The organism is uncultured Alteromonas sp. (assembly GCF_963976965.1).
Lineage (GTDB): Bacteria > Pseudomonadota > Gammaproteobacteria > Enterobacterales > Alteromonadaceae > Alteromonas > Alteromonas naphthalenivorans.
The window spans coordinates 57,672-109,615 of sequence record NZ_CAXBMP010000015.1 but is presented as its reverse complement, the minus strand read 5'-3'; the positions used below and the strand labels follow the sequence as shown (position 1 = coordinate 109,615).

General features: G+C 42.9%; 46 protein-coding genes and 1 pseudogene (1 of these 47 only partly in view). 18 read left to right on the top strand and 29 right to left on the bottom strand.

Annotated features, from left to right (window positions below; translation table 11 throughout):
* The first annotated feature begins 266 nt into the window (after window positions 1-266).
* Window positions 267-1,931: an isovaleryl-CoA dehydrogenase gene (locus AAC006_RS12945; protein WP_339891559.1), complete on the top strand. Its 1,665-nt coding sequence runs from the start codon at window positions 267-269 to the stop codon at window positions 1,929-1,931.
* Here the strand turns inward: AAC006_RS12945 and AAC006_RS12940 are convergent.
* The 4 genes from AAC006_RS12940 to AAC006_RS12925 all read right to left on the bottom strand — a co-directional run bounded on the left by AAC006_RS12940 (window position 1,928) and on the right by AAC006_RS12925 (window position 6,174).
* Window positions 1,928-2,479, bottom strand: coding sequence for a DsrE family protein (locus AAC006_RS12940; RefSeq protein WP_062087798.1), 552 nt, complete (start codon window positions 2,477-2,479; stop codon window positions 1,928-1,930). The genes AAC006_RS12945 and AAC006_RS12940 overlap by 4 nt on opposite strands.
* A gap of 80 nt (window positions 2,480-2,559) precedes the next feature.
* Window positions 2,560-3,747, bottom strand: a complete 1,188-nt coding sequence (locus tag AAC006_RS12935) for a dipeptidase (RefSeq protein ID WP_338456820.1) — start codon at window positions 3,745-3,747, stop codon at window positions 2,560-2,562.
* An 85-nt stretch (window positions 3,748-3,832) separates the two neighbouring features.
* The gene (locus AAC006_RS12930) at window positions 3,833-5,620 is read right to left on the bottom strand and encodes a TonB-dependent receptor (RefSeq protein WP_339891556.1); all 1,788 of its coding nucleotides are present in this window, start codon (window positions 5,618-5,620) and stop codon (window positions 3,833-3,835) included.
* Window positions 5,621-5,670: 50 nt separating this feature from the next.
* On the bottom strand, window positions 5,671-6,174 hold the full coding sequence (locus AAC006_RS12925) for a Plug domain-containing protein (RefSeq protein ID WP_339891554.1): 504 nt from the start codon (window positions 6,172-6,174) through the stop codon (window positions 5,671-5,673).
* 464 nt (window positions 6,175-6,638) lie between these two features.
* Here AAC006_RS12925 and AAC006_RS12920 point away from each other — a divergent pair, with 464 nt between their 5' ends.
* Window positions 6,639-7,250 (top strand): hypothetical protein, encoded by a 612-nt coding sequence (locus tag AAC006_RS12920; protein ID WP_339891552.1) that lies wholly within the window; start codon window positions 6,639-6,641, stop codon window positions 7,248-7,250.
* Between the two features lie 142 nt (window positions 7,251-7,392).
* Here AAC006_RS12920 and AAC006_RS12915 read toward each other — a convergent pair whose 3' ends face one another.
* The gene (locus tag AAC006_RS12915; RefSeq protein ID WP_013783125.1) at window positions 7,393-8,304 is read right to left on the bottom strand and encodes a dienelactone hydrolase family protein; all 912 of its coding nucleotides are present in this window, start codon (window positions 8,302-8,304) and stop codon (window positions 7,393-7,395) included.
* 266 nt (window positions 8,305-8,570) lie between these two features.
* Here AAC006_RS12915 and AAC006_RS12910 point away from each other — a divergent pair, with 266 nt between their 5' ends.
* Window positions 8,571-9,224, top strand: coding sequence for a peroxiredoxin-like family protein (locus tag AAC006_RS12910; RefSeq protein ID WP_339891550.1), 654 nt, complete (start codon window positions 8,571-8,573; stop codon window positions 9,222-9,224).
* 156 nt (window positions 9,225-9,380) lie between these two features.
* Here the strand turns inward: AAC006_RS12910 and AAC006_RS12905 are convergent, their stop codons facing one another.
* The 3 genes from AAC006_RS12905 to AAC006_RS12895 form a co-directional block, all read right to left on the bottom strand.
* Window positions 9,381-9,728: a DUF3718 domain-containing protein gene (locus AAC006_RS12905; protein ID WP_158306759.1), complete on the bottom strand. Its 348-nt coding sequence runs from the start codon at window positions 9,726-9,728 to the stop codon at window positions 9,381-9,383.
* Between the two features lie 240 nt (window positions 9,729-9,968).
* The gene (gene zapE / locus AAC006_RS12900) at window positions 9,969-11,180 is read right to left on the bottom strand and encodes a cell division protein ZapE (RefSeq protein ID WP_013783122.1); all 1,212 of its coding nucleotides are present in this window, start codon (window positions 11,178-11,180) and stop codon (window positions 9,969-9,971) included.
* A 120-nt stretch (window positions 11,181-11,300) separates the two neighbouring features.
* Window positions 11,301-11,900 (bottom strand): DUF1456 family protein, encoded by a 600-nt coding sequence (locus AAC006_RS12895; RefSeq protein ID WP_013783121.1) that lies wholly within the window; start codon window positions 11,898-11,900, stop codon window positions 11,301-11,303.
* 202 nt (window positions 11,901-12,102) lie between these two features.
* Between AAC006_RS12895 and AAC006_RS12890 the strand changes: the two genes are divergently transcribed.
* From AAC006_RS12890 to AAC006_RS12880, 3 genes are all read left to right on the top strand, one after another.
* Entirely contained in the window at window positions 12,103-12,672 is a 570-nt protein-coding gene (locus AAC006_RS12890; protein WP_013783120.1) for a DUF4136 domain-containing protein, read from the top strand.
* Between the two features lie 108 nt (window positions 12,673-12,780).
* On the top strand, window positions 12,781-13,344 hold the full coding sequence (locus AAC006_RS12885) for a DUF1439 domain-containing protein (RefSeq protein WP_013783119.1): 564 nt from the start codon (window positions 12,781-12,783) through the stop codon (window positions 13,342-13,344).
* Between the two features lie 115 nt (window positions 13,345-13,459).
* Entirely contained in the window at window positions 13,460-14,047 is a 588-nt protein-coding gene (locus tag AAC006_RS12880; RefSeq protein WP_126871699.1) for a hypothetical protein, read from the top strand.
* Window positions 14,048-14,077: 30 nt separating this feature from the next.
* On the opposite strand, the gene gloA is transcribed toward AAC006_RS12880, so the two are convergent.
* Entirely contained in the window at window positions 14,078-14,626 is a 549-nt protein-coding gene (gene gloA / locus AAC006_RS12875; RefSeq protein ID WP_013783118.1) for a lactoylglutathione lyase, read from the bottom strand.
* A gap of 278 nt (window positions 14,627-14,904) precedes the next feature.
* On the opposite strand from gloA, the gene AAC006_RS12870 reads away from it, so the two are divergent.
* A complete protein-coding gene (locus tag AAC006_RS12870; protein WP_244361085.1) occupies window positions 14,905-17,163 on the top strand; it encodes a tetratricopeptide repeat-containing diguanylate cyclase in 2,259 nt (752 codons plus the stop codon).
* Between the two features lie 5 nt (window positions 17,164-17,168).
* Here the strand turns inward: AAC006_RS12870 and AAC006_RS12865 are convergent, their stop codons facing one another.
* Window positions 17,169-17,825: an NAD(P)H-dependent oxidoreductase gene (locus tag AAC006_RS12865; protein WP_013783115.1), complete on the bottom strand. Its 657-nt coding sequence runs from the start codon at window positions 17,823-17,825 to the stop codon at window positions 17,169-17,171.
* A gap of 221 nt (window positions 17,826-18,046) precedes the next feature.
* Between AAC006_RS12865 and AAC006_RS12860 the strand changes: the two genes are divergently transcribed.
* From AAC006_RS12860 to AAC006_RS12850, 3 genes and pseudogenes are all read left to right on the top strand, one after another.
* A complete protein-coding gene (locus AAC006_RS12860; RefSeq protein WP_041452481.1) occupies window positions 18,047-20,020 on the top strand; it encodes a class I adenylate cyclase in 1,974 nt (657 codons plus the stop codon).
* A gap of 280 nt (window positions 20,021-20,300) precedes the next feature.
* Window positions 20,301-20,807, top strand: a pseudogene (locus AAC006_RS12855) (cupin domain-containing protein); the annotation flags it as partial.
* A gap of 119 nt (window positions 20,808-20,926) precedes the next feature.
* Window positions 20,927-21,499 (top strand): acyl-CoA thioesterase, encoded by a 573-nt coding sequence (locus AAC006_RS12850; protein WP_013783112.1) that lies wholly within the window; start codon window positions 20,927-20,929, stop codon window positions 21,497-21,499.
* Between the two features lie 72 nt (window positions 21,500-21,571).
* Here the strand turns inward: AAC006_RS12850 and AAC006_RS12845 are convergent, their stop codons facing one another.
* Entirely contained in the window at window positions 21,572-23,947 is a 2,376-nt protein-coding gene (locus tag AAC006_RS12845; protein WP_339891547.1) for a peptidase U32 family protein, read from the bottom strand.
* A gap of 108 nt (window positions 23,948-24,055) precedes the next feature.
* Here AAC006_RS12845 and AAC006_RS12840 point away from each other — a divergent pair, with 108 nt between their 5' ends.
* Window positions 24,056-24,823 carry a glutathione S-transferase gene (locus tag AAC006_RS12840; protein ID WP_013783110.1) on the top strand — a complete coding sequence of 256 codons (768 nt, stop codon included), beginning with the start codon at window positions 24,056-24,058 and terminating at the stop codon, window positions 24,821-24,823.
* 66 nt (window positions 24,824-24,889) lie between these two features.
* On the opposite strand, the gene AAC006_RS12835 is transcribed toward AAC006_RS12840, so the two are convergent.
* The 12 genes from AAC006_RS12835 to AAC006_RS12780 form a co-directional block, all read right to left on the bottom strand.
* Entirely contained in the window at window positions 24,890-25,783 is an 894-nt protein-coding gene (locus tag AAC006_RS12835) for a hypothetical protein (protein WP_126871593.1), read from the bottom strand.
* Between the two features lie 221 nt (window positions 25,784-26,004).
* The gene (locus AAC006_RS12830; protein WP_013783108.1) at window positions 26,005-26,499 is read right to left on the bottom strand and encodes a hypothetical protein; all 495 of its coding nucleotides are present in this window, start codon (window positions 26,497-26,499) and stop codon (window positions 26,005-26,007) included.
* A 15-nt stretch (window positions 26,500-26,514) separates the two neighbouring features.
* Window positions 26,515-27,564, bottom strand: coding sequence for a YHYH protein (locus AAC006_RS12825; protein ID WP_126871592.1), 1,050 nt, complete (start codon window positions 27,562-27,564; stop codon window positions 26,515-26,517).
* Between the two features lie 206 nt (window positions 27,565-27,770).
* Window positions 27,771-29,447 (bottom strand): peptidoglycan-binding domain-containing protein, encoded by a 1,677-nt coding sequence (locus AAC006_RS12820; RefSeq protein ID WP_126871591.1) that lies wholly within the window; start codon window positions 29,445-29,447, stop codon window positions 27,771-27,773.
* 2 nt (window positions 29,448-29,449) lie between these two features.
* On the bottom strand, window positions 29,450-29,800 hold the full coding sequence (locus AAC006_RS12815) for a hypothetical protein (protein WP_126871590.1): 351 nt from the start codon (window positions 29,798-29,800) through the stop codon (window positions 29,450-29,452).
* 17 nt (window positions 29,801-29,817) lie between these two features.
* Window positions 29,818-30,117, bottom strand: coding sequence for a hypothetical protein (locus AAC006_RS12810; protein WP_339891546.1), 300 nt, complete (start codon window positions 30,115-30,117; stop codon window positions 29,818-29,820).
* Entirely contained in the window at window positions 30,117-30,932 is an 816-nt protein-coding gene (locus AAC006_RS12805) for a hypothetical protein (RefSeq protein WP_288389209.1), read from the bottom strand. The genes AAC006_RS12810 and AAC006_RS12805 overlap by 1 nt, the downstream gene beginning before the upstream one ends.
* A 281-nt stretch (window positions 30,933-31,213) precedes the next feature.
* Entirely contained in the window at window positions 31,214-32,695 is a 1,482-nt protein-coding gene (gene gtfA / locus AAC006_RS12800; protein WP_129739736.1) for a sucrose phosphorylase, read from the bottom strand.
* A 132-nt stretch (window positions 32,696-32,827) separates the two neighbouring features.
* Window positions 32,828-34,048 (bottom strand): MFS transporter, encoded by a 1,221-nt coding sequence (locus AAC006_RS12795; protein ID WP_339891563.1) that lies wholly within the window; start codon window positions 34,046-34,048, stop codon window positions 32,828-32,830.
* 200 nt (window positions 34,049-34,248) lie between these two features.
* A complete protein-coding gene (locus AAC006_RS12790) occupies window positions 34,249-36,789 on the bottom strand; it encodes a TonB-dependent receptor (RefSeq protein WP_013783099.1) in 2,541 nt (846 codons plus the stop codon).
* Between the two features lie 721 nt (window positions 36,790-37,510).
* Window positions 37,511-38,032, bottom strand: coding sequence for a RidA family protein (locus AAC006_RS12785; RefSeq protein WP_013783098.1), 522 nt, complete (start codon window positions 38,030-38,032; stop codon window positions 37,511-37,513).
* 12 nt (window positions 38,033-38,044) lie between these two features.
* On the bottom strand, window positions 38,045-39,376 hold the full coding sequence (locus tag AAC006_RS12780) for an aminotransferase class V-fold PLP-dependent enzyme (RefSeq protein WP_339891543.1): 1,332 nt from the start codon (window positions 39,374-39,376) through the stop codon (window positions 38,045-38,047).
* Window positions 39,377-39,707: 331 nt separating this feature from the next.
* Here AAC006_RS12780 and AAC006_RS12775 point away from each other — a divergent pair, with 331 nt between their 5' ends.
* Window positions 39,708-40,172: a hypothetical protein gene (locus AAC006_RS12775; protein WP_013783096.1), complete on the top strand. Its 465-nt coding sequence runs from the start codon at window positions 39,708-39,710 to the stop codon at window positions 40,170-40,172.
* Window positions 40,173-40,248: 76 nt separating this feature from the next.
* Here AAC006_RS12775 and AAC006_RS12770 read toward each other — a convergent pair whose 3' ends face one another.
* Window positions 40,249-41,022 (bottom strand): SDR family oxidoreductase, encoded by a 774-nt coding sequence (locus AAC006_RS12770; RefSeq protein WP_013783095.1) that lies wholly within the window; start codon window positions 41,020-41,022, stop codon window positions 40,249-40,251.
* Between the two features lie 107 nt (window positions 41,023-41,129).
* Here AAC006_RS12770 and AAC006_RS12765 point away from each other — a divergent pair, with 107 nt between their 5' ends.
* The 5 genes from AAC006_RS12765 to AAC006_RS12745 all read left to right on the top strand — a co-directional run bounded on the left by AAC006_RS12765 (window position 41,130) and on the right by AAC006_RS12745 (window position 45,913).
* A complete protein-coding gene (locus AAC006_RS12765; RefSeq protein ID WP_013783094.1) occupies window positions 41,130-41,471 on the top strand; it encodes a winged helix-turn-helix transcriptional regulator in 342 nt (113 codons plus the stop codon).
* A 215-nt stretch (window positions 41,472-41,686) separates the two neighbouring features.
* A complete protein-coding gene (locus tag AAC006_RS12760; protein ID WP_013783093.1) occupies window positions 41,687-42,079 on the top strand; it encodes a BlaI/MecI/CopY family transcriptional regulator in 393 nt (130 codons plus the stop codon).
* Complete coding sequence (locus AAC006_RS12755) at window positions 42,072-43,295, top strand: TonB family protein (RefSeq protein ID WP_013783092.1); 1,224 nt, start codon at window positions 42,072-42,074, stop codon at window positions 43,293-43,295. The genes AAC006_RS12760 and AAC006_RS12755 overlap by 8 nt, the downstream gene beginning before the upstream one ends.
* Before the next feature lie 393 nt (window positions 43,296-43,688).
* Window positions 43,689-43,955, top strand: coding sequence for a DksA/TraR family C4-type zinc finger protein (locus tag AAC006_RS12750; RefSeq protein WP_339891540.1), 267 nt, complete (start codon window positions 43,689-43,691; stop codon window positions 43,953-43,955).
* Between the two features lie 221 nt (window positions 43,956-44,176).
* Window positions 44,177-45,913, top strand: coding sequence for a M1 family metallopeptidase (locus AAC006_RS12745; RefSeq protein WP_339349382.1), 1,737 nt, complete (start codon window positions 44,177-44,179; stop codon window positions 45,911-45,913).
* Window positions 45,914-45,999: 86 nt separating this feature from the next.
* Here AAC006_RS12745 and AAC006_RS12740 read toward each other — a convergent pair whose 3' ends face one another.
* The 4 genes from AAC006_RS12740 to AAC006_RS12725 form a co-directional block, all read right to left on the bottom strand.
* The gene (locus tag AAC006_RS12740; protein WP_338456387.1) at window positions 46,000-46,722 is read right to left on the bottom strand and encodes a diguanylate cyclase; all 723 of its coding nucleotides are present in this window, start codon (window positions 46,720-46,722) and stop codon (window positions 46,000-46,002) included.
* A gap of 295 nt (window positions 46,723-47,017) precedes the next feature.
* Window positions 47,018-48,670, bottom strand: coding sequence for a metallophosphoesterase (locus AAC006_RS12735; protein ID WP_288389216.1), 1,653 nt, complete (start codon window positions 48,668-48,670; stop codon window positions 47,018-47,020).
* A 5-nt stretch (window positions 48,671-48,675) separates the two neighbouring features.
* Window positions 48,676-48,897, bottom strand: a complete 222-nt coding sequence (locus tag AAC006_RS12730) for a hypothetical protein (protein ID WP_288389217.1) — start codon at window positions 48,895-48,897, stop codon at window positions 48,676-48,678.
* A gap of 180 nt (window positions 48,898-49,077) precedes the next feature.
* A complete protein-coding gene (locus AAC006_RS12725; protein WP_013783084.1) occupies window positions 49,078-50,316 on the bottom strand; it encodes an endonuclease/exonuclease/phosphatase family protein in 1,239 nt (412 codons plus the stop codon).
* Window positions 50,317-50,485: 169 nt separating this feature from the next.
* Here AAC006_RS12725 and AAC006_RS12720 point away from each other — a divergent pair, with 169 nt between their 5' ends.
* A complete protein-coding gene (locus tag AAC006_RS12720) occupies window positions 50,486-51,019 on the top strand; it encodes a PepSY-associated TM helix domain-containing protein (protein ID WP_013783083.1) in 534 nt (177 codons plus the stop codon).
* Here the strand turns inward: AAC006_RS12720 and AAC006_RS12715 are convergent.
* Window positions 51,002-51,944 carry the end of a TonB-dependent receptor gene (locus tag AAC006_RS12715; RefSeq protein ID WP_013783082.1) on the bottom strand. The gene runs 1,172 nt beyond the window's last position, so 943 of the gene's 2,115 nt are visible here — the last part of the coding sequence; its start codon lies off the right edge, out of view; its stop codon occupies window positions 51,002-51,004. The genes AAC006_RS12720 and AAC006_RS12715 overlap by 18 nt on opposite strands.

The window sequence follows — 51,944 nt, the reverse complement described above, 5'->3', positions numbered from 1 at the left end:
GCTACCCATGTACTGCTGAGTGAAATATATGCAGCAAAGATCAACAGGCCCTAGGCACGTGAATATAAACTCGTGTTCAAAAGCACTTAAACAGAGCACTTAAACTTAGCACTTAAACAAAGCACCCGAACGGCCCCTTATGCAGAACGTTTAGCGTAAAGCCTCTTGAACCCGCTTTCTTACTACCAGCAGCCAATCAAATTACACAATTTGACACAAAAAGACACAAGGAGTAATGTTTAATAAATTTCTAAGACGAGTTTGTTATGTCTTCACCTACATTGTTCAATACCCATGTTGTTGAGAATCAGCCACATCCCCTACCCGCGTATAACTTGTGGCTGGATGACCCCCTGCTTAAGCACGCTGTGATGGCTAATATAACGTCGCCAAACGCTGACGTAGAATTAAAACTAGGTGTATTTGGGCAAGCCGCGGGCTATGAATTAATGGCACACGGTGAAATTGCTAACAAAAATAAACCCGAGTTCCACCCCTTCGATCGGTATGGTCGCAGAATCGATGATGTAGCATTTCACCCTAGCTACCACACGCTTATGAGTGCGGCCATGAAGGGTAACTTACACAATTATTCGTGGCAGCATGAAAGTCAACAAGGCGCGCATGTCATAAGAGCGGCGTTAATTTTCATGCATTCTCAAGCTGATGCGGGCACAACCTGCCCCCTAACCATGACCCATGCTGCTATTCCTGCACTACGACAAGCTAAAGGCTTACCAAATTATTGGGTAGATAAGGTAGTGCATGGCCAATACGATGACCGCACCTTGCCAGCAGAGCACAAGCATGGCCTGTCTATCGGTATGGGAATGACTGAAAAACAAGGGGGCTCAGATGTTCGCCGCAACACGACCACGGCCACAAAACAACAAGATGGCAGCTACCGCATTGTGGGGCACAAGTTCTTCTTTTCTGCACCCATGTGTGACGGCCATTTAATTCTTGCGCAAACCAACGCTGGCCTAGGGTGCTTTTTATTGCCTAGGGTTATGCCTGATGGCACCTTAAACGAAGTACGCATTCAACGCTTGAAAGACAAATTAGGCGACTGGAGCAATGCTTCATCAGAAGTAGAGTTTCAAGGCGCTACTGCGTACTTAATAGGTGAAGAAGGTCGAGGCGTACGGGTGATTATCGACATGGTATCGCTTACTCGCCTTGATTGTATGATTGGCTCTTCGGCTACTATGAGACAAGGGTTAGTGCAAGCCTATCATCATGTTAGTAATCGAGAAGCCTTTGGTGCAACACTTATTGACCAGCCTTTAATGCAAAATGTCATCGCCGACCTGACTCTTGAATGTACCGCATCATTGGCACTTACCATGCGGGTCGCTCGCGCCGTTGATGCCAGTAAAACCAATCCGAAAGAAGCCGCACTAGCACGTATCGCAACGGCGATTGGTAAATACTGGATTTGTAAGCGAACCCCGGCATTTATTAACGAGGCCCAAGAGTGCTTGGGGGGCATTGGCTATGTTGAAGAGAATATTTTGCCTCGGCTATATCGCCAAGCTCCGCTTAATTCAATTTGGGAAGGCAGTGGTAACGTACAATGCTTAGATGTACTTCGCGCATTGCACAAAGAGCCAGAATCTAAAGCGGCACTTTTTGATTTATTGCATAGCGCAAAAGGGAGAAATGCCTGCTACGATAACCACCTGCAAAGTCTTTTAGACGCTTTCGAAGATACCGCCACCCTAGAAATTCGCAGCCGTTTAATTACAGAGCATACTGCTATTGCCATGCAAGGTGCCTTGCTTCTAAATGAGAGCGATAGCGTGATGGCGAACACCTTTTGTGAAGCAAGGTTAGGCAAACAGCAAGGCTTAGCGTTTGGAACACTGCCTGCTAACGCACCTTTTTTAGATATTATTAAAAAGGGAATGCTTAGCAGTAGCAACAATTAAAACGGGTTAGTACTGAAACCCTGTTCACTTAAACGGGCATGGGCTGTCATCGCAGATAAGTCCATCTCAACGCCCTCTATTAGCATTTCAGAACTTACATCATTAGCGGCTGAGGATTGTCCGCAAACGATTACTCGTACGCCTTTATCCATAAGCGCACGCAATAAATCTAAGTTGCCGTTATCTTCACCTTTTTTCTTTTGATAGGCCGCGTTATTAATCACATCAAGCGTGGCTGAGCCGTGAACCACTAACGCGAGTTGAATATTTTCAAGCTTAGCGCCATTGGTGACATGCATATTAATAAAACGAGCTAGTGAATCAAATTTGCGGTTAACCTTGCCCACATCAGCCCCTTTGGCTACATCGAAGGCGACTTTAAATTGTTGCTGAGGCGATACACTCACGCCTGGCACTGGTGCATGCTTGCCATAGTTATTAAAAACGGGGCCTGCGGCAAAATCATCAGTGCCCGCATGGGCAAACAATGGCGTCGATAAAGCAGATACTGCGGCAAGTGTTGAGGCTAAAAGAGGTAACGATTTCATGCATACTCCACGTTATTAATCAGAAATAAAAAAGCGCCCTACTCACCAAATGAATAGAGCGCGTTTTCAATTCAGTGTAACTATTTACTCGCTGTTTTCAAACTAGCAGCATAGTCTTGAGCCTGTTGAAGCACTCTTAATGCATTACCACTCCATATATCTGCTAAGTCTTCTTCGGTAAAGCCCTCTTCTAACAATCGCTGTGTGATCATGGGTAAATTAACCACATCCATCATATCGTCTACACCGCCGCCGCCATCCCAGTCAGCGCCAATACCTACATGCTTGGGCCCTACAATTTCTAACGCATGTAAGAAGTGTTTCATATACACATCAAACGACGCTTTAACCGCGGGATGCTCATGCTCTATTTCCCTACGCTTCTCTAATAAACTTTCATGGTCAGCACCTTGTTTAACCATGGCCATCAACCCCTTGTAAGCTTCTTTTCGCTCAGGATTTTCAGGCAATGCAGTAAGGTAGTCGCTGTAAGCATTCATTTGAATGACACCGCCCGACTCGGCTAGCTGCTTGAGCAAGTCGTCGTCAATGTTTCGCGGATGATCGTAAATTGCTTTCACGCCAGTATGCGACAATATGATGGGCGTTTTGGACAATTTAATCATGTCTTTCACCGTTTCATCATGAGCATGGGAACCGTCTAACACAATCCCCAATCTATTTGCTTCGCTCACAAAGGTTTCACCTAACGGCGAAAGCCCACCCCACTTTACGCCTTCGGGATCGGTAGAACTATCACCAAGCTGATTGTTTTTGAAATGTACCGGCCCCGCCATTCGTAGCCCAAACTTATAAAAAGTTTCAAGTAGGCTCATATCCGTCCCGAGGGGATAGGAATTTTCCATACTCATATAGACAATATGTTTGCCGGCTTTTTTGATCTCACTAGCATCATCGGGCTCTAGTGCTAATGCAAAGGTTTCTGGATGTTCGGTAACCATGGTGCGAACAGCAAGCGCCCGTAGTAAAGCGGTATCACGGCTTTGTTGATAACCTTCTGTCGTTAGCGGGCCTTGTGGGGTGTAAAGCACCCAAAAACCACCATCTAGCGCCCCTTCTTGCATTCTTGGAACGTCCACTTGTGAAAAGTCATGTCCATAGGTATGACGTTCCATAATATCAAACCCGGGCCTGACCAAATGGGCGGGCGTATCTAGGTGGGTATCTAAGGTCACGAGTTTTCGCTGAATAGCTTCAGCCTCTTCTAGAGATACGTTATCGGCTGCCTGTGTTACAGAACTCGCCATCGCGGTTCCAAGGCCTAAGGCTACCACTACCCCAATCATTGCTTTGTTTAATTGATACAGTTTTGTATTCGTTTTAGTTGTCATGTTAGAAAGCCACCGTTAATGATGCTTGAACATTGCGTGGGCTTAAAGGGCGATAGAAAGCCGATCCTACAAACGCAAACGACAATACTTCCTTGTCGAAAAGGTTATCTACGTTTAACCGTAAGCTCACATTTTCAGGCATACCAAAAGGGTTCACACCGCCTAAATCCACATAGGCACTTACCGTGGTGTAGCTATCCATTTCATAGGTTTCGGCGTAATCGGTATAACGACTGCTGGTATATTTTGCCGATACGTTCGCTACTAGCCATTCTGTTGGCTCGTAGGTAATGCCTCCTGTCATCACCCAGTCTGGGCTATCAGCCAAGGCACTGCCTTCAGGATTACTACCAAAGCCATCTACTAAGCTGGCATTTTTGTACGAGATATTGGCATTCATGTATAACTGTTTTTTGAATACGTCAGGCTGATAAACACCTGATAATTCAAAGCCGTAGGCTTCTGAAGCGCCGCCATTAATATAGAAGCTCTCTGGCTGCCCAGTGGCGGGGTTTAATACGTTACTGGCAAACAAACGATTATCAAAGCGGGTATAGAATAACGCTAATGCCGCGTTAAAGTTTTCTTTGTTGGTACGGTAGCCTAATTCAATATTATCGGCTTCTTCACCTTCGGGAGTATCGGGTTCAAAGCTAACCGCATTGTCATAAATGTCATCTGTACCATTAGGTAGCGCGTAGTTTTTCGAGTAAGACGCGAAGAGTTGGTCGGTGTCATTTAGGGTGTATACCGCGCCTATTGAAGGTAAGAAATGGTTACTAAATTTGCCGCCCACAGATTGAGGCCCATAGCCCGCTTCACCGTCAATTTCGTAATCATCATAATCACGATATCCATCAAGTGAATAATCCACACTTAATGACTTTATACCCACTTCAAGCTTTAAATTATCGTCCATTAAGCTAATGGTATCTTTCACGTACAACTGCGTAGTTTCACGTACCGAGGTATAATCTCGACGATAATATGCCACCTCATCCCAAATCACGTCACCGTCAGCACTACCGCCGGTTTTATTCAAACGCTGTTGCGTACGATGGTAAGTGTCTTTTTCCTGCCAGCCACCAAATTGTATATCGTGGGCATCGAGCGTTAAGTTGAAATCAGCAACAAAGCCTTTTCTATCACCACCTACTGACGATAAGCCATATTGCACGCCGCGTGGGTGCACTACATCTAGCCCTGCTGCCGCCTGATCCTCATAAATACTTAAGGTGTTACTGTAAGAATCGGGAGAAACACCATAACCATCTTTATCTTCAAAATAATAAGTACCGGTAAATAACAAGTTATCTAACAAGTAGGTTTCAAGCTGTGCAGAATAAAGCTTATCGTCGCGAACGTTTACGCGGTCTTCGTAATAACTTGTACAGTTACTGCCGGTGAACACAGGGGTAAAGTCGCTTTCATCAGCCACTCCATCTTGGTTGAAATCGTAAACACCGGGTAGTGGTGCAATACAGCCTTCCGGAATGGCATCTAAGTAGCTGTAATAATAGTTATCGTCAAAAGTCGCTTCGGTACCTGATGGCGAATCATAATCGAAGAAGTCATTCGCCACATAGCTAACGGTAAATGTAGTCTCGTCACTAAAGGCATAAATTGCTTTACCCTCAATGTGTTCTCTGTCGATGGTACCTGGCCCGCGCCATAAATCGCTGTCGGTTTTCGAGCGACTTACATAAGCCTTGAAACCATTAATATCTCCGGTTTCTAATTTAACGAAAGAGCGATTTAAATCATCATCACCAATGGTATAAGACATCATGCCACCGGCTTCGTCAGACGGGTCTACCGAATAGTACGAAGCTATAGGCCCTAAGGTAGAATAACTTGGTGGGAAACATCGCCTGCACCTGGAGAAGCCACTACAGACGCTAAGTTCTCATTATCTACATATCTGAAAATAGGGCTACCGCCGAAAGCATCTGAACGCCCCATTGGAACGCCATTTAGCACAAAGCCCATCTGACTCAAATTGAATGCGCGCACATTCACAGAGTTTCCAAACTCATATAACCCTAATGCACCGTCCGTTTGCACATTAAACCCTGGTAAACTTTCTAACATTTTAAGCCCAGATATACCGCCTGGGGCCGACAACAACGCTTCTCGGGTAACGGCCAGCGTATTGGTCACTTCACCCGTACCAATGGCGACCTCGGTAGTAGAGATACGACGCCCTACTACTTGAATTTTTTCTTCTTCAGTTTCAGCACTGGCGGTTTCACTTTCTTGTGCATACGCAGGGCTGACGGCAAACATTGCCGCAATAGAGACACTTAATAGTGTGGGACGGAACGTTTTATTGGTTTTTATCATGAGTGTGTTTCCTGCTGTGGCTGCAACTACGTACCAACTCGGAGGAAAACCGAGTGGGAGTTCTATCAACACATCACAATAAACATACCAACAACGTTAGACTTTAGTATAAATATAGGCGGCATTTTAATCAGGCGAGCAGCCACCTAGCCTAAGCAACTCATCTGATGAGTTCATTCTCAATCGTTTTGGAAGATAACCATTCACATTAACCACCATTACGTTATAGCAATGCACCAAGAGATCGCCGCTGGTAATGAAAGGTGCACCACAACAGTGAATTACTTGCCTTAAAAAATTAAAACACTCTTTAATTTTAAACAGCTAAGACATTAAGTCTGTCGTGCCGATCACGCTATTTTTACAACACATTATTGAGTGTAAAAACTGCGGTATGCTTGCTATTCACTTTTGCAATTTTTATATTGCTTAAATAATGACATCAACCAACTAATTCAAACTTCATGGAACCGAATTACGCCAATTACTCCTACAATGAGTTACTAGAGGCACTAGAAACTATTGACCATCACGCATACCCCGAGCGAGTCGATAGCATTAAAGCTAGATTAGCTACACTAACTCAGAACAGCACTAGCGCATCTATTCGCGGAGACTACAAAGATATTAGCCTCATACTATTTTTATTTAGTTCGGTAATTGGTGCGGTATGCGCCTGGATGCTATTTAAAGAAAGCGAAGATGATTTTAGGCATATAGTTGGCGCCTTATTGCTACCCGCTTCCCCTTTTTTATATTGGTATTACAAGAAAAAGTGGAAAATTCACGCTCAGGATCACTTCATATTAAATGAAGATGGCGTGCTTTATTGCTTAAAAGGGCAAGATGCTAGATTAGTATGGGTGGATATTACGTCCATCGAGTACTCCCGAACCAGATATCATACCAGCGTATCTTTTGATTCAAATAACAGAGAAAAACGTATCTATATTGATATACAAAAATTCCAGTGTAGTCGGACAATGGTAGAAAACTTCATTAGACAAAAAGCCATCGAACACGATGTGCCGTATCATAAAAGCACATTGTGGAGAGGCAAAAAGCGAATAGTATAAGCAAGGTCCTCATCACTCCTAAAACCCTTGATAAAAGCGGCTTATTTTAAAGACCTTGCGTTGATGATATGAGTCTTAAATTATGTTTCTTAAGCTTTACGCTTGGGAATATCTGCTGTAATGCTTAAGTAAAATAGTTAGTTTACGCCAACTTAGCGTTAAAAAATGCAATGGTTCTAGACCATGCTAGCTCAGCATTGTCTTTGTCAAACCGCCCAGTAGAATCATTATGAAAACCATGATTCGCGTTTTTATACATGTGCATTTCATACGACACATTATTTGCTTTCAAATCTTCTTCGTATCCTGGCCAAGTTGCATTTACTCGCTCATCTAATTCACCAAGTTGAATAAGTAAAGGCGCCTCAATATTTTTACGTAACTCTTTGGCTGCTGGCGTACCGTAAAAAGGAACACCTGCATCTATAAGGTCGCTATCGACGGCAGCTAGGTAATTCACCATGTAACCACCAAAACAAAACCCCACAGCGCCTAATTTTCCATTAGACAATTCGTGCGCTTTGATAAATTCAGCGGCGGCAACAAAATCATGCTCTATTTTTGAACGCTCTAGACTACGCTGCATCGCGCGCCCTTCGTCATCGTTACCCGGATAACCGCCTAACGGAAATAAAGCATCGGGAGCAAACGCGATAAAACCTGCCTTCGCAAGCCTTCTGGCTACATCTTTAACGTAAGGGTTTAATCCACGATTTTCGTGTATTACCAATACTACTGGCGCTTTTTTTTGCGTGGTTTCATTTTGGGTTAAAGCATTTGGGACCACTAAATATCCCTTACCTTCGCCGTGTCCATGGGGTGAAGGAAAGGTTTCGTAGATTGCGGTTATGTCGGGATCGTTAAAGGATATTTGTTCAGCCAACGCGTAATTAGGCAGTAATGACGAGGTTAAGAAGGACATGGAATAGCCAAGGGCAACTAATCCTGTGAGTTTGGTCATGAATGTGCGTCTGTCCATGCCACCGTGGGCATAAGCGTCGTACCAATCGAAAGCTTCTTGTGGAATGGCTTTGTTTTCCTGCTGAAGGCTCATAGTTAATCCTTAATGACACAAAGTGGTAATGCTCGGTAAGTGAACTGCTAGTTAATAACTAAATAAGTGTGGGTGTCCAGACTAATATCCGACTAATATCCAATATATTATGAAAACAGGCGCACTTTTGCGCCGTACCGCATTTATGGCGAAGGTAGTCGTAAATGTAGTGCAAATAGGTTTCATTACTACTAGGAAGGCGTTAACTTTACTCCAATATCACTATTTTGATACGTCATTATGATGTAGTAAACCATGAGGCTTGTATGGCAACGTTAAAAGAACAAACTGAAGCGAAGGTTGAAGCTGGCCGTAAAGGCAACCCAGATTTCATGAAAGGGGTTGATGCAGAAATAGCAAAAGCTAAATCGTTTCAGCAAGGCAGTGATGCATTGGCATTGGCATTGGGTGATAAAGCACCTGAGTTCACGCTGCCAGATGCAAAATTGAATACTGTTTCACTCACTTCTCTATTAAACCAAGGGCCTGTTGTAGTCACTTTTTATCGCGGGAGTTGGTGTCCGTACTGTAATTTGCAGCTTCGTGCCCTACAGTCTCGATTAGACGATATTAAAAGTCTAGGGGCAACGTTAGTGGCTATAAGCCCGCAGGTGCCCGATGATTCGCTCAGTGAAGATGAAATTAGCAAGATGGATTTTATCGTATTGTCAGATCAAAGTGCCAAAGTTGCAGGCCAGTACGGCGTAGCATGGGAAGTGCCTGAATTTCTCATTGAGCACATGAAAAATGATAGGCAACTCGATCTAGAAACCATCAACAACGGTAATGGTAACATTCTGCCTATTCCAGCAACCTTTGTGCTCAATCAAAATGGCGACGTAACCTGGCGTTATGTGGATGTTGATTATAGAACTCGTTCAGAGCCGCAAGATATTATTGATGCACTTAAAAGTATGTAAGCCTATTTGCTTGCAATCTAGAGAGTAAGATACTAGACCTCGGTAGATATATTCAAAACAGCAAAAAGGTGGCCATGGCCACCTTTTTTAAATTATGTGCTGAGCAACAACAATAAAAACAAAAACGACATACTCAGGCTTCAATTTTACCTCTTACTACTTTTTTGTATTCGCTGCGGCCAAATCAATAATTTCAACGTTAGTATTAAATTTACCATTGGTTAAAGCATTGTTCATTTCATCGGGATCTTTAGCATAATCTTGTACAAAGGCTAAAATATTTTGATCGTTACAGGTAACATTTTCAGCAATATAGCGCTTGCTCAAACCAGAATCTTTAATCGATTTGTGCAATTGAATCTTGCTACCTTGTGCTGCAACAACACATAATTTAGAAGATACTGATTCGTCTGCTGCAAATAAAGAATCTGCTGCGTTTGCCATACCAATAGTAGATAAAGAAAGTGTAATTGTAGCTAGTGTTTTAGTGAGAGTATTCATCATTGTCATCCTTTAGGTTAAGTCGAAGTTAATTTTGCAACCTAAATGCCAATATTTTTAAATAAGTAAAATCAACAAGTTAAGCCGAATCAGGGTATTTATCGGATTTTAACCATTCTCATTAACACTATTGAATAGTCATTCTCACTAAATTTTAGCCCTTTATAAAAGTGCATGTTCGTATGCCAATATTTACCTTCTTCGTAACCCACTAAAACGGTAATTTAAATAATTACCGCAACATCAACAACTCGACACTAATTGTAAATAATCTTCTGATGCCATCTCTATCAACCGGCTTTTAGTGCGCTCAAACTCGAACATCAGTGAGCCGCTAGTATAAATCTCATCCTGAGGTACGTAAGCCGTCATGACCAAGTTAGTTTTACTGTCATAACATTCGTCTACCAATGCAATAAATCGGCGTAATGCATCATCCATTGGCGCTAAAACCACTTCCCGCTCTCCGGTTTCAGCAGAGGCGATGTTGATATTCGAACCATTATCTTCAGTGCCCCGCGCTTTAATTCTCTCGTATGCCTGGCCACTCATAGGCGGTACGTTGAACACTAATATGGTTTTGTACAACTTGGCTAACTCTACGTAATCAAAGTGACTACGAGGCCCTTCACACAACGAGGAAAAATCAAAGCAAACTGCCTTATGGCTTATGCCTGAGTTGCTTGTATCAGCGTCACTTTGGGCGATGATATTAATAGTTCGCCCCAACACCGTTACGCTTGACGCCACATCATTGAATGTTAAGTCGTACTGACGAAGGAGGGTTTGATGCAATTCCGCCTGCGCTTGCAATGGCTTAGGTAATTCGAAATAACGTTGAAGGTAATTAAGAGCACGCTTTCTATGATCTTGTTCACCATTAAGATGCAGCACGTGTAAATGGGCTTCAATGGCCGCGATAGCGGGTAAAAAACGTGAGCGCTGTAATCCATTTCGATAAAGCTCGTTTGGCGCACAATTGCTGGTACACACCACTACCATGTTAAGTTCAAACATGTACTGCAGTAAGTTACCTAGTAACATGGCATCGCCAATATCAGAGACAAAGAATTCGTCAAAGCACAGAACCTTGTACTGCTTACTTAGCTGCTTGGCAATATGGCGCAGGGGCTCAGACTTACCGGATAGCTCAGTAAGACGCTTATGCACATCCTGCATAAAATGATGGAAATGTTGTCGTTTACACAAAGCGCTAGGCAAACACGCGTCTAGCAAGTCCATTAAAAAGGTTTTGCCCCGCCCTACCTTGCCCCACAAATAAATGCCTTTACTCTGTGGTTGCTTACTTTTATGAGAAGCGTCTTCGTGAGCACCCTGTAACGAAAGATACAGTTGCTGAAGTAATACAATGGCGTGTTCTTGTGATGGGTCTTTTTGAAGTTTACCCGAATCGACTAACGCTTGATATTTGGTAAGCGGTGAGGACCGTTGCATACAGGTTTTTAAATGATTGTTGCCGAGGAAGATAGCGTTGCGCGTATGTTTGAACTTTCAAACTATTACACTCTATGAACACAGTGCAAAGCGCAACGCTCGATGATTACCAGCTTACGCTTAAGAGGTTTTACCCCACACTGAACTTGGCTTATTGGCTTTCTCTTTCGCTTTCTCTTTCGCTTTTTGGGCCTGCATATCCGCTTTTACGTTCTCGCGTACTTGCTCTTTCGTATGCGCTGTTTTTTTCGCATCAGGGCGGTATTTTTTCACCATGCCTTGCAATAAATTTCGCACAACTTGGTCGCCAGCCACTTTATAGTTTCTGTGATCGGGTTTTCTGAAAAACGCAGAAAGTTCGTTCTTGCTTAATCTGAAATCAGCCATTTGAAGCGCGTTAATCATGTCTTCGTCTTTGTAGCTCATAGCAATACGGATTTTTCGAAGCACTTCGTTGTTACTCAAACGCTCACCGGCTTTTAAAATAACAGGCTCAACACCTTCTTGTTTGCCACGTCTTTTAATGATTAAGCCGTCTAAGAACAAAGAAATGATTTTGTCTCTGCAAGGTAGATACCCTTCTTCACCTTCTTTTTTCATAATTGAATGAAGGTAGTCTACATCCATGTCGTAATCTACTAACTTGAAAATACCGATAGCAGCGGTATCGTTAATTGCCAAAGCAAAACGTAGGCGTCGTAGAACATCATTGTGGATCATGGTTTTTAGTCTTAATCTAGAGGTGGCTCATTTATTATGGCGTAGTTTATCGCAATGGCTAATAGACCGCGAATTAAAAGCGCGGGTTTGCGTGATTTGATTCGGCTTTATGTTTAATTCGTGTTATTTACGGTAATAAATCGATCCTAATTGGTGGTTTTCTTCTTTAAACTACTAAAGCAGCTCTTTATTCGGCGTACTTATGACACCAACAAATAAAAGTAAACATACGGCAAGCAAACCCTTTTACCTGATTTTAGTCTTATTGGCGGTAAGCTTCTTAGCTGGGTGTGCCAGCAAGGGCCCCCAAATTAACATTGATGAAAGCCAAAATTTTGCTGAAATCAATACATTTTTTGTTCGACCACCACTTAATAGTTTGAACCCAGAAATAGAAAGCCAACTTACATCAGCGATTAGCCGAGCTCTTATCGCCAAGGGGCTCAAGCCCTCGCCAGAAGAAGGGGCAGATGTACTGGTAGGTTTCCTTCCTTCTACCGCCAGTGAAGAAAATGACACGCGGTTAAATCTAGGATTAGGCTCGGGTGTGTTTGGGCGTTCTGGTGGCATCTCTCTTGGCAGTATATTCAGCGTACCTATTGGTGAGCGTGTGACGCAATATCAAAATCTTCAAATCGACGTAGTAAGAGGCGATACCTTTATTTACAGTGCGTTGGGTAGTGTAGAAGTAGAATCTACCGATTCAGTCACTATCCAAAATAAACTTGGCGAGTTAGTGGCCAATTTACTTGAAGCCTTTCCAGCAAAATAAAAGTCACTTATGTCGGGCACATGACATAATGAGAATAGTTAGCTTGCTTGTTATAAGACACTCTCTTGTTTTCATCGTAGGCTATAAACTCTATACAGAAGGTTTTTTATGAAAGTTATATTATTTGCTATCACACTTTTTCTCACTGGATGTGCAAGCACTAACGGCTTAGCGGTTTTCTCTTTTTCAAATGCTGAAGTTCAGTCGTTGCTTACCAAGCAAATGCCTAATTTAACTGAAAACGTTAATCTTATGGGCTTGCCTGTACAGCTCAATGTGAATGATGTGAGCGTAAATATTGGCCCAGATAACCGCGATGTCATATCACTGGGGTTAGACACAGGGGCAGAAATTAATGCTTTCGCCTTTAAATATCCGGTACGTTTAACCTTTCAGATTGAAGGCAGCCCTTACTATGATAGTGAGCAAAAAGCCGTATTTCTCCGCAACCTTAATTTACTCGACTCAAGCGTAGAAGCAGGAAGCTATAAGGGGAATCTAAAACCATTAAACAATGAAGTGATGAATTTACTCAACGCTTTTCTGGCGGTTAACCCTGTTTATAAATTAGATATGAATAACCCTAAAGTGGCGCTATTAAGCAAAGTACCGCTAGACATGAAAGTGGTTGAGGGTGCTGTTCAATTAGTACCAAGAAACTGGAATAACTAGGCCATAATAAAAAATAATAATAAGGTAACGCATGAAAATTAGCTTAACACTGCTTCAAATAGCACCTCGATTAGTCGCACTGGGCACCTTAGCGCTAATAATGACGCCAATACTAATGCCAGCAACCGCTTTTAGCGCAGAAAAAATGGCGACTGTCCCTATTATTCAGCCAGCCCCTTTAGTGTCGATTGCCAGCCACGATAGTTTTTTTGACAGTATACGCGCGCTGTGTGGTAAAGCGTTTGCGGGGAAAGTAACGGTTGATAACCAGCCCACTAGCAGCATGACTGATAAACCTTTGGTTATGCATGTCAGGCGCTGTAAAGACGATGTGTTATATATCCCCTTCCACGTGGGTGAGGATGCATCTCGGACGTGGATCATTACAAAAACGGGCTCTGGGTTGTCGCTCAAGCATGATCATCGCCATAAAGATGGTAGCTACTCGGAATCGACCATGTACGGCGGCCATACCCTTGATGCTGGTTGGCCCCAAGTTCAATCTTTTCCCGCCGATGCCTACTCTAAAGCCTTGTTTGCGAAAAGTGGCATTCCCCAATCAAGCTCCAATATTTGGCAAATGTTTATTTACCCGGAAACCTTTACCTACCGATTGATTAGAGAAGGCAGAGAGTTCCGGGTCGATTTTGATTTAACCCAACCTATACCCGTACCTGCGGCACCATGGGGCTATGCTGACTAAGTTTGGCATTACAAGACGGGGCGCCTTACGCTACTTAGCTAAATGCGGGGCGCATACCTTAGCCGTTTGCTTAGCATCGAATATTTCAATCCAATAATCATCTGGATCTTTAATAAATGCGATGCCTTTCATCGAACCATCGTTAGGACGTTTTTGGAAAGGGACACCTAGCGCTTCAAACCTTTCACATGCAGCGTCTAGATTCGGTACGTGAAAGCCAATATGACCAAAGCCTTTCGGTTCGCTATTGCCATTATGATAATGAACCGTGTCTGCGGTATCGCCCCAGTTATGAGTGAGTTCTAACATGGCTGGACGACCAAAGGTTTGGGCGGTTCGCTCACTGTCATCTTTGCTAATATCAGAAAAATCGTCACCCGCTGCTAAGAAATAAAGGCTAAATTTCATCCCTTCAAAGTCAAGACGTTTTAGCAAGGTCATTCCCATTACTCGTGTATAAAAATCGAGTGAACGTGCAGGGTCGGCAATACGTAGCATGGTCTGGTTGAAAATAAACCCTTCTGTCGCCTTATCCTTGTCTTCACACAATCCTTCGGCGTTATCAAAATGTCGGCTCATTGAAATAGTATCCTTAGTTAAGTGACTTCGTCAGTGCTTTAAATGGGGGCAATCAAAGCTATAAGCAACAATGAAAGCAGCAATAGATGTTTTATTGTACAACGGCTTAGACTATTGGACCTTTGATAGCAGCACATTCTCTCTGTTAGTACAAAGCCTGAACATTTATACTTTGTTTATTCAGTTGGCATAACCCGAACTCATAGTAAATGCGCTTTTTTGTTTTGATCCTGTTACTGGTCATTTGTACTTCCGCCCGTTCGCAGCAGGCTAGCCCCTTGCCTTCTCAGGATGAAGCTTCATTTCAGCGCGCTGAAACATTACTTTCCCAGGCACAACAAGCACAAGATTCCTCACCAAAACGCAGCACTATATGGGCTAATCAAGCCCTAAAAATATCGGAAGAAATAGACGACGTTAGCACGTCAGCACAAGCGCATTTTCTACTTGGAAAACTAACGAGTCGAACCGATCAATACAAAAAATCACAGCACCATTTTTTTACCGCGTCAGCTATATTCGAAAAGCTCAACGATACGGAAAATTATATATCGTCGAATGTGGGCTATATCGATGTATTGGTGAAAGATAAACAATTCACCAAAGCGGAAAACGCGATTACAACGCTAGTGCCATTGGCTTTTCAATACGGCGTAGATTTCCCTATTGGGATTACCTTAAAAGCCAAAGGTGATTACCATTTCGCACGGGCAGAATACACTATTGCGGTTGTGCAATATTTGATGGCTATTGAATATCTTACGGTCAACGAAAGCCACATTCAGAAACTAAACGCAAGAACCCTCGTCAGAATTGCTGAGGCCTACAAGCGATTAGAAAACCGAGAAAAAACCGTTGAATATTATGAAAAAGCATTAGCTATATATACAGACTTAAATGAAATAAAGTCTATGGCACGTACCTTTAATACACTGGCTGAAGCACAACGATACCTTGGTAACTTAGTACTTGCGCTAGACTACGCATTACAAAGTTTAGCCCTTCACGGCCAAATAGATGATGCTGAGGGCCGCGCTAAAGCGTTGATGGGAGCAGGGATTATTTACCGCTACATAGGCCGCTATGAACAGTCTTTAAAGCATGTACATCAAGCTCATAAGTATTATAAGAAGGTCAATGATGCGACGGGCATAGCAAAAACGTCGAATCAGATAGGTCATATATATTTTAGGCTGGAACAATTCGACCAAGCCCGCTCGTTCTACATGCTGTCCATTAGCTTGCCAGAGGAAAAAGTTGAGCCTAAAACCCTTGCTACCGCGCTAAGAGAAAGCGCGATTATCGATTACAACAAGGGTAACTATGCTTCGGCAACCTTGTTAGCGCAAAAAGCAGATGATATTTATCGGGACAGCAATGACAAGGCAAAGCAATCAATAACCCAGCGAATATTGGCGAACATCAAACGAGACGAAAATAACGTTTCCGGCGCGCTTGATTATTATAAAGAATCACTGGCTTTAGCCACAGAGATCGAAAGTGATTTTTATCAAATTAAAACGCTCATTCCATTAGCAGGTATGCTCATTGATACCGACATGGAAGAGGCTATTAAGCTGTTAAAAAGCGCCCTGACATTAGCACGTAAAAATGGCTACAAAGCCTATACGTTAGAAAGTTATCGTTATTTGCGACTAGCAGAGAAACGTAGAGGCAATACAGCGGCATCTTTACAATACGCTGAACAAGAAATTGCCTTAAGCGAAGTTATTCAAGAAGACACCAGTAACAACGAACTCGCGCTGGAGAAAGCCAAGCTACATTCATTAAGACTAGAAATAGAGTTAGAAACTCTGCGAGAAAAAAACAAACTCGATAAACTTGAACTGGCCCGAAAGAACAATGAAATTGAGATAGCCCAGCAAGCCACCACCATTTCAGAACTTGAATTAACTAAAAATAGATATGCCAGTGTCGCATTAGCATTGTTATTGGCCGTTTGTTTAGCAGCTATACTGTTAATTTATCGTCGCTTTATGTTGTCGAAACAACACAACAGGGAACTCGACTATTTAGCCACGCGAGACCCATTGACGAACTGCTTTAATCGCCGCGTTCTGTTTGATTTAATGGAACGAGATTTTGCAAGAAAGCCAAAGCCTGAAGACTATTGCGTGATAATGATAGATATCGATTATTTTAAATCTATCAATGATAGTTACGGGCATACCATCGGTGACTTAGTACTTCGAGGCGTTGCTAAAACTTTACAAAAGTGTGTTCGTCAGAACGACATTGTTGCAAGGTTTGGTGGGGAGGAGTTCTGCATTGTATTGCCAGATACCTCCTCACACCAAGCCATGCGTATAGCGGAAAATATGCGAGAAACTATTCAAGTTTGTCGCTTTGATGATATCGCGATTACCTGCAGCTTAGGCGTATCATCTATTCGCTTTAACGCAACGACGCCTTCTGAGTTTATAGACCAAGCCGATCTCGCATTATTTAAGTCGAAATCATTAGGCCGTAATCGGGTCACCTTGTGGAGCGAGGCTCTTGCTAGAGCGCAAGACTAACGTAACTATACAACGGTAATCACATCTTCCATTGGCAAACGTGCTTTAGGTAAACCGTGGTTCCAGTCCTGCTCTTCGTCTGCATAGCCAAGTGCAAGCGCCACTTCACAAACATGTCCGTCTAACTCTTCGCTAAACAATTCACCAATCAAGTCAGCGTCCACGCCTTCCATCGGTGTAGAAGCAATACCAAGGCGGGCTAGAGTGTGGAGCAAGTTTCCAAATGCTAGATAAACTTGAGCTTTTGTCCATGCGCCGTTGTAGCCGTTCTCATCAGTATTAGCTTCTGCAAAAGCGTAAGCCCCCATAAACGAGTCTCGCATTGCTTCTGGTAAGTGACCAGACGCCACTTCAGCATCAACACGTTTAACAAATTTCTCTTTGGTAAACTTAGGGTCGTAAGCAAATAAGATTGTGTGAGATGCTTCTTTTGCATGCAATTGGTTGAACTGGTGCTTGTTAGCAAAAGTGTCGTGTAGGCGCTGTTTTGCACTGTCACTTTCAACCACAACAAACTTCCAAGGTTGAGAGTTTATAGAAGAGGCTGATAACCTTAATGCTTCCAATATAGTGGTTAAGTCTTCTGAAGAAATACGTTTGCTACTGTCGTACTTTTTAACGGTATAACGCTGGTTTAAATCACTGATAATTTGGTTAGACATAACTAATTCCTAATATTTAATGCGAATACTTTAGATGCAGAGAAGTTTAACGAGTTATACTAAAGACGATAAGCCCAGTAATGATTGAATGAGTTTAAACAAATTTTTGATAATGGAAGCGCAGGCTAAACGTCTATTTTTCACTGCCATACTAGAAATAGGAGGCAGACAATAGAAAATCGCGCTATTTTTGAAATCACTATCGATACTAAAGAGCAGTAATGACAGAGCAGCAGTCTCTATCAATTAAAAAGAATCTAACAATACGCCTGTTACGTGTACTTAGGTACAACAAGGCAAGAGTAGAACGTGCACTTATGCTTATGCCTGCTGAGCACAAGCCGTTGTTCCATGTACTGCCGTTTTTACTGCACGTAAATCATCCTGAGCTTCCAGGTTATATTGAAGGCGAAAATATTCCCTTTGGTATTCATAACTACTCATTTCGCGATGTTGTTGAAAATGCACTTTTGCAATGCTTCCCAGATAAGCGTGATTTGCTCTCTGATATCAAGCCTCTGTGGCCCCGTCAGCGAGCGATTGATGCGTTAGTGCTTATGGGAAGTATTGGCACCATTGCACAAACTGACACCTCTGATTTCGACTATTGGGTGTGCGTCGATGGTAAGCAACTATCAGAAACATCGCTTACTAAACTACAAGAAAAATTAACTGCCATTGAAAGTTGGGCAGACCGCAAATTCGGTATAGAAGTGCACTTTTTCCTATCTGAAATTGACAATGTGCGACGTAACGACTTTGGTATTGCCGATGGAGAAAGCGCAGGCTCCGCTCAATCCCTGTTTCTTAAAGCTGAGTTTTACACCACCAATATTGTAGTGGCTGGAAAGGCTCCTTTTTGGTGGTTAACCCCAGAAAAAACAAATGATCAGCAATATGCAGCATTAAAAGATCACCTAGAAGAGGGTGGATCTCCAGATTTAAGTTGGTTTATGGACCTTGGTAACCTTGAAAAGCTCGACGCCAGCGAGTTGTTTGGTGCTGCAATATGGCAGTTAAGCAAGGCCATGGATTCGCCGTTCAAGTCGGTACTAAAAATAGCGAAGTTAGAAGTTTATCTTGCTCATATTGAGCACGGTCAGCCTTTATGCAGCTTGCTTAAAAAGCATGTTCACCGAGGTGCCGAAGCACCTGGACAAGTCGCAGTTATCGACCCTTATGCGCTGATGTTCGACCAACTTATTGAACATTACGAAAAAGAGGGGCAGCCTGAAGACATGTTATTGCTTCAACAGTGCCTATACCTCAAATGCAATTGCAAACTCAGCCAACCGCCGCTACGTGGCGAAACCTCAACGTTTAAACGCAAGATAATAGCGGCCTATGCTAAAAAGTGGGGGTGGACAAAACAAGACCTTTACCATTTGGATAATCAGCACGAATGGTCGTTTCACGAGCGGGTTCAATTAAGCCGACGAATTCATCGATTTCTTTTGAAATGCTATCGACGTATTTCAAGTCAGCTTGGTGCTGAACAACAAACCATGAGTAAAGAAGACATGACCGTACTAGGTCGTCGACTGAGTACGTTTTATGGCAAGAAACCGAACAAAATTGAATTTCTACGCCGCGCGTTTGATGAAAACCTTTACTGCGAAACGGTAACCGTGGCGCTAAAGCACAGTAAAACAGGGCAAGAAACTTGGACTGTGTATGCCACAGATATACTCAGCAAGTCGGGAAAAATATCGCAAAATCAGAAGATAACGCAAACATCCTCTGCTATTGAGTTAATTGTATGGTGCGTAGCAAATCGTATTATCGACGCAAAAACCACCATCTACCTTGATTACAATGCCACAGAGGTAAGCGAACTGGATTTGAACGACTTATTGAAACATATCTGCCGCTACTTTCCGCCCATTAAAGTCTCTTCGCTGCAAAGAGATAATTTGCTCACTAGCGCTCGCATTACAACCTGCTTAGCTGTTGTAAATTTCAACACGCTCAGGCAAAAGGCGAGCGTTGAAGAGGTCTCTGTGTTGTATACCACGTCGTGGGGCGAAACCTTTTTATTCCACGGAAAAGATGTGCTTGATACACTCTGGTTTGAGCTTGAAGAAACGGAGCCTGCACCGCCTTGTTATGCCATGGTGCCTCGCGGAAATCAGCAGGCTCGCATTCAGGGTGAGTTTTTAGAATCCACTGGTGTGAGTTTTTCACTTATTCACTAAACACGTCCCCTGTGTTCTCCCCCTTCTATTCTGCGCCTCTCTTTATTGCCAAACAGTCACATTGGCCATAAGATTCCTTCTCTTGAGCCTGAAAAAGCTAATATTTTTTTGTTTATCTAGGTATGCTAGAAAACAAAACTACGTATTACGTTGTGGGGCTACCATGCTAAAAACTAAAACCCAAACATCCGTTCTCCCTTTTGTTTTGTCAGTAACCTTGCTGTGTACCCTGCTAAGTGCCTGCACTAACGTTACTACCACTACTCAATCGGCAAAGTCTCTCGATAAAAAACTCACCGCAGAACAACTCATCGAGTCTCTTGATTTAACCGGCCACGTTGAAGGCGGTTTTTTTCGCCAAACTTTTAAAGCAGATCACAGGCCGCTAATAAGTACAGAAAACGGCGATAGAGTGAATATGACCTCTATTTATTACCTGCTAAGTGCCCAATCTCCTATCGGACATTTTCATATGAATCGTTCTGACATCATGCATTACTTCCACATGGGAGACCCCATTACGTATTACCTCATTAACCAAGATGGCAGCCTTGAAACCCATGTATTAGGCCCCGATCCTACGCAAGGCCACAAGATGCAAATGGTGGTAAAAGGCGGAACCTGGAAGGCGTCAAAAATACTGACTACCGGCTCCTATGGTTACGGCCTAATAGGAGAAGCGGTAGCGCCTGGTTTCGAATATATTGATATGCAGTTGGGCGAACGCGCTGAGTTAATTAAGCAATTTCCTCAGCACAGTAAGCTCATTACATCGTTAACCCGATAAAAGAAGTCGCTCGCATTGTTCGAAGGTCAAACCTAAGCGCGCTTATGATAAAAACACTTTTACCCTAAATAGCCATCTACCCTACAACTACATCAACTATCACAATATAAAGGTTAACTATGAGCCCACGTACTGTCGCATTTTCAAGAACACGCTTAACTGAGCTAATGGTTCCTTCTTTTGCCAACTTCGGTGGAAAAGTCCATGGCGGAATTATTTTGTCTTTAATGGATAAAGTGGCCTACGCCTGTGCCAGTAAGCACGCTGGCGCCTATTGCGTTACGGTTACCGTTGATGGCGTTGAGTTTTTACAGCCTGTGGAAGTGGGCGAACTATTATCGCTAGATGCTACTGTGCATTACGTCGGAAACACTTCATTGGTGGTGGGTATTAAAGTCACGTCTGAGAACATCAAGACCAATAAAGTGAAGCATACCAATAACAGCTTTTTCACGATGGTGGCTAAAGACGACAACGGTGTGCCAGTAAAAGTGCCCGAGCTTGAACTCAGTAACCCTCACGAAATGCGTCATTTTGTCACAACGATTAAGCGTAATAAAGTAAAACGAGAAGCGCAGGCAAGAATACAAAAAGAACACGACGACTTCATTCCAAAAGAAGACTTTGTATTGCTTGATAAACAGCGCTGCACCATCACCTTCGACAAAGATGCGTCTTATACCCAAGAGTAAGATACAAAAAAGCCCTTGGTGTTTTGCAACAACCAAGGGCTTTTATTAATGCTTACACAGGTATGCGCTAGCCTACAATCCTGCGTGGTACTGGCTTACTGTTGACGCTGGCACCATACTATTTAGCGTGTCTTCAACTTGTTTATCACCGGCTAATAGCTGTTCGAATTGGCGAATTAGCGCTACCTTGTCTGGCGATACTTTGTCTCCCGCACCAATGTTGGTTAAATCAATCATGAAGCCGTCGAACAAGTCAGATAAATCGTTCATTACTTCCATATTTAAAAACTGGTCTTCGTTATAAATACTCGGATAACCGGCTTTTTGCTTATCGATGGCGAACGACATACCTTTCATATTAGTAATGCTGGTTGATTTGTCACAAGAGAGCATACACCCGTTATCGATACGCGGCTTCTCGCAACCTACACTTTGCTGGAAAAAACACTGACGGCTGGTCATCAACAAAATAGGGTGATAAATACTGTAAAACAGTTTGAAGTTTTCAGGCCGTGCAATGTTCTTCATTTGCATGCGGTTTAGCTCGTTTGAAATAAACGCACCGTGACAATCGAAATCTTCTTTCATGGCCATTAAAGCATACGAGTTAGTGGTATTTAAGAAAGGCCCTGCAATCCACTTGATACCCAGTTCATTCGCTTTAAAAGCAATACCGGTATTGTTGGTTATAATTAATGGCGGCATGACTTGTTCAAGAATGTTCACTGCCACATCGTAGTCTTTGCCAATAAGTACTGCAGGAAACCACGGAATTAAGCGGGGGTTGTCTTGTAAAAAGCCTATATATTTAGTGCAATTACGCTTGTAAGCATCTGGCAACTTAAAGTAGATATCAGCATCCGTCTCATCAGCTAAATGCACGTCTGCCTCATCACAGATTAGCAACGAAAGCGCGGGCTGTTTATCGGCTTCGCTTTTAGGGTAACTCGTGAGTTTTGGTAATATCACTTCAGGTATTAACGACTGTTCACCGTTAAGCTGCTTCATGGCTTCGTTTTTAAGCGCCGTTACATCGCGAAACGGCAAACTAAGGCCTGCACCTAGTTGCATAACATCAAGGTTAGCAATGCTGTATTCACCCGTACCTAAATTTCTAAAACGCTTCTCTAACAATACTTCGTCTAACGCATTTTTCTCGCTTTTAGACAACACGCCTTCAGAATGTAATGTTATAGTTTTAGGGGCAATTGAATTGATGTCGTCTTTAACAGACCCATCTTCAGTATTAGTCGACTGGCCCGCAGCTAAGCCATGGGTTTTAATAGTTAGGGTTAAACAGCTTCCCTCTTCACCTGAAAAAGCGAGCGTAGTAGGTATTTTATCAATAGATAAATACTGAATTTTCTCTCTTACCAAGTCGTGTAGTTCGTTCTTTTCTTGATAAAGGGTTTGCTTCACTTCTTGTATTTGCACCACTGAAATACGGTTAACGTCTTTCGTAGACGCATCACTTGCACTTTCTGTTTGAGCCGCTTTTTCGATAGCATGATTTTTTGAGTTATCACGTGGATTATCAATAAACATCGATTGATTCAAATCGCCACGTAAGAACGCGTTAGAAAAGTCTCGGTTGAAAACCTTATAAAGGCGTTCGCCGTCTTCTAACAATTCGCCTGTTTCTAAAAAGCCATCTATCTGCTTTCTAAAACTATCAATAACGGTATGAACGTAACTTGCGCCTTTTATCCGCCCTTCTACTTTAAAAGAATACACGCCAGCTTCTATCAATGCAGGCAGGTCGAAAAAGGCTGAATTGTCTTTAATATTTAGCGGAAAATTATGCCCCGATTCGGTGGTTTCATATTCTTCGCGGCAAGCCTGACTGCAGCGGCCTCGGTTACCCGAGTTTCCGGCACTCGCAGAGGTTGAATAACATAGCCCTGAGAACGCCACACATAAAGACCCATGCACAAACACCTCGGTTAGCACGTCGTGTTCGCGGCTTACTTTGGTAATGGCAGTAATTTCCCGCAGGTTTAATTCTCTCGACAAATTAACCCGTGAAGCCCCTAGTTTTTTAAGGAAAGGGATTTGACCGATGTTATGCGTGGTCATTTGGGTAGAAGCATGAATATCAAGCGTAGGAAAATGCTTTTTGATAAGATTGAACATGCCAATATCTTGCACAATCACGCCATCAAGCGTGGTATTTACCAACTTGCTTAGTAGCTTTGCAAGAGTGGGAAATTCTTTTTCAAGAATAACGATATTCAACGTTAAAAAGATTTCGCAGTCGTATTGGTGCGCCAAGCGAATAACGCCCACCAGCGCATCAAATGAAATATTAGACGCACGATTTCGCGCATTAAAATTATCTAACCCGCAGTACACCGCATTGGCGCCTGCAATAATGGCGGCTTTAATCGCATCAACATCGCCACCTGGGGCTAATAATTCAATTTTCGGATTCGTGTGAGTACTGTTCATGTAGATGCTATATTGTGGGAAACTTTATGCCGAGGATTTTACCTGCATATTTGCCCAATGAATATCATAACGGCAGATTAATCGCGGTAAATGGAGATAAAACACCCAATGCCACCGTCAAAGCCACCTGCTACGCTACAACCTAATCACAAAAACGCACCTGCAATTGCACAAAAATATGAACCTATACGTGGGCAGCGCCCCATACTTTATTCTTTACGTAATTGCCCTTATGCCATGCGCGGAAGAATTGGTTTGTTTAAAGCGGCGCAAGACGTTGAAGTGCGTGAAGTGGTATTAAGCAATAAGCCCGATGCCATGATTGAAGCGTCTGCCAAAGGTACGGTGCCCACTCTCGTATTGCCAAATTCAGATGGCACTAATACCGTGATAGATGAAAGTTTGGATGTGATGCTGTGGGCACTGCATCAAAACGATCCAGAAGACCTACTGCATCAGCAAGACCCCAACGCTCTGCCCGCCATGCTGGCATTAATTAAAATATTCGATGACGAATTCAAAACACAGTTAAATGCTTACAAAGCTGCTAAACGTTATCACGAAAATAATGTCACCGAGTGCAGGCAAGCCTGTGAAGTATACCTGCAAGATTTAGAAGCGCGTTTAGGTGCTAATAGCATTGAAGGAAGTGCTCAACAAGGCCTCGAAGATGCACAATCGAAGCGGTTTATTTTTGGCACAAAAGAAAGCCTAGCAGATATCGCCCTACTGCCCTTTATTCGCCAATTTTCTAAAGTTGAACGAAAATGGTATCGAGAATCGCCCTACCCTAACCTAAAGCAGTGGCTAAACAGTTATATACAAAGTGTTATGTTTAATAAAGTAATGACGCAGTATGAGCTGTGGAAGCCATAAGCGAAGTACAAAAAAAGGCTGTTCTATTGTTGTAGAACAGCCTTTTAAATAGATTTTTCAGTCTGTCTATTTGGTATTAATTTTAAACTTACCATCTCGCATGAAAGTAGCAAATGCGCCATTGGGATCTGACATCATCATCATAGGTACAACTGAAAAAGGTTCATCACTATCACGGTAAAGAGTGACCTCCTCGCCTTCAAGTAGCGCAAGCATTCCTTCCAATATCATTTGTCTTGGTTCCTCAGCTTGCTCCAGCGCTAATTTTAACTCTTCTATCGCTTCATCACGTAAATTATCGCCGTCTTTTTCAGCAGTAGCTTGAGAAGCAAATAGTCTATCTACTAATCCATCATCTGCTAACGAAAACTCAAACGCGCCAATTTCAATGGCGGCCATTAAATGCTGTGCCATTAACTCGGGGGCTGTTGATATCGGTGCTTTAGTGAAAAGATCGGTTGAAAGTGAAACGCGACCAGCATCTTCTACATCGAAAGAAAGCTCTTTAATACGATATTCGTTGTCTTCTTCATTTACTTCAAAGGAAAAACGTTGATCTAGCGTTTTTCCTTCTTTCATCAGCATGTGAACCAGAATCTCTTGAATATCGTCAGGCGTATCATCAACACCCTGGCCTTTAAATTCTAAAAAAGAAACTCCCGAAAAATGCACTTCACCTTCTGTGGTATTTTCCAACTCGGCTTCAAAGCCCGAAAGCGCTATGTTATCGACCAGAATATCTCCCTGTCTGGCATCACCAATGCGAATATCGTCAATGGACACATCACCAAAAATAGTCGCACTTACATGGCCGTAAGAAACCTGGGTGGTAGCAGGGAGGTCGGCGATCATTTCATCTACTGCGTCTTTGGCTTTTGAGGAAGCATAAACATTTCCTCCTACATAACAAACGCCAAGTGCAACTAAAACGCCTACAACAAGCTTTGTGTTTTTACTCATTTACGTGTCCTTTCTTTTACACTATCCCGAATTTCACACAATCAAATTTCGCTTAATCAAATATCACGCCATTTACACCCCACAGAAACCGAATCTGCAAGATGGAAGATGCAATATGAATAAGTACATCAAACTGACTGCTAAAATCGATGCTATAAGGCCATGGTAACGAATTTTAACGAAAAGTTATGCCCAATTTTTATAGCCGCGCTTCAATCAGTTCAACGTATAGGGATAGTTGCCGTAAAATTGTTCGACTTATTTAAAATAAATGACTGTTTATTTGCAGCCCATGGCGTAACAATTAGCTTAGTGGTGTGACGGTAGATATCTTTTACTGCGCCGTTAGTAAGCACAACTTGCTTGGCGCTTTTGGGAAGCTTGATTTGGGTAAAAACAACCGACGTTTCGTGCCCAAGAGATACCGTACCTTCACCAAGTGGAATAGATTTAAGTTCTGCGTTGATACTCAACGTGGCGCTAATATGGTTAAGAAGCTGCTCGTTAAATTCCTCTGGAGTAGTGTAAGGGGTTTTGGAGAAGTGCAAACGCACTTCTTTTCTAAAAGCATCTAATGATGAGGTTATGGCTAAGCGCCACGTATGGTTTTCTGTTTCTGTTAACCTAACAACAGAATAATCGAATCCGTGGGCATGAACGCTAATTGACCACCATAACAAGGTGATAAATAACACCGACTGTTTAACTACATTCATAATATACCTGCTGGATTACTCTGCCCACGCGCCATAAAAGCAATCTAAGAACTCATTACTTTCTAGCGACAATACGTGGTAATGGTAGCCACGTGTGTCATCGTTGTGCCCCCGGCATTCATCCATATCTTCTGCTTCATTACCGTTGTCATCTAACTTTGCGTACAAACCAAAACCATCAAGGGCATAGCCAATCATTGCCGCGTGACCGTCCGATTGCTCAATACGTGTAGTCATTCCGGTATCACCATGATAGTGATAACCCAAGCTGTTGTTCACGTGCCCACCTGCATCATCTACCGGCGCAATTTGATACCCAGCTAGAATAATATCGATGTCGGCGGGATGATCGAATCTAACACCATTGAATGCCAAGCCCCTTACTGAAGGTCCGTATTCAACGCCAGCCACTTCTAACGTAGGGCCATCGCTTAGCTCAACCGGTTCGTCTTGCTTAATGGGTGTAATAGGAATGAGGTAGGTCACTTGTGTACTTACCCACTCAGGCAAACACTGAGCACACATGTTCGTATATTTATCTTCAATATTAGGATCTGCACCCTCGGCGCACTCCTCGGCGGTTTCCATACGGCGCACTGTGCCGTCATCTTCATACATCTTAAAGCCGGGGTCATCATAATAGGTGGCCAAGTTTTCAATAAAAGCGCCATCTAGGTCATTTATTTCACCTTTATCAAACCAAAGCCCGCCCTCTTCAGCCGTATCGTAAATTGTCTCTGGGCACCAGGGGCCCATATCGTGCTCTTCTGCCGTGTGCTTCGATGTTATTTCGTAGCACAACGTTTGCGTACCATTCACCAAGGTACAAGATACGGTATCGATGCTGACGTTTTCTCCAGTAAGAAACAAAGTCGCATCCACATCCAATCCTGCATTCTCATCTTGCGCGTCGTCATCAGAGCTATCGTCACTGGCTGAACTATCATCAGAGCCTTCACTTGCACTACTGTCGGTGACTTCAGTACTTGAATCGCTTGAACCGCCACAGGCAGTTAAAAACAAAGATAGTGAAATAAAAGCAATTTTGAGCAGATTGTTATTCACGTTAATTCCTTTGTAAAATATAGGGCATAAATTCAATTTACCGCCGCATATCTATAACCAGCTAGGTAAACAAGTACTTAGCCGGCACAGGGGCAGATTCAGGCAATAAATAATGACTGGGCAACTACCTTACTAAATTAGAAAGGGAAACAATGTGGAGAAAAAGTGGAAGTTAAAAACAGGCGAGTAAAAGACAATATATGATATTAAGAGATACGGGTTTTAAATAAAGACTTTCGATGTGTAACGTCAAGTTCATACTTCTCAACAAGGCTTATTTGCTGGTTTATTGCCTTAATAGCGTTAGCAACATTTGCCAATGAAAGCAGGGCTAAAAGCCATCCAACGGGTGAAGAGACTGTTCTTACTATTCGCTGCGCTATACGCAACAGATGACCAACAATCGTCAGTCCTGCAGCATAGAGTTTGGCTTGGAAACCATACTGGGTTCTATCAAAACTAATTTGGTGGGGCAGCGCTTTTGAGTCTATGCAGCAAAACTGATCAAAGTCATTATCATGAGCAAAGCACGTTTTAGAGGGTGCCCCATAATGAAATGCATGACCTTTTAAATACGACATGCCTGAATAAACAATATCGAACGCTTTCACCACACTCAAGTAACATGTGCGTGCTTTTTTACTAATGTAACGTGCAATATTCGCAATCACTTCCTTTGTTTTTTCAAGCACGCGCTTTACTGCACCAAAAAGCCAACTTACCATTCGCTTTAATCCGTCGAAAATACCATTGGCTAGTTTGTTAAATTGCGTTCTTAACGCATTTTGCTTACTTTTACTTTGCCATAATTGGCTTACCGAAGCATTTAAGCTTTCATTGTCGCTATCAGTCACTTCAATACTGGTGGAAAGTGCGGAGAATGCCGCCATTAAAGCAGCATTTAGAGGCTGTCTATTGTCGCTTCTTTCATCATATATTTTATCATTTTCATTATCACTTAGGCGCACCACAGGGTAGTCAGAATAAAACTGCCTAACCGCGAGTTGAGTTTTAGATACACTCGCAAAGGTGCGTTTTTTGAATCTTCTGGTAGCCCTTCTAATCGTCTGTTCTTTCCCCGGTGAGATATCATAACCGAGCAACCAAAGCTCTACTCTGGCTATCGCTTCTATAGTGTTAGGATACGCAGTAAATGCTGGTGCAAAGTGTGTATTGTCGCCTAACCTAGCAACGATATTATCGTATTCAAACATGGCATTGAGTAAATTTATATCCAATCCGGAGCACGCGTTTTTCACTAATTTTAGCTGTTTGGCAAACACACAAAACTGGTCAATCGCATTTTGAAAGTCGGCATTTTCGCTAGGGTTGATAATAGTTTTGGTGTGAATACGATGTTTATCCCAATCGGTGAAAAAGCCGAGCGTGTACAAGCGGCAGTACACCGCTCGCATCACGGTTTTGTTTTGTAGTACCTCACCTTTTAATAACCAAATGTGGTGTTGATTTTCCTGTGTTGATTGCTGCCATAAGCTTCTCCATTTCTCGCTAGCAGCTTTTCGCCAAACAGTCCCCCATAGTGCAGGGCTTTGCTGATTTTCAAAACTTACTAGGCACTCCAAAACCCGCCATGTAAGCTTTCCGGCCCAACCGTCTTGGGTAATACCAGCATCATGTTGAAACTGCTTTATTTTTTTAATCAGTATGCGGTCAGTCTGCGGGTTATGTCGATTTGCGAATTTATGCCCTTCTCCTAAGTAACCAAGCTCAATTAAACGGGCTCTTATGGCGCGAATATAGGCAGAAGAATCTGTCTTGTTAGGGTTATCGGAAGCTAACGTTGCGTTGGGCAAATAATGCTTAGATACCGAAGCATCAAGCCCTCTTCCTAACTTGTCGATTATGCCAAACTTGTCGTCCATCACTACAAATCCGCAATTTCCCCTACGATAGATCTCACGAACTCAATAGATGCGGCTCGAGATTCAGCACCCGCGAGCACCAAATCAGCATGAGCAAGTCGCTGCTCTTCGGTGATATCCTTATCGTAGAAAGCAACAATGTCACCATCAATACTGGTTTGAGTACTAGCGAGTACCTTAACCGCCACGGTGGCGTTTCCCATTGCAGACGACATCACGGCATCAAATTTTAACGGCGCGGTATCCGTCGCGTTCAATGTGACTGAGCCTTGAAATGTCACCACATCAAGCTTAGACAAATCACCAATACCGTCAGCCATGGTTTGCATTGCGTCTTTGAACTTTCCCATCATAAAATTCCTTCTATAAATTAATAAAAAAGCAGCTTTATCGCCTTAACAAAGCTTGTATTGAACAGGGCGTTAAACAAAGGTAAAGCGGTGCGTTGAACTGCTGGTATAGATACGGGTAAAGACGCTGGTATTACTGCGCTTTCTTCCGCTTCCTGTGAAAATGGATAAGTCGCCAAATGCTTAAAGTCATGCTGGTTGTCGATTTCCAATCTGCCTTGGTAGATTTCAACCCGAAACTCTCCCCTTTCAGCAAAACGCTGATGTGCTCGGGTGTAGGCTTCGTACCGTAAATGTAAATCGTGCTGAAGCGTTTTCATTACGCCACCCTTACCAGGTCGCCAGCGATATATTTTCTAGCTGAATGCCTGACTAAGTTAGCCTCATCGTCTCGCCGGTGTAACAAACCATCGAGTCCTCTGCCCTGCCATAATCGCTTCATCTTCGTAATTTGCTGCGCAATGCCAACATAATCTTTGCTTGCCACTAAAGGCTTTATGGCAGCCATTTCTCGTCGTGAATCCCCTTTTAGACTCCCACCACGGTTATACACTAACGATACCAAGGCAGCTTGAGTATCAGCATTCAAGTACTCGACACCAGGGAAAGTAGATTTTGTTTTTTGTGCATATTTCGGCAGTGATGAGTGCACAAATACATGCTTCGCGGCATCGAAGGGCACAGTGACAGAACGTAAAGAGGAGACATGAATTTTAGCCGCTTGCCCCTTCAGGCCACATACCCGGGTAAGTTTCACCATATCAAAGGTACTAAGGAGAGACTGCCAGTCTGATTGAAATTGACTCTTACTCGCGTAACCTAAATCGTAGCCAATACCGATTGTGATCCCAGACTCACCTTTAGGCCATGTTGGACGGGTAAGCCGTTTCTCATAATATTGCTTTGAACTGATCTCATGTTGCACAATGAGGTTTATCCCCTTTTGTGAAAGCGTAAGGCTTATTTCATCTGAGTTGGCTGGCGTTGTTGTTGATGTAACTTGGGTTAGGCGCTCTGCGATGGGAAGTAACCGCTTTTCAAGGGCTGAAAGGGTTTCGCCACCAAGTACACCATCAGGTGACACACCTAAGTGTTGTTGAATTCGTTTTAGTCGCTCTGAAGTGGTGAAGTGCATTGGGTTGTGTCCATGCAACCTTGAAACATACTTCATTTCGATGGTTATTATTTGAACTAATAAATATTAACTTAACATTATTTGTACAAAATACAACCAATTCGATTTCAATTTTGAGTGTTATCTGAAGAGAATGATAGACGTAGCGTTAAAAGGATAGGGCTATGCGTTTATTTATGAGGGTAACATGCTGAATTTAATATGAATAATCGGTAGTGACTTCGATTAAATAAAAGAAGTCACTACCGGGTGTTTTGACTTTGTTCGGGCTAGAACAAAGACTATGCCGTAAATTTTGCTAAAGATAGGGCGGATTTAAGTCCGCCTTCTAGCAATGTGATAGTTGCATCAAGCGTGCTCATTTCTATCCGTAATTCGGCGCGGTCTTCACCTAACGTCCAGACTAATAACAAAGTACCTGCATCTTCAGTAACAGAGAAATCGCCGTTAAACGCATTGGTATCGTTGCGAATATGAATTAATTCAATTAGGCCTTTTACCACTGGCTTAGCGAGGGCTTCATCAATATCGCTCTCACTTAAATAAGGTCTATTGATATCACGACCCACATTGGTTTTCGCTAGCAGTTCCATGTCGTTAGTCGCCCCTAGCATCCCAGCATAATATACTTGTGGTACCCCTGGACTGAAAAACTGTATCGCACGCGCAAGCAAGTATTTATAGTCGTCTTTTCCTAGTGCATCATAATAAGTGCAGTTAATTTGATACAGGTCGACATTACTTGCAGCTTCCCCAGTGGCCTTTCTCGACTCTCCATTCGAGTTAACATGAATGGTTTCTACCAAATTATCGATTTGCGAGTTAGTTAAAAGCCCTGGCTTATCACCGCTGGCTCCTACATCAACAATACCAATTCCATCATGGGTATCTAGTACGGTGAAGCAATTGCGAGGGGAAATAGACAACCAATGCGCCAAGGCAGATGCGTCTTTGCTAAATAGGGTGTGCAACACCAATGGTGGAAGCGCAAAGTCATAAACGCTGTCACAACGAGACGCAATAGCAATTTGAGTTTCATAATGACTGTGAATTTCAACCAAGCTTTGAATGCCCATCGCGTGTGCACGCTTGCTTAATGCCTCAATAAACTCAAAGGTTTCTTCTAACATAAAACAGTTAGTGCCAGCGCGTTTAATGGCATAACCTGCTGCATCTAAACGAATTAAATCGACATTACTTTGTGTAAAAGCTTCTAGGATTGATTCTAGGTATGCTTTACCCAAATCAGACTCAACATCAATATCGATTTGATTGGCGGTGAACGTTGTCCAAAAAGGCACAACCTCTTTGTTATCTAGCTCATACTCAGAGAAAAATGGCGTAGGGCGAGGCCTAAATACCTTTCCAATATTGGCAATATTAGCCGCATCATCTTCGCTAAATACAGATTGTTTTGTTAAAAATAGCGGCCAGTATTGTGATTCACGGCCGTGTTTAATTACATCTAAAAATGGCTCACTTTGCGCAGACATGTGATTCACTATTAGGTCTGCCATAATATTCATCGACTCGCCAATCTGCTTCACATCGGCCCAGCTGCCCAAGCGCGAATCAACGGTCGTGTGATCGATAGGATCAAAACCTGCATCTTCACCATCGAAGGGGTAATAGAAAGGTAAAATATGAACGCCTGTAAATAGCCCTTTCAACGTGGTGCTTAGCAGCGTGTTGAGGCCTGTCATATTTCCCTTACCTAAACGGTCTGCATAGGTAATAAGTTGAACGCCATTGCGTAAAGGCATGAAAACTCTCCAATTAACGGGGGTGCGCCTTATTAAAAAGCAAAAATGCACCGAAGATTTGCAGTGTTTCCTATAGCAACAAGAAGCACTGCATTGATTTAATGTAAATAGTGGAACTTGATAATGCTCTGGCTAGGTGTGTTGAGGCACTCCATATTCTCTTTTCTCAATCATGGCGAGACGCTCTCGCGTTGGCTGAGCAATAGCGTTGTAAAGTAAGCCTAGGAATAACAAAATAGAAAAGCCCGTGGCTACGACAAATCCATACTTGGCATCGCCGCCATTGGCATCACTTACCACACCCATAATAAAAGGCCCAGCCGCAGCACCCGCCGCAGTAAAGAATAAAATAACCCCCGCCACTGAACCGTGCTGTCGCTTCTCGAAGCAGCTAATGCCTTTGGAATTAAAAGTAGGATAAATGACTGACATAAATATGCCGCTTAATGGAAAAAGGAAAACGGCTAGCGTTTGGCCTGCTATTAAGCCAACCACAAAACACATCATTATCATGAAACTAAATAACAGAAGCACTTTGGTCCACTCGAAGTGCTGCATCATCCAAATACCAACAAACCGACCTACCGCGCGCAACGCGAAAAATACGGAAACGGCGTAAATGGCAAGTGTTTGGGTAGATTCATTGGCGTAGCAGCTGTAAATATCTGATGCCGAATTAGCGTCACAAATTAAGTAGCTTGGCATCCACACATAAATTGCACTTTCGGCCGCAACATAAAGAAACGCGCCGATTGAGAAACCTAGTGCGTAAGGGTCTTTTAGTAACTTTAAGCTATCGACAAGACTAGTAGGCTTTTCTTTTATCGCCTTGCTTTCTGGATATTCAACCATCAGTGCCATGCAAATGAGCACGGTGCATAAACCACCTGCAATCACGTATAGCCAAGTCCAATGAACACCCTGGGTAATCAGCCAGGCGACCAGAATTGGACCTATTATTGCGCCCACACCAAAGAATGCTTCAGCACCGTTCATGGTGCCAGTATGTTCTTTAGTTGAGCGTGAAATATCGCCGATTAAGGCAAGTGCAGCGGTTTTAAACACCCCAACAGCCAAGCCGGACAAGGTTACCAAACTTAGAATAAACGCAAAGGTACTGCCTACCATAAACAGATAGCAAGAAATCGCGAATAAAGCTAAACCCAAGATTAGCGTTTTTTTACGACCAAATTTATCGGCCAAAAAGCCAAGAAATAGCCCAGAAAATGCGATACCAATCATGAACAAAGAGTGCATTAGACTCGCTTGCGTATTGGTCACTGCAAACTCAACTTTTACTTCTTTAATGATTTCACCTACCGAGTCGGATGTCATCGCAAACATCATAAACATCAAATAGGTTAACCAGCGAATTAACCCGTAGTTATGCTCGCTCGTTTGGTTAGTAGACATGAAGATTTACCTTTAAAACTAAAGAAAGATAAAATGCATTGCTGCGCCGAATTATCTTATGTAGCGCTTGTAGCGAAATACCAGAACTATCACTTACGGCGCTTATTAAAAAGCGCCGCAGTGAATAGTGATAGCGACCATTAATAGAAGGCGTACTTCAATTGAATTGAAGATGTTCTTCCGCTAATCGGGCGAGCACGAATGATATCGCCAGCTGATGCAGCACTTTCTTCAGACTCAGTAATAACAAACTCATCAGTGGCGTTGTTTACATTCAACGATACTGAGAATTGGTCAGATACATACCAAGTGGCAAATAAGTTAGCCACCACATAAGCATCTTGCTTAAGCTCGTTTGAGTCTTGCACATAGTACTCAGTTGAACCTTGTAAAGACGCACCGATGCTAAAGTTTTCAAAATCGTACTGTGGAATAACCGTGTAGATGAAATCAGCTTGACGACGGGGTGTCTTACCTACTAATGCAGGGTTGAACTTGTCTTCACTAATTTCTGCATCTGTCCACGTTGCGTTTCCTGACATTGTGAAACCGTTACCGAAATCGTACTTACTTTCAAGTTCTAGACCTGTTGCTTCGTATTCACGAATAAAGGTTAAACCGCTTGTCACTTCAGCTTGAGTATCTTGGGTTACCGTATTGAACAATGTCGCGTTAAATTTGAAGTCTCGCGTACCGTACTTGACACCAAACTCTAACTGCTCTGTTTCGTCGAAACCACTCGTCGTGCTTGTTAAGCTGCCATCGGCATTAAGGGTACCGGCAATTTGAAGTAGTCTATCAGCTAGCGCTCGGCCACCTTCACTGTAGCGACCAAAGAAAGTCACAGAATCGCTGTACAGGTATGAACCACCAAGTGAGAATGATGTGTTACTTGCTTCGTAATCAACAATTTGACTTGTTGCGTTAGCTCGGTTCAAACGAATTACACCACCACCGAAGCCAAAGCCATTTGATGCAGATGCATCTTCAGTATTACCTGAAATAACCCCATCACCATTAATGTCTACATCGGTATTACCGCCGCAACACGAGTTAATAAGTTCGCCATTCGCTTGCACTGTGTCACGACGTGCACTCACGTCAAACAACCAGTTATCACCTACTTCGAAGCCTACGTTAATGTACGGCGCCGTAGTGGTGTAGTTTAAATCCCATTCCCATGAAAGGAAGCTTGGAGCCCAAAGCCCCTGGTCAACAAGTGCAGTACCGTCGGCATCTTCAATATGAAGATACTGAGAGTTAGTACCGTCAACCGTTTGGATAAACGTATTCCAGCTGTTCCAGCTAATAGCGATATCTTGCTTAGAGTAGTAATAACCTGCGGTTAGCGTTACCCCATTGGCGTACTCTTTACGAAGACTCAAGTCGTTGATCATATTACCTAAATCATTGTAAGTCGTATCGAACAATAAATTAAGGAAAGCTAAGCCGTTGTACTCTTCACCGGCATTTGGACCATTCGCAAGCGTTACGCTGGTTGAATCACAGTTGAACGCATTACCATCACCGTCTAAGGCTGAAGCACAAATTGCGGTAGCCATACTGCTAGCAGACTGCGGTCCATAAGCTCCGAAAGTATCAGTGAATGGAGATACGAATCCACCGCCTACATCAGACGTTCTGAATTTGTTAAGCAGGTAAAGATCTTCTGCCACTTCCAAATCAGCTTCAAAGCCGAAAGAGGTCACCTCAGATTCAATACCGTCCGTTAGATCACGATTAACTGGGTTACCGAAAGAATCGAAAGTCGAAACATTGGTAGTGTAAGCAGAATGCAGTGTTTGGCTGCTTGCATCGAAGTTATCTACTGCGCCATAGCTGCCGTTACCTTTTACCAATACCGGAGCTGGTAAATAGGTCGTTACTCTGTCGTCTAAATGCTTGAAGTAAAAGCGTAAATGACCGTTTTCGAGTAGTTGAGTGAAGTTGATTTTTACTTGGCCACCTTGGTCGCCGTTATAGCCGGTGTCACGAACACCTTCACCACCGCGCGCAAAACCACCAATGTGGAAATAGAGGTCGTCGTTTACTTCACCGCCGTAAGCGAAGTCTAAACGAAACTCTTCGTAGTCAAGACCAAAGGATGTGCCGATTGCACCACCACCTTGTTCACCCGTTGCGCTGATCATGTTGATGACCCCACCCGGTGAGTTACTGGCAAATGTAGATGCTGAACCACCACGTACCGATTCCACCCGTTCTACAGACCAGTCATAACGTAAGAAGTTATCTGCGTTACCGAAGTTAATATCGCCGTACTCTAAAACGGGAAGGCCATCTTCATGAATTTGCATGAATTTAGAGCCGCCGGTAGCCAAAGGAATACCACGAATAGTGATGTTTGCGTTACCGCCACCGCCTGATGATTCGGCACGAATACCTGGCAGCGCACGGAACACCTCAGCCGTTGAGCGAGGTGCAAGCTTCATGACTTCTTCTTCATCAAACGAACTAACAGAGACACTTGCCTCTTGTGCGGAAACACCCGCGGGGCTGGCTGTTACCACGATCTGTTCATACGTTTCTTTTGCTTTCTTCTCTTGAGATGAATTCTCTTGAGATAAATTCTTTTGAACTAAAGAGTCCTGAGCTAAAGCAGCGCCATTCAGGCCTAATAACACTGCAATGCCCAATGCGCTTTTATTAAATGTTGTATGCATGGGTATTCTCCAAAGCTAAGCGAAATTCTCTTGCGCTCAGCTTTATAGAAAGAAGCGAAAGAGAACTAAAACCATAAATTAACAAACATTGACTTAATCGATTAAGCAAAAGATTACTAGAAAAATTGCATTATGTAAAATATTTGTTTAAAAAAATGACCAAATCCATTTCACCCTATTAGCAAACTAAAATTACAAATACATAAAAATCAGAACCTTATACAAAAAACTAACAAGATAAAAAAGTTCATTTTAATTTTAGTTTTTACCCACCATTAACTTAATCGTTTTAGACTAAGATTTAATTAACAATGTATAAACATAGTAAAAACTCAGATAATTCTTACTCTTAGGCATCAAGTTCGCCACATACTTCATAAAAATCAAGCGCAAGTCTTCGCAATTATCTCATTCAAAAATAGACCTTTCTTACTAAAAAGCGAATTGAGAGATCGGGGTTAGCCTTGCCAAGATTTTGGCATATTAGGCTCGGCGATGTTCCACATAAAAAGCTGAGCTCTGGGTCGTTATATTGTTGAGGGGTTAATACGTGAAGCCGGGCAAGCCGGCCATGTATTCTCTGTCTAGGTGAGAAATGGCGTAGCATGGATGTGTATGCACACAACACTGATCACCATCTTTAAAAAACTCTCAAATATTAGTGCCGCGTACATGCGAACTTAGATTTAGCCACTGTAGAGCTCTCCCTCAAGCTCCTCGTTTAACTCCCATTCAATTCAAGAACTGCGCTCACTTCAACCGCCATATTGCCCGGCAAGCTACTCATGCCAACGGCGGCTCTTGCTGCTTTACCATCATCACCAAACGCAGTGACAAAAATATCGGAAAAGCCATTTATCACGAGTGAATGCCCAGTGAAATCATCAGTGGCATTTACCATCCCCGTTATCTGTAGCACTTGTTTTACCGTGCTCAAATCGCCAGTGGCTTCTTTAATCGTTGCCAACGCGCATAGCCCCACCAATTGAGCAGCATCGTAACCCTGCTCTACCGATACGTCTTGCCCCAATTTGCCAAGTACACTCTTGCCTTCACAGGCCCCGTGACCCGATAAGTACAATATGTTTCCCGCACGTCGCCATGTTACGTAATTGGCTATCGGCTTCACTGGCGCTGGCAAAGTAAACCCCGCCGCTTTGAGGTTTTCCTCTGGCGAATTCGCGCTTGCAACTAAAGGCATTAATATTAATAAAGCTGCTGTCGATACTATAAATTTTTTCATCATTTTTCCTTTCTACAGGCTTTTTAAAGCGAGAATTAAGTGATTTATTTCTTCAGCTGAAATGAATATCTGCGGTGTAACTCGTATACAACAACCACTGGCTAGCCCTACTCTCAATACCGTAAATACGTTGAATTCATTTTCCAGTCTTTTCTTCAGCACCTTTGCGTCGTTTAACGACACTTTCTCTCTCATTCTAAATGCTCCCATTCCTGTGCTTGATGCGTCATCTTCGCCGCCCAACACTTCAATATTAGGCAGTTTTCTTGCTTCTTCTACCCACAAATTGCGCAAGTAACGCAACCTCGCTTCTTTATTGGCAGCCCCAATAGACTGATGAAAGTCGATAGCGGCAGGAATCGTTAAAACAGACGCAAAATTTGATGTGGCAGTATGAACCCGTTTGTGAGCCAACGTATTGGTAGGGTCGGTCTCACCGGGGTATGGAGATATTTTGCCTAACGTGCCCTTCTTCATATAAAGCGCTCCCACCCCCACTGGGCTGCCTATCCATTTGTGCAAGTTGAAGCCTGCCCAGTCCACATTTAAGTCGGTAATGTTAAAGTCGAGCAACCCCCACGATTGGGCACAATCACAAATAACATCTATACCACGGGCTTTTGCGGCTTTAGCGATATCAGCAACAGGCAATATGAGGCCGTGCTGATTACTCACATGAGTAAGCAGCATTAGCTTCAAATTAGGGTTTTCATCAAAGGCTTTCGTGTATACCTTGAGGATTTCAGCTTGATTAGTTTGCGCGGGCAAACTAACTTCAACAGGTTCGACGCTCTGCGTTTTAGCCAACCACCGCATGGTGTCTTTAAAGCTAGGATAATCGATGTCGGCAAATAATACGGTGTCGTTAGCATTAAAGTCGTTGTACTGACGCATTAAGTTATGAATCGATTCCGTCGCGTTACGAGTGATAACGACTTCATCATAATTAGCACCTAGCGCTTGTGCGATTTTGCCAGCGCTTAGCTTTAGGTCCTCAGAGAAATGCTTACGTGCATAAACGGAAAGTTGTGTATTCACCATTTTCGTTTTATCAACAAATACTTCCTGCACCTGCTTAGACATCTTTCCCCAGTAACCATGTTCTAAATTAACTATCCGCTGCGCTTTGTCATAATTCAGTGCAACTTGTGCCCAAAATGATTCATCTTTTGCCAGCAACTCGGGCGATATATTATTAGGTCTTGGGGGTAACTTAGCGGTGGTCGATGATGCAACTTTACTATTAGAATGAACCAATTTTGACGCCGCAAAGGTTCCTAACACCCCACCAATTAGGGTTTTTAACGCCCGCCTACGGTTTAAATACTCCGGCACTACACTCATGAAATCACGCTCACTACTAGGCCTACATTGAAAAGAAAAACATCGTATTTCACTAAATTTGAATCATAAGGAGTCTATCGCAGCCAATTGAAGCAATTGTTAAACCACATGATTTAATGGTGTGTATTTCTGTTGGCTACGCCTTGTGCATACCGCACCTCTAATTACCTTACTTGATGGGGCAAAATAACTTCGATACTCAGAACTGCTGCTTTGTTATTTTGTGTAAATTTCCAGCAAAAAAACGTAAAGCCTAAGGCACTTTTGCGGGAAGTTAATTAAGGTTTCAGATACTAAGCAATGATTGCACTGAATCAAAAAGGAGCGAGATATGAACAAATGGTTTTGGGGTGTATTGATTTTCTGCTTTATTGTAATCAATGAGATAACAGTAGATTGGTTACTCGCCATTACCATTGGCGGTTATGGTTTCGAAGCCAGCTTCGAGCATATCTTTCGATATTCCTCTCCTTTTGCTTACTTTGAATCGGCTCCCTTTCGGCTCATTCCTTACTTGCTACTTACTAGCCTAGCTGCTTTCCTTGGTGACTATTATTCTGTTCATGAAAAAATGGCATTTTGGGGAGCACTAATAGCAATAGCGCTTTTTCATTTTTGGGGATATTGGGGCTTAAATTACCCTTCCTATAATGGTGAGCGCCTATCATCGACAGCCGCATTGGCACTTCTTTTTATTCCCCTGCACGCTATTTGGGTTGGCTTACTTGCGGGTATAGTTACAGGGCTTTTATCGTTATTGTCCGCTAGTATTTTCAAGAAAATTCGCGGCGTTTAATGACAGTAAAACAGCCAATTAAACGCCTTCGAATAAGCGATCTTGCTAGCTACCAATTTGCAATGAAATAATCCGCTTAATTTCGCCCAGCGATAACACCGCCATCAACATCCCAAATCGCACCGGTTACCCAACTCGTTTGTTCTTGTAACAGGAAGACAATACTATTAGCGATATCATCAGGTGTTCCAATGCGACCTATTGGATGAAAACCGTTGAAGCCGGCTAGCGCATCATCAAGTTCAGATGGGTCAATAAACGACTCATAAATAGGCGTTTTAACTACCGCAGGCGATACTGCATTTACCCGTATATTATGCTCTGCTAGTTCCATAGCCATATGTTGCGTTAATGCATGCAAGCCTGCTTTTGCCATTGAATAGGCAGAAGACGGTGTTGCTTTTATTGCCTGTTTCGCCCACATAGAACCAATATGCACAATAGCGCCGCCGCCATGCTTAATCATATTATTCGCCACTGCCTGACTAATAAAAAAAGTAGCGCGATTTAAGCTTGCATAAGTATCGTAATCACTGCCCTCGTGAGATAAAAAGGGCTTAGGGTTAAAGTAGCCAGCAGCGTTCACTAGGTGCTGAATATGTCGATTTTCAGTGTTTATACTATGAATAACTCTGTCTATGTCTTGCTTAAGATATAAATTTGCTTGAATAATTTCTACCGTAGCGCCACCTTTCGATATCGCTTCTAAATCAGATTTAGCAGTAGCCAATTTGCTACCTTTATTACCTAAAATAACAACACTAATACCTTTAGCAATAAGTTGCTTGGCGGTGGCCAATCCCATTCCACTAGAGCCACCTACTATTAGTGCTATGTTTGAAGTATGCATAATTAATTACCTTGGTTATGTTAAACTGTGTGGCGAATTTAACGGTAATTAATAGGCTTAAAAAGTAAGTACTTATCGGTAAGGTAGGTACTTTTTGGTACATCTTAATGAAAACATTAGAGAAGAATTTTTCAAAAAAATTAGCACCAAGCAAAGCGGCTCAAATGGTAGAAACTATTTATGGCTGTAAATGGTCGCTTACCATTTACCAACTTCTGAATAATGGTATTAATCGCCCCGGCGAAATGGTGCGGTGCGTAGATGGCCTTACCACAAAAGTACTCAACCAATGTTTACGCAAAAATATCGAGTTTAATATTTTAGCCCGCGTTTCTTACAACGAAGTTCCGCCCCGAGTTGAGTACGAGGTCACTGAGTTTGGCAGAAAGTTTATGAGAGTACTGGATGAGCTAGACACCCTACAAAATGAAATAGATGGGCATGAATAGTTACTAGTTATCCCCTCTCGCCCTACCACTCACACTTTCCTGCTCCACTGATAGGCCACTCCCGTGACAGGCCAGCCTCCTTCCCTCCAGCACTGATTAAAAAAAACGCGATAAAAACTTGCGCTTTAGAATTACACATGTAATCTTTAATTAAGACTACACATGTAATCCATTTATAGAAAAGTCACTACCACATTGGTTAAAGCGAAATAATTATGAACACACCTAAAGCGCAGCCAGATATTAGCAATACCGAGTTTGAAGTATTAGACGTGATTTGGGACAGCAACCCGATTTCGTCTAACGAGGTCATTGAGCGCCTTAATCAACATAAACCGTGGCATGAAAAAACGGTGAAAACCTTGCTTGGACGCTTAGTAAAAAAGGGGGCTATCAGTTTTCACAAGCAGCAGCGCCAATACCTTTACTACCCCTTAATTGCCCGCGAAGAATATGTTCAAGAAGAAACCAGTAGCTTTTTAAGCCGACTCTTCAAAGGTAAAGTTGCGCCAATGATTGCAGGCTTTGCCAACCAAAACGAGTTATCTAAAGAAGATATCGATGAGCTTAAAGCGGTGATCAAGCAATGGGAGAAAAACAATGATTGAGTGGATGATTTCTCAGCAAACTATGTTAACCGTTGTTCTGGCGCTATTGATTCTTTGTGAGCGATTCCTCACTCCCCAACTAGGCACTACGTTTGTTTACAAAGCATGGTTACTACTTCCGGCTGCACTTGTGATGAACAACCTACCAATTGATTTGGTTTCTATTCCCGCTAATAGCATTAGCCGCTATTTAGTAGGTATTAACCCTAATGTATCCGGTGGGCAGTTTAATGTGCTGTTTTGGTTATGGGCAACGGGTGCTAGCGCAGTAGCGGCTTACATAGCGGCAAACCATATAAGTATATTAAGATCTATTGATAAAAAGCACCTTGTGCGAGCGCCTAGCGCAACGGTTCCGGTAACTTCAAATACATCACCTTCCCTTCGCGCTTATTATTCTGATAAAGCTTCTACGCCTATGCTCTTTGGCTTCTTGAAACCAGCCGTACTGCTGCCAAGTTACTTTAAGACCGCTTTTTCAAACTCCCAACAATCATTAATACTTGAACATGAAAGTGTCCATAACCAACACAAAGATAACCTATGGAATGCTATTGCGTTAGCGTTTGCGGTGCTTTTTTGGTTTAACCCCGTGCTCTGGATTGCGTTGAAATCGTTTCGTAGCAGTCAAGAATTAGCATGCGATAACGCAGTGCTCGCCAACAAATCACCAACCGAGAAACTCATTTATGCAAAAGCACTTGTATGTTGTGCCGAGCATAATTCACAAGCAGTAAACCTGTACCCAACCTTTGGAGAGAAAAATACAATGATTAAAAGATTAAACGCGATTAAAACCCCGCATAAAGGTAATAAATTACTTGCCGCTGGCACAGCTGCTATTTTTGCCTTAGTAACGGCCAACATGGCGTTAGCCAATGTGCCACTTCAAAATACTGAACACAAACAGTCGAAAGTTGACGAAGCAGCCCCGGTAGAATTTGTATCGCCTGAATACCCCAAATCGGCCGAAAAAGGAAATATTGAAGGTTTCGTCGTACTGCAGTTTGATATTACTAAAAACGGTAACACCGACAATGTCACTGTAGTTAATGCCACTCCCGAAGGTATATTTGATGAAAGTGCAAAAGCTGCGCTTGAGCAATGGAAATACAAACCAGCAATTAAAGGTGGTGTAGCCCGCAGGCAAACAGGTTTGTTAGTGCAGCTCGACTATAAACTTGACCAGCCATTAACGGCGGGCACTGATAAGTAAGCTTAAGCCCAAAACCGTAAGAAGACTAAAAGGAGCGCGTGCTCCTTTTAGTGTTTTTCTCAAACAAGGCTACTCTCTCAAGCTATTCCTTCTTAGGCTATGTTGTGTTAGACCGCTCTGTCTTAGACCATTCCAACATAGTACGAAGCAAATATTTCACTGCCATCAGTAAAGACTACGAACACTTCATCATTCCCTATATTGCTTTATCTTTTTCGCTTACCCTAACCTGCTGTAATTATTCTCAAAAAAATATTAAGGAAGGGCTCGGCACTGTCTTTGCTTCATTCTATCGTTAGCGCTAGTGATGAGTATCGATGCTGATTGGTTTTAATACCGATGGATTGGATATTATTTATTAGCAAAACCCACAAGCAACACTTAGGAGGAAACATGGCCGGGGGCTGGGCAAAAGACGGGGCAGTACAAGATCAGATAGACGCAAGCGTTGAAGATGCCGTGGCGCGTGCTAAAAACAACATGTATCAAGGCGAGAGTGCTGTATTTTGCGAAGAGTGCGATGCTCGTATTCCTGAACGCAGACGCATCGCAGTGCTCGGTGTGCAATTATGTATTAACTGCCAAGCCGAAATGGAAAAAACAAGCAAAGTAGAGTCGTTGTTCAACCGTAGGGGCAGTAAAGATAGCCAGCTAAGATAGGCTATGAAAATAGTCGCCTTATAGAAAGCCGCCTTTATCAGAAATTAGATTAACCACGCGGTCAGTTATTGCTTTTCATCCTACTTACCCTCGTATTAACCGTTTACACGTTGCATAGTATTAGGACTTTTGCGAAAGATAAGTTATTGATTTATCTTGCTCCCGTTCGTACAACAGTAAGAACGGAATAACGAAGTCACAATAATAAAAACGGAAAACACATGAAATTAAAAACGCTTGCCTTAGCGTGTGCCTCAACATTTGTAGTTGGGTGTGCCACTCAACACACTTCTTCAGTCAATCAAGCACCAGCTGCCGAGCTATCAACACCATACACGTTAAAGTCTGGCGGAGAGATTTCTGAAAGACAAAAGCATTTATCCATTAGTCATGCAAAGCTTGCCTTTTCTTTCGATTTTGACAAAGAGATATTGTTTGGCGATACCACACTTACCCTGCAGGCTCCTTCACCACAACAAGAAATCTCTGTGGATTTAGACACGCGTTTTGCTATTGAAAGCGTTTGGCTGAATGGTACCGAGCTACCTGCAGAGCAATTTAGTAACCTTGAAGGTGAGCTTATTGTATCGCCAAATAGCAGTGTGGCTTTTCCAGCAACGTTGCGCATTGTCTATTCTGGACATCCACGCACGCCAATCAGAGCCCCTTGGGATGGCGGTGTGATGTGGGAAGAAACACCGGATGGACATCCATGGTTGGCAACAGCAGTGCAAGGTGAAGGGTGCGATCTTTTCTGGCCGTGTATTGACCAACCTTATGGTGAACCTGCTAACACCGAGCTTTTCATTACCGTACCTAAGCCGCTTGTGGCCGCCAGTAACGGCGTATTGGTTGCTACTGAAGAAAAAGGTAATGACCGCACTTTTCATTGGCAAACCAAGTCGATGCACAATACTTATGGCATTGCCTTAAACATAGCGCCTTATGAAAAGCTGACCAAAAGTTTTACCAGCATATACGGTAACACCTACCCGTTAACCTACTACCATCTTCCAGAAAACGAAGAAAAAGCCGAGGCATTATTTGCCGAACTTCCTGAAATGATAACCTTTTTCGAGCGGATGATTGGCCCCTACCCGTTTGCCAACGAGAAAGTGGGCATAGTACAAACACCTCACCTGGGTATGGAACACCAAACCATTAACGCCTATGGCAATGAATATAGAAAAGATGACGCTGGATATGATTGGTTAATGCAGCACGAGTTTGCCCATGAATGGTTTGGTAATCAGCTAACCAACGACAACTGGGATCACATGTGGTTACACGAAGGGTTTGGCACCTACATGCAACCGTTATATGCCCAATACTTACACGGCAATGAAGCCTATTTTGTGAAGCTTAACGCACAGCGAAAAGGGTTGGCTAATGCTCACCCTATCGTTAGCAACGAATTGATGTCTGAAGAAGATGTGTATGAAAAAGGCCCAGCAGGTGATATTTATGCCAAAGGTTCATGGGTTATTCATACACTTAGAGGGCTAATGGGTGATGAACCCTTTTTCCGTTCTGTAACCGAACTTGTGTATGGCCGTGTTGACCCACAACCAGGCAATTTCGAACCTATTTTCGCCAATACTCAAGACTTTATCGATATCGTCAATAAAAACAGCGAGCACAATTTAGATTGGTTTTTTGACGTGTATATATTCAGCGCGGCCTTACCTATATTAGATGTAGCCCGTACAGAAAATGAAGTCACCTTTACGTGGAAAACAGAAGGTGACTTACCCTTCCCTATGCCCCTAGAGGTTAGCGTAAACGGTAAAGTAACTACGCTTGATATGCAAAACCAAACCAGTTTAATGGTAACCGAATACGATGTGGTGGTTGCCGATCCTAATAGTAAGGTGCTTCGCTACGAACAGCGATTCGAGGATTATAAAGCCTGGCAGGAAGCGCAAGCTGAAATGAGGAAAAAGCAGACCGAAAAATAAGCTTAAAGCAGGGAGCTTAAAAAGCTCCCTTAAATATGCGCTAATTGAGGTTGGTAAAACGAACCCATTGATACCCCGTTGCCGTTCTATCGCTTCTTGGAAATGGGAGTAACCACCTTACTACTATCTACCAGTTCTTCTAATGCCACACCTGGGTCTTCTTCCCCAGCCACTGACGTAGCATAGGGGCTAGCTGCTTCAGCTTCCTCATCTGAAACGGGGGTGACGTTTCTGGTACGAGAGCCAGTGGTCTCGCCCTCCTTGTTTTGATTTTTATCTTTCAAGCCACGCATTAATTCCTCCAAATAGGGTACAAATTCTAAGGCTAGTGCTATCAATAGTACGGTAACTAAATACCATGTGGGTAAGGGGTCTTCTTTAAGTTGTAGCGCGAAGTCAGCAGGAATGTCGCCGAAACCAAACAACGCAATAAAATGCGGCCAATGACGACCCACCACTAACACTAAGGCTAGCAGCGGGATCATTTCTAAAAAACTATGAACATGCTGCTCAATTGGGCCTACACGGCGCTTAGATACAGCATAAGATACATCCCACATTGCCGTTGCTTCATGCACAAAAAAGAGCAAGATACTGATAGCGATAATTAGGCTGTTTACTTCGAATATCAGCACCATGAAAAGTGGAATGCCCACTTCAGCGAACATAAGCAAATGGATAAGAGATTCTTTTGCGCCGCTCGTACCGGAAATATTACTTCGCCTGTGGCAAAACCAGTCAACAATGCCCGCCACAAACCAAATGGGAATGATGAAATACATTAGGATAATTAGCGTAGGATCGTCCATAAAAACCTGCCTCTCCTCTTAAACAAGGCCTACATCAAGCGACATAAGCGAAGGTGTATGAGGTTATAAACGGACAACAGAGCAGAACAGATTAGCAGTTCATTAAATTTTTTTAACGTTGATGGTAGATATTTAAAATTGGCAAGTCGATGCTATTCAATAGCTTCTTAAAATAGGACACCCACATTATCAATAAATTAATTTGTGAGTGTCCCAGCTACCCAAGCGTTCTAAAGCACCTCAATGGGAGTATTTTTCATTATTGAAGCCCGTCTTGGAGTAAAAGCACTTAAGGCTAATCTAATAAAAATTCATCGAATAGTATTACTTCAGAGTTTAAGTCCGAAGGATCGAAAACATAACTTTTCACGCTGCCAGACTGCGTATCCAACACTGAAAATACCGAAAGGTTATTACTGGTTACAAACGGCAAATTTGGATAACTTTCATTTTCCATGCTCATCGGGCTGAATAAGGTTGGAAAGCTCATCACTCTATCCTGGGGATCACCGTTCGGAGGATAATTTTCAATATCCCAGCGAGGTGCCGCAGAATTTACATCTTCCCAAAAGTCTGAATAACTCGCCCTTACATCTGCCGTATAAGATCCGGTTGAATCTATGTAATACGCGCCATAACTATTGCCCACATTCGAGCTTTCAAGGTAATTTAAGCCTTCAACCTCTGCTCTGTTCCATAGATGTGAGTGCCCTATGTGGACCAAATCAACATCATTTTCAATCAATAAGGGTTCAATATCATTTAGCCAAACATCTTGCGCCAGTGGGTATTGATAGCGTATTTCTTCCGCTGTTCCAAGCAAAGGAGCGACTTCGGATGTCCACGTTTCAGGGGCGATTGGAAAAGTATATTCGGTGATAGTTTCGTTCTGATTCTCATCAGTTGTAACAACTTGCATTACAGGCTGTGCTAAAACGGGAACCGTATTATCACCTAATCCAAAGACGCCTTGATGTGCCATAACCACTTTGTATTTAGCCTCTTTAAAAGCATCGGTTTCCATTACGCCCTGCAGCCATGCGTATTGATCTGATTGAGCATCGAATCGCTCGAAAAGAAACTCTCCAAATCCCCATTCAGAAGGCGAGTCAAGGGTATCTATACTTTCAACAAACTTTGTTTTACTGGTACCTGAAACGCTCCAAGAGCGCCATATTCGAGAGACATTCATAGAGATAATGAATACATCACCAAACGAAGCAGCATAATAGTCTTCTCCTGATGGCCCATCATCCGGAAAACTAAAAATGTCTAGAAAGCTCTGCTGATTATGTGAATTATCCGCTATCCACTGCGCTTTTATACTTTCATCGCCGTCAGGATTAACCGTTTCAGCTACTTGATCATAAGCTACTTCAGCATACCAAGCAGGCTGAGGATCGTTGAAGCTTCCGTTTAAAGAATATCCCTCTTCTTCAGGGGTATAACGTCCCATGACTTCGTGATTTCCGATAGTACCAAATAACGGAGCATGCTGAAGAATCTCGCCTCCATTATAGGGAAAACCTGGTACATAAGCCTGATAGTGGCCTTGCAATGCGGGGAAAAAAGCGGGAGAGTCTTCTTTTACTTGGTCGAACCATTCTGATGCTCGGTCAGGGACGTTTACGAAATCTCCTGCAAACAATACGGCATCTGGTACGCCCACGGTTTCAACCACTTTTTGATAATTTGCTACCACGTTTTTCTTAGACTGAAGATCCGAGGTTAACAGTATTTTCAACGCCTGACCTTCTGCTGGTGCAGGTGCTAGCGTGAAGCTATTACTCTTAAATTCAAATCCGTCTTCATCGGTACTGGTAACGAAATAATCTACTCTTTCACCTTGAACAAGACCTGTTGCTGTTGCCTCATGACGATAAACATCACGGTAGGTTAAAGCATCATAATTAATGTCTCCCAATGAAGAAGAAGTATCTTCCATCATTCGGTTTAATTTGGTCGTAGTAATTTCCGAGGTTGATGAACTTCCAAAGGACAATTCGTGCTCGGTGTAGGGAGTTGCAAAAATGGGTCTGTGAGCATTTCATGTTCAGGATTAACTACTACTGGTACCTCTACGGGAACCTCTACTTCAACGGTTTCATCGTCATTACACCCGGTGAGTAACAAAAGCGGGGTAAAAAAGATTAGCGTTCGCCACTGTATCTTCATAAAGCCTTTTCCTTTTGTGTTATAGATTTAACCTATTGTTCGTGAAAACAATAGAGAAAACCTATGAAGTAAGGGCTGAACATTTATGAATTTTTGGTGAAATATTCTTGAACCGTAACGTTAAAAAGATTAGTTAAATCATATATATACAGGAACTTATAAAACCAAACTTCAGCAGATTCATTTTACTAAAAGCGTGACCCAAACCATTCTGTGGTCAGAACTTGCTTGTCTGTCATTAACTAACCTATACAAGTCACTGTCTTTGGTAGGCCAAAATACGCCAGCGTCTTTTACGTCAAAGCCATACTGTGAAGGCAGTACATAATCGGCTCTTGCCCCCCAATAGGCAGTGAAACGGCTACTGAAGGCTTCGCTTGAGGCTGCTGCGCCACCAGCACTTGTTGGAATAAGGCGATTGTTCACCAACGGGCTTTCGGTTAATTGCTCTATCACATCAGGTCTGTGTTTATCGCCAATATCAGCGGCATTAAAATCGCCAACTAATACGAACCGGTCGTTCTCTTTTAAGCTAACCTGCTCGCCAGCATCGTCATAAATATAGCCACCACGTTCAGGTGTTAAGTAATCTGCCATTAGACGAATTTCATCGTGATTGCGCGTACCATTTCTGTCTTCAGCGCCGTCGAAATTTGGCGGTGTGGGGTGCATAGCCAATATGTGCACTATTTTTCCGTTCACATTTACCGGAATATCCCAGTGAGATTTAGAACTTAGGCGAAAGGCTTGCCACTCTTCTTTTGAATACCAAGGCGTTCCCTTTTCATCAGTACTGGCAGCAGGTAAAATCGGCTGTTGTGCATTAGGCATATCTTGCCATTTGAAGGTTTGAAAAGTGCGCGCATTCGCCTGTTCAATCGGGTACTTAGACAATACCACCATGCCATATTGGCCTGGGTATAAGCCGTATCCATAAGCATCACCGCCGAATTGTTCTTTTTTGCCATTATTGTCTAAATCAAAATTGGTCGGCTCACCAGTGTTGACGGTATTTGTATAAACATAGCCATAATCCACCGCTTTTTGCCCCCCCTGAGATACATTCAGGTAATGCTTTATAAAGTAATCAATACCTACCGACTGGTCGGCGATATAATCAAACTCATTGAGTAACAGAATGTCGGGGTTAACACGTTGAATTATTTCAGCAATATTCTTAACTTGCGAATTCTCACCATTAGATAGCACCTTCTGTAAAACCTTCGCACTAGGCGCTAACCCAAGCGCTTTGTAGTTAGTCGACTCCATGCTCACATTAAACGTGGCTACTTTTATTGTTTGAAGCCCTTTATGTATTTCAAGCGGTTCTGGGGATTCAAGTGCTTCGGCGTTTAGGGCAGTTGGCAGCAAGGTAGACGACAGCAAGGTAAATAGTGATACAAGAAGCCTGTATTTCATGAGTTTGCTCAGTGGTTATTCTACTTTCTATAAGACTATCAATATTACGGTGATTACCAAGCGGTTTTAACCCATTTATTCGTCGCTTGAAATCTTAGTATGGGCTCACATTTTTTACTCGCTAAATTAGATGCAGTATAGTGAGTGTCCATTTTTAGGTAGTAAGTGCATGTCGATTAACCTGCGTAAAACAAGCCGCAATTTTCACTTGTGGCTCTCTTTGGCCATTTTTATTCCTGTCGTTGTTGTGATTGGCAGTGGTCTTTTGTTGCAGGTAAAAAAAGAGTTCGACTGGCTACAACCGCCTACCCAAAAAGCCGCTGGTAACGCCCCATCTATTAGTTTCGATAGTATTATTGAGGCAATTCAGCTCGTCCCTGAAGCCGAATTAAACAGTTGGAGCGACATCGACCGTTTAGACGTTAGGCCCGACAAAGGCATTATAAAAGTACGCGGAAAGAATCATTGGGAAGTACAGTTGAATGCAACCAATGGCGAAGTGCTGCAGGTTGCTTATCGGCGTACCGATACCATTGAAGCTATTCACGATGGCAGCTGGTTTTTTGAAGGCGCAAAGTTATGGCTATTCTTGCCCGCCGCCATTTTGCTATTCATTTTATGGCTGACGGGCTTAGTGATGTTATTTACTACATTAAAGAGTAAATATCGAAAACGTTACTATCGTTCACAGCAAAAAGGTTAACGCTAGCTGTACACTTTCACCTTGCGCAAATGCCGCTTTGTCGTCGGCGCTTACATAATATTGCTGATTAGTAAGATTACGCCAGCTAGCTTGCAGTGAAGTACGTTGGTTGAATTGCCAAGCCGCGCCAATATCTAATGTCGTTACATTATCGAGTTCTTTTTCACCATCGCCAATATCCCGCTTGCTGGCGCGATAAACAAGCGTTGAAAATAGCCGTACATCCTCTAGCTCATACCCTAATGTTAGTCGCTGACTATGTGGCGGAATATCAGCAATAGCGCTACCTATATTATCTTCGCCCTCAATCCACGCGCCATTTAACTGCGCGAACCAATATCCTTGATCGGGTGTGTTATTTTGCGATCTATTTGCAGCTTGTGACTGTTGCCAATCTAGCTGATAGCTTATGCCTTGAATGGTCGCACTGTCTAAATTACTGTAAACCTGAACATCTTCAGATACCGTAGTACGCTCAATATAGTGGTTGATTTTCTGCCGAAACACTTCAACTGAAGCTGTTAAGCCGTTGCTGTTATACGATAACGAAGCCTGTATATTTGTGGCCTGCTCTGTGTCTAAATCGACATCACCTAACACGGTACCCCGAGGGGTTTCACCGGAGAAATAGCGTTCAGTTAATGACGGATTCCTAAAGGCGCTAGATAAGTAAACACTAGCCGTCCATTGCGGCGAAAGTATATGGCTAGCGCCAATAAAACCGCTGATGTTAGCATTTTCAATATCGACAGCATTGTTAGACTGTTGCTGCCAATCTAACCTACCTCTAAACGCTAGCGAGGTATCACCAAAAGAGCGTGTTGCATCAGCAATACCGGCAATTGTGGTTTCACTGGCATCCAATGTACGAAGCTCGTAAGCTAATTCAGAGATAAAAGATGAGCCGGTCGAGCTTAATGTCTCA

Excerpts from the sequence above, each read along its gene's own strand:
- AAC006_RS12945 (WP_339891559.1), top strand. The coding sequence starts at position 267 with ATGTCTTCACCTACATTGTTCAATACCCATGTTGTTGAGAATCAGCCA.
- AAC006_RS12940 (WP_062087798.1), bottom strand. The coding sequence starts at position 2,479 with ATGAAATCGTTACCTCTTTTAGCCTCAACACTTGCCGCAGTATCTGCT.
- AAC006_RS12935 (WP_338456820.1), bottom strand. The coding sequence starts at position 3,747 with ATGGCGAGTTCTGTAACACAGGCAGCCGATAACGTATCTCTAGAAGAG.
- AAC006_RS12930 (WP_339891556.1), bottom strand. The coding sequence starts at position 5,620 with ATGATGTCTTATACCATTGGTGATGATGATTTAAATCGCTCTTTCGTT.
- AAC006_RS12925 (WP_339891554.1), bottom strand. The coding sequence starts at position 6,174 with ATGATAAAAACCAATAAAACGTTCCGTCCCACACTATTAAGTGTCTCT.
- AAC006_RS12920 (WP_339891552.1), top strand. The coding sequence starts at position 6,639 with ATGGAACCGAATTACGCCAATTACTCCTACAATGAGTTACTAGAGGCA.
- AAC006_RS12915 (WP_013783125.1), bottom strand. The coding sequence starts at position 8,304 with ATGAGCCTTCAGCAGGAAAACAAAGCCATTCCACAAGAAGCTTTCGAT.
- AAC006_RS12910 (WP_339891550.1), top strand. The coding sequence starts at position 8,571 with ATGGCAACGTTAAAAGAACAAACTGAAGCGAAGGTTGAAGCTGGCCGT.
- AAC006_RS12905 (WP_158306759.1), bottom strand. The coding sequence starts at position 9,728 with ATGATGAATACTCTCACTAAAACACTAGCTACAATTACACTTTCTTTA.
- zapE (WP_013783122.1), bottom strand. The coding sequence starts at position 11,180 with ATGCAACGGTCCTCACCGCTTACCAAATATCAAGCGTTAGTCGATTCG.
- AAC006_RS12895 (WP_013783121.1), bottom strand. The coding sequence starts at position 11,900 with ATGATCCACAATGATGTTCTACGACGCCTACGTTTTGCTTTGGCAATT.
- AAC006_RS12890 (WP_013783120.1), top strand. The coding sequence starts at position 12,103 with ATGACACCAACAAATAAAAGTAAACATACGGCAAGCAAACCCTTTTAC.
- AAC006_RS12885 (WP_013783119.1), top strand. The coding sequence starts at position 12,781 with ATGAAAGTTATATTATTTGCTATCACACTTTTTCTCACTGGATGTGCA.
- AAC006_RS12880 (WP_126871699.1), top strand. The coding sequence starts at position 13,460 with ATGCCAGCAACCGCTTTTAGCGCAGAAAAAATGGCGACTGTCCCTATT.
- gloA (WP_013783118.1), bottom strand. The coding sequence starts at position 14,626 with ATGAGCCGACATTTTGATAACGCCGAAGGATTGTGTGAAGACAAGGAT.
- AAC006_RS12865 (WP_013783115.1), bottom strand. The coding sequence starts at position 17,825 with ATGTCTAACCAAATTATCAGTGATTTAAACCAGCGTTATACCGTTAAA.
- AAC006_RS12860 (WP_041452481.1), top strand. The coding sequence starts at position 18,047 with ATGACAGAGCAGCAGTCTCTATCAATTAAAAAGAATCTAACAATACGC.
- AAC006_RS12850 (WP_013783112.1), top strand. The coding sequence starts at position 20,927 with ATGAGCCCACGTACTGTCGCATTTTCAAGAACACGCTTAACTGAGCTA.
- AAC006_RS12845 (WP_339891547.1), bottom strand. The coding sequence starts at position 23,947 with ATGAACAGTACTCACACGAATCCGAAAATTGAATTATTAGCCCCAGGT.
- AAC006_RS12840 (WP_013783110.1), top strand. The coding sequence starts at position 24,056 with ATGCCACCGTCAAAGCCACCTGCTACGCTACAACCTAATCACAAAAAC.
- AAC006_RS12835 (WP_126871593.1), bottom strand. The coding sequence starts at position 25,783 with ATGAGTAAAAACACAAAGCTTGTTGTAGGCGTTTTAGTTGCACTTGGC.
- AAC006_RS12830 (WP_013783108.1), bottom strand. The coding sequence starts at position 26,499 with ATGAATGTAGTTAAACAGTCGGTGTTATTTATCACCTTGTTATGGTGG.
- AAC006_RS12820 (WP_126871591.1), bottom strand. The coding sequence starts at position 29,447 with ATGGACGACAAGTTTGGCATAATCGACAAGTTAGGAAGAGGGCTTGAT.
- AAC006_RS12815 (WP_126871590.1), bottom strand. The coding sequence starts at position 29,800 with ATGATGGGAAAGTTCAAAGACGCAATGCAAACCATGGCTGACGGTATT.
- AAC006_RS12810 (WP_339891546.1), bottom strand. The coding sequence starts at position 30,117 with ATGAAAACGCTTCAGCACGATTTACATTTACGGTACGAAGCCTACACC.
- AAC006_RS12805 (WP_288389209.1), bottom strand. The coding sequence starts at position 30,932 with ATGCACTTCACCACTTCAGAGCGACTAAAACGAATTCAACAACACTTA.
- gtfA (WP_129739736.1), bottom strand. The coding sequence starts at position 32,695 with ATGCCTTTACGCAATGGCGTTCAACTTATTACCTATGCAGACCGTTTA.
- AAC006_RS12795 (WP_339891563.1), bottom strand. The coding sequence starts at position 34,048 with ATGTTTATGATGTTTGCGATGACATCCGACTCGGTAGGTGAAATCATT.
- AAC006_RS12790 (WP_013783099.1), bottom strand. The coding sequence starts at position 36,789 with ATGCATACAACATTTAATAAAAGCGCATTGGGCATTGCAGTGTTATTA.
- AAC006_RS12785 (WP_013783098.1), bottom strand. The coding sequence starts at position 38,032 with ATGAAAAAATTTATAGTATCGACAGCAGCTTTATTAATATTAATGCCT.
- AAC006_RS12780 (WP_339891543.1), bottom strand. The coding sequence starts at position 39,376 with ATGAGTGTAGTGCCGGAGTATTTAAACCGTAGGCGGGCGTTAAAAACC.
- AAC006_RS12775 (WP_013783096.1), top strand. The coding sequence starts at position 39,708 with ATGAACAAATGGTTTTGGGGTGTATTGATTTTCTGCTTTATTGTAATC.
- AAC006_RS12770 (WP_013783095.1), bottom strand. The coding sequence starts at position 41,022 with ATGCATACTTCAAACATAGCACTAATAGTAGGTGGCTCTAGTGGAATG.
- AAC006_RS12765 (WP_013783094.1), top strand. The coding sequence starts at position 41,130 with ATGAAAACATTAGAGAAGAATTTTTCAAAAAAATTAGCACCAAGCAAA.
- AAC006_RS12760 (WP_013783093.1), top strand. The coding sequence starts at position 41,687 with ATGAACACACCTAAAGCGCAGCCAGATATTAGCAATACCGAGTTTGAA.
- AAC006_RS12755 (WP_013783092.1), top strand. The coding sequence starts at position 42,072 with ATGATTGAGTGGATGATTTCTCAGCAAACTATGTTAACCGTTGTTCTG.
- AAC006_RS12750 (WP_339891540.1), top strand. The coding sequence starts at position 43,689 with ATGGCCGGGGGCTGGGCAAAAGACGGGGCAGTACAAGATCAGATAGAC.
- AAC006_RS12745 (WP_339349382.1), top strand. The coding sequence starts at position 44,177 with ATGAAATTAAAAACGCTTGCCTTAGCGTGTGCCTCAACATTTGTAGTT.
- AAC006_RS12740 (WP_338456387.1), bottom strand. The coding sequence starts at position 46,722 with ATGGACGATCCTACGCTAATTATCCTAATGTATTTCATCATTCCCATT.
- AAC006_RS12735 (WP_288389216.1), bottom strand. The coding sequence starts at position 48,670 with ATGATGGAAGATACTTCTTCTTCATTGGGAGACATTAATTATGATGCT.
- AAC006_RS12730 (WP_288389217.1), bottom strand. The coding sequence starts at position 48,897 with ATGAAGATACAGTGGCGAACGCTAATCTTTTTTACCCCGCTTTTGTTA.
- AAC006_RS12725 (WP_013783084.1), bottom strand. The coding sequence starts at position 50,316 with ATGAAATACAGGCTTCTTGTATCACTATTTACCTTGCTGTCGTCTACC.
- AAC006_RS12720 (WP_013783083.1), top strand. The coding sequence starts at position 50,486 with ATGTCGATTAACCTGCGTAAAACAAGCCGCAATTTTCACTTGTGGCTC.